Annotated in this window: 56 protein-coding genes (1 of these 56 running past the window's edge); 25 read left to right on the top strand and 31 right to left on the bottom strand. The window is 31.1% G+C overall.

Annotated elements, in window-relative coordinates; translation table 11 throughout:
- A protein-coding gene (gene mrdA / locus HA143_RS00275) for a penicillin-binding protein 2 (protein ID WP_245210868.1) crosses the window boundary here: on the top strand, positions 1–1,550 show its 3' portion. It extends 154 nt beyond the left edge of the window; 1,550 of the gene's 1,704 nt are visible here — the last part of the coding sequence; the start codon falls outside the window, past its left edge; the stop codon is at positions 1,548–1,550.
- A 22-nt stretch (positions 1,551–1,572) separates the two neighbouring features.
- Here mrdA and HA143_RS00270 read toward each other — a convergent pair whose 3' ends face one another.
- The 3 genes from HA143_RS00270 to HA143_RS00260 are packed head-to-tail and all read right to left on the bottom strand — an operon-like array spanning position 1,573 to position 5,709.
- Positions 1,573–2,097: an NAD(P)H-dependent oxidoreductase gene (locus HA143_RS00270; protein WP_209082680.1), complete on the bottom strand. Its 525-nt coding sequence runs from the start codon at positions 2,095–2,097 to the stop codon at positions 1,573–1,575.
- A 17-nt stretch (positions 2,098–2,114) separates the two neighbouring features.
- Complete coding sequence (locus HA143_RS00265) at positions 2,115–3,917, bottom strand: diflavin flavoprotein (RefSeq protein WP_209082679.1); 1,803 nt, start codon at positions 3,915–3,917, stop codon at positions 2,115–2,117.
- Positions 3,918–3,933: 16 nt separating this feature from the next.
- Positions 3,934–5,709 carry a diflavin flavoprotein gene (locus HA143_RS00260; RefSeq protein WP_209082678.1) on the bottom strand — a complete coding sequence of 592 codons (1,776 nt, stop codon included), beginning with the start codon at positions 5,707–5,709 and terminating at the stop codon, positions 3,934–3,936.
- Positions 5,710–5,814: 105 nt separating this feature from the next.
- On the opposite strand from HA143_RS00260, the gene alaS reads away from it, so the two are divergent.
- On the top strand, positions 5,815–8,475 hold the full coding sequence (gene alaS / locus HA143_RS00255; RefSeq protein ID WP_209082677.1) for an alanine--tRNA ligase: 2,661 nt from the start codon (positions 5,815–5,817) through the stop codon (positions 8,473–8,475).
- Here alaS and speA read toward each other — a convergent pair.
- The gene (speA, locus tag HA143_RS00250) at positions 8,460–10,406 is read right to left on the bottom strand and encodes a biosynthetic arginine decarboxylase (protein ID WP_209082676.1); all 1,947 of its coding nucleotides are present in this window, start codon (positions 10,404–10,406) and stop codon (positions 8,460–8,462) included. The two genes, alaS and speA, sit on opposite strands and share 16 nt — an antisense overlap.
- A gap of 122 nt (positions 10,407–10,528) precedes the next feature.
- Here speA and ndk point away from each other — a divergent pair, with 122 nt between their 5' ends.
- Complete coding sequence (gene ndk, locus HA143_RS00245) at positions 10,529–10,987, top strand: nucleoside-diphosphate kinase (protein WP_209082675.1); 459 nt, start codon at positions 10,529–10,531, stop codon at positions 10,985–10,987.
- A 3-nt stretch (positions 10,988–10,990) separates the two neighbouring features.
- Here ndk and thiO read toward each other — a convergent pair whose 3' ends face one another.
- Positions 10,991–12,100: a glycine oxidase ThiO gene (gene thiO / locus HA143_RS00240; protein ID WP_209082674.1), complete on the bottom strand. Its 1,110-nt coding sequence runs from the start codon at positions 12,098–12,100 to the stop codon at positions 10,991–10,993.
- Positions 12,101–12,179: 79 nt separating this feature from the next.
- On the opposite strand from thiO, the gene gatB reads away from it, so the two are divergent.
- Positions 12,180–13,652 carry an Asp-tRNA(Asn)/Glu-tRNA(Gln) amidotransferase subunit GatB gene (gene gatB / locus HA143_RS00235; RefSeq protein WP_209082673.1) on the top strand — a complete coding sequence of 491 codons (1,473 nt, stop codon included), beginning with the start codon at positions 12,180–12,182 and terminating at the stop codon, positions 13,650–13,652.
- A 4-nt stretch (positions 13,653–13,656) separates the two neighbouring features.
- Here gatB and coaE read toward each other — a convergent pair whose 3' ends face one another.
- Positions 13,657–14,274, bottom strand: coding sequence for a dephospho-CoA kinase (gene coaE / locus HA143_RS00230; RefSeq protein ID WP_209082672.1), 618 nt, complete (start codon positions 14,272–14,274; stop codon positions 13,657–13,659).
- 77 nt (positions 14,275–14,351) lie between these two features.
- Between coaE and argJ the strand changes: the two genes are divergently transcribed.
- The 3 genes from argJ to HA143_RS00220 all read left to right on the top strand — a co-directional run bounded on the left by argJ (position 14,352) and on the right by HA143_RS00220 (position 16,915).
- A complete protein-coding gene (argJ, locus tag HA143_RS00225) occupies positions 14,352–15,590 on the top strand; it encodes a bifunctional glutamate N-acetyltransferase/amino-acid acetyltransferase ArgJ (RefSeq protein ID WP_209084354.1) in 1,239 nt (412 codons plus the stop codon).
- Positions 15,591–16,073: 483 nt separating this feature from the next.
- Positions 16,074–16,205 carry a hypothetical protein gene (locus tag HA143_RS09775; RefSeq protein ID WP_257469963.1) on the top strand — a complete coding sequence of 44 codons (132 nt, stop codon included), beginning with the start codon at positions 16,074–16,076 and terminating at the stop codon, positions 16,203–16,205.
- Positions 16,206–16,243: 38 nt separating this feature from the next.
- Positions 16,244–16,915, top strand: coding sequence for a hypothetical protein (locus HA143_RS00220; RefSeq protein ID WP_209082671.1), 672 nt, complete (start codon positions 16,244–16,246; stop codon positions 16,913–16,915).
- Positions 16,916–17,129: 214 nt separating this feature from the next.
- On the opposite strand, the gene HA143_RS00215 is transcribed toward HA143_RS00220, so the two are convergent.
- From HA143_RS00215 to HA143_RS00205, 3 genes are all read right to left on the bottom strand, one after another.
- Positions 17,130–17,447, bottom strand: coding sequence for a hypothetical protein (locus HA143_RS00215; RefSeq protein WP_209082670.1), 318 nt, complete (start codon positions 17,445–17,447; stop codon positions 17,130–17,132).
- Positions 17,448–17,773: 326 nt separating this feature from the next.
- Entirely contained in the window at positions 17,774–17,941 is a 168-nt protein-coding gene (locus HA143_RS00210; RefSeq protein WP_209082669.1) for a hypothetical protein, read from the bottom strand.
- A gap of 38 nt (positions 17,942–17,979) precedes the next feature.
- A complete protein-coding gene (locus tag HA143_RS00205; RefSeq protein WP_209082668.1) occupies positions 17,980–18,162 on the bottom strand; it encodes a hypothetical protein in 183 nt (60 codons plus the stop codon).
- Between the two features lie 310 nt (positions 18,163–18,472).
- Here HA143_RS00205 and HA143_RS00200 point away from each other — a divergent pair, with 310 nt between their 5' ends.
- From HA143_RS00200 to HA143_RS00190, 3 genes are all read left to right on the top strand, one after another.
- A complete protein-coding gene (locus tag HA143_RS00200; RefSeq protein ID WP_209082667.1) occupies positions 18,473–19,327 on the top strand; it encodes a PD-(D/E)XK nuclease family protein in 855 nt (284 codons plus the stop codon).
- A gap of 84 nt (positions 19,328–19,411) precedes the next feature.
- Entirely contained in the window at positions 19,412–19,660 is a 249-nt protein-coding gene (locus tag HA143_RS00195; protein WP_209082666.1) for an LlaMI family restriction endonuclease, read from the top strand.
- Positions 19,644–19,838 carry a hypothetical protein gene (locus HA143_RS00190; protein ID WP_209082665.1) on the top strand — a complete coding sequence of 65 codons (195 nt, stop codon included), beginning with the start codon at positions 19,644–19,646 and terminating at the stop codon, positions 19,836–19,838. Before HA143_RS00195 ends, HA143_RS00190 begins: the two co-directional genes overlap by 17 nt.
- 25 nt (positions 19,839–19,863) lie before the next feature.
- On the opposite strand, the gene HA143_RS00185 is transcribed toward HA143_RS00190, so the two are convergent.
- The 3 genes from HA143_RS00185 to cbiD form a co-directional block, all read right to left on the bottom strand.
- Positions 19,864–21,198: a tetratricopeptide repeat protein gene (locus HA143_RS00185; protein WP_209082664.1), complete on the bottom strand. Its 1,335-nt coding sequence runs from the start codon at positions 21,196–21,198 to the stop codon at positions 19,864–19,866.
- 205 nt (positions 21,199–21,403) lie between these two features.
- A complete protein-coding gene (gene guaA, locus HA143_RS00180; RefSeq protein WP_209082663.1) occupies positions 21,404–22,990 on the bottom strand; it encodes a glutamine-hydrolyzing GMP synthase in 1,587 nt (528 codons plus the stop codon).
- A gap of 48 nt (positions 22,991–23,038) precedes the next feature.
- On the bottom strand, positions 23,039–24,157 hold the full coding sequence (cbiD, locus tag HA143_RS00175) for a cobalt-precorrin-5B (C(1))-methyltransferase CbiD (protein WP_209082662.1): 1,119 nt from the start codon (positions 24,155–24,157) through the stop codon (positions 23,039–23,041).
- An 87-nt stretch (positions 24,158–24,244) separates the two neighbouring features.
- Here cbiD and HA143_RS00170 point away from each other — a divergent pair, with 87 nt between their 5' ends.
- Complete coding sequence (locus HA143_RS00170) at positions 24,245–25,381, top strand: pyridoxal-phosphate-dependent aminotransferase family protein (protein WP_209084352.1); 1,137 nt, start codon at positions 24,245–24,247, stop codon at positions 25,379–25,381.
- Between the two features lies 1 nt (position 25,382).
- Here the strand turns inward: HA143_RS00170 and HA143_RS00165 are convergent, their stop codons facing one another.
- Positions 25,383–25,580, bottom strand: coding sequence for a hypothetical protein (locus HA143_RS00165; RefSeq protein WP_209082661.1), 198 nt, complete (start codon positions 25,578–25,580; stop codon positions 25,383–25,385).
- Between the two features lie 133 nt (positions 25,581–25,713).
- Here HA143_RS00165 and HA143_RS00160 point away from each other — a divergent pair, with 133 nt between their 5' ends.
- The 5 genes from HA143_RS00160 to pdxA all read left to right on the top strand — a co-directional run bounded on the left by HA143_RS00160 (position 25,714) and on the right by pdxA (position 29,473).
- The gene (locus HA143_RS00160) at positions 25,714–26,226 is read left to right on the top strand and encodes an AbrB family transcriptional regulator (RefSeq protein ID WP_209082660.1); all 513 of its coding nucleotides are present in this window, start codon (positions 25,714–25,716) and stop codon (positions 26,224–26,226) included.
- Between the two features lie 56 nt (positions 26,227–26,282).
- Entirely contained in the window at positions 26,283–26,702 is a 420-nt protein-coding gene (locus HA143_RS00155) for a DUF6554 family protein (RefSeq protein ID WP_209082659.1), read from the top strand.
- A gap of 167 nt (positions 26,703–26,869) precedes the next feature.
- Positions 26,870–27,271: an HNH endonuclease gene (locus HA143_RS00150; RefSeq protein WP_209082658.1), complete on the top strand. Its 402-nt coding sequence runs from the start codon at positions 26,870–26,872 to the stop codon at positions 27,269–27,271.
- A 263-nt stretch (positions 27,272–27,534) separates the two neighbouring features.
- Positions 27,535–28,413 carry an SDR family NAD(P)-dependent oxidoreductase gene (locus HA143_RS00145; protein ID WP_209082657.1) on the top strand — a complete coding sequence of 293 codons (879 nt, stop codon included), beginning with the start codon at positions 27,535–27,537 and terminating at the stop codon, positions 28,411–28,413.
- A gap of 25 nt (positions 28,414–28,438) precedes the next feature.
- A complete protein-coding gene (gene pdxA, locus HA143_RS00140; RefSeq protein WP_209082656.1) occupies positions 28,439–29,473 on the top strand; it encodes a 4-hydroxythreonine-4-phosphate dehydrogenase PdxA in 1,035 nt (344 codons plus the stop codon).
- On the opposite strand, the gene accB is transcribed toward pdxA, so the two are convergent.
- Together accB and efp are read right to left on the bottom strand one after the other, a co-directional pair.
- Positions 29,450–29,956 (bottom strand): acetyl-CoA carboxylase biotin carboxyl carrier protein, encoded by a 507-nt coding sequence (accB, locus tag HA143_RS00135; RefSeq protein WP_209082655.1) that lies wholly within the window; start codon positions 29,954–29,956, stop codon positions 29,450–29,452. The two genes, pdxA and accB, sit on opposite strands and share 24 nt — an antisense overlap.
- Positions 29,956–30,516: an elongation factor P gene (gene efp / locus HA143_RS00130; protein ID WP_209082654.1), complete on the bottom strand. Its 561-nt coding sequence runs from the start codon at positions 30,514–30,516 to the stop codon at positions 29,956–29,958. The genes accB and efp overlap by 1 nt, the downstream gene beginning before the upstream one ends.
- Before the next feature lie 43 nt (positions 30,517–30,559).
- Here efp and HA143_RS00125 point away from each other — a divergent pair, with 43 nt between their 5' ends.
- Together HA143_RS00125 and thiL are read left to right on the top strand one after the other, a co-directional pair.
- On the top strand, positions 30,560–31,651 hold the full coding sequence (locus HA143_RS00125) for a peptidylprolyl isomerase (RefSeq protein ID WP_209082653.1): 1,092 nt from the start codon (positions 30,560–30,562) through the stop codon (positions 31,649–31,651).
- Positions 31,644–32,630, top strand: coding sequence for a thiamine-phosphate kinase (thiL, locus tag HA143_RS00120; protein WP_209082652.1), 987 nt, complete (start codon positions 31,644–31,646; stop codon positions 32,628–32,630). Before HA143_RS00125 ends, thiL begins: the two co-directional genes overlap by 8 nt.
- Here thiL and gap read toward each other — a convergent pair whose 3' ends face one another.
- Positions 32,631–33,653, bottom strand: coding sequence for a type I glyceraldehyde-3-phosphate dehydrogenase (gene gap / locus HA143_RS00115; RefSeq protein ID WP_209082651.1), 1,023 nt, complete (start codon positions 33,651–33,653; stop codon positions 32,631–32,633). It abuts the gene before it with no gap.
- A 192-nt stretch (positions 33,654–33,845) separates the two neighbouring features.
- Here gap and murC point away from each other — a divergent pair, with 192 nt between their 5' ends.
- From murC to HA143_RS00100, 3 genes are read left to right on the top strand one after another with little or no spacing between them, the layout of a single operon-like run.
- Complete coding sequence (murC, locus tag HA143_RS00110; protein ID WP_209082650.1) at positions 33,846–35,255, top strand: UDP-N-acetylmuramate--L-alanine ligase; 1,410 nt, start codon at positions 33,846–33,848, stop codon at positions 35,253–35,255.
- A gap of 17 nt (positions 35,256–35,272) precedes the next feature.
- The gene (murB, locus tag HA143_RS00105; protein WP_209082649.1) at positions 35,273–36,166 is read left to right on the top strand and encodes a UDP-N-acetylmuramate dehydrogenase; all 894 of its coding nucleotides are present in this window, start codon (positions 35,273–35,275) and stop codon (positions 36,164–36,166) included.
- A 17-nt stretch (positions 36,167–36,183) separates the two neighbouring features.
- Positions 36,184–36,534 (top strand): YbaB/EbfC family nucleoid-associated protein, encoded by a 351-nt coding sequence (locus tag HA143_RS00100; RefSeq protein WP_209082648.1) that lies wholly within the window; start codon positions 36,184–36,186, stop codon positions 36,532–36,534.
- On the opposite strand, the gene rsgA is transcribed toward HA143_RS00100, so the two are convergent.
- The 5 genes from rsgA to msrB all read right to left on the bottom strand — a co-directional run bounded on the left by rsgA (position 36,500) and on the right by msrB (position 40,080).
- Positions 36,500–37,417 (bottom strand): ribosome small subunit-dependent GTPase A, encoded by a 918-nt coding sequence (gene rsgA / locus HA143_RS00095; RefSeq protein WP_209082647.1) that lies wholly within the window; start codon positions 37,415–37,417, stop codon positions 36,500–36,502. The two genes, HA143_RS00100 and rsgA, sit on opposite strands and share 35 nt — an antisense overlap.
- Positions 37,407–37,637: a sulfurtransferase TusA family protein gene (locus HA143_RS00090; protein WP_209082646.1), complete on the bottom strand. Its 231-nt coding sequence runs from the start codon at positions 37,635–37,637 to the stop codon at positions 37,407–37,409. Before HA143_RS00090 ends, rsgA begins: the two co-directional genes overlap by 11 nt.
- Positions 37,637–38,761, bottom strand: a complete 1,125-nt coding sequence (gene dnaJ / locus HA143_RS00085; RefSeq protein ID WP_209082645.1) for a molecular chaperone DnaJ — start codon at positions 38,759–38,761, stop codon at positions 37,637–37,639. The genes HA143_RS00090 and dnaJ overlap by 1 nt, the downstream gene beginning before the upstream one ends.
- A 29-nt stretch (positions 38,762–38,790) precedes the next feature.
- Entirely contained in the window at positions 38,791–39,510 is a 720-nt protein-coding gene (gene grpE, locus HA143_RS00080) for a nucleotide exchange factor GrpE (RefSeq protein WP_209082644.1), read from the bottom strand.
- A gap of 75 nt (positions 39,511–39,585) precedes the next feature.
- Positions 39,586–40,080, bottom strand: coding sequence for a peptide-methionine (R)-S-oxide reductase MsrB (msrB, locus tag HA143_RS00075; RefSeq protein ID WP_209082643.1), 495 nt, complete (start codon positions 40,078–40,080; stop codon positions 39,586–39,588).
- Between the two features lie 23 nt (positions 40,081–40,103).
- Here msrB and dusA point away from each other — a divergent pair, with 23 nt between their 5' ends.
- Positions 40,104–41,108, top strand: a complete 1,005-nt coding sequence (dusA, locus tag HA143_RS00070; protein ID WP_209082642.1) for a tRNA dihydrouridine(20/20a) synthase DusA — start codon at positions 40,104–40,106, stop codon at positions 41,106–41,108.
- Here dusA and HA143_RS00065 read toward each other — a convergent pair.
- From HA143_RS00065 to HA143_RS00040, 6 genes are all read right to left on the bottom strand, one after another.
- Positions 41,105–41,683 (bottom strand): RNA recognition motif domain-containing protein, encoded by a 579-nt coding sequence (locus HA143_RS00065; RefSeq protein WP_209082641.1) that lies wholly within the window; start codon positions 41,681–41,683, stop codon positions 41,105–41,107. The two genes, dusA and HA143_RS00065, sit on opposite strands and share 4 nt — an antisense overlap.
- Before the next feature lie 110 nt (positions 41,684–41,793).
- Positions 41,794–43,173: an argininosuccinate lyase gene (gene argH, locus HA143_RS00060; RefSeq protein WP_209082640.1), complete on the bottom strand. Its 1,380-nt coding sequence runs from the start codon at positions 43,171–43,173 to the stop codon at positions 41,794–41,796.
- Positions 43,174–43,235: 62 nt separating this feature from the next.
- Positions 43,236–44,579: a PP2C family protein-serine/threonine phosphatase gene (locus HA143_RS00055; RefSeq protein ID WP_209082639.1), complete on the bottom strand. Its 1,344-nt coding sequence runs from the start codon at positions 44,577–44,579 to the stop codon at positions 43,236–43,238.
- A 68-nt stretch (positions 44,580–44,647) separates the two neighbouring features.
- Entirely contained in the window at positions 44,648–45,892 is a 1,245-nt protein-coding gene (ftsY, locus tag HA143_RS00050) for a signal recognition particle-docking protein FtsY (protein ID WP_209082638.1), read from the bottom strand.
- Positions 45,893–45,949: 57 nt separating this feature from the next.
- Positions 45,950–46,579 (bottom strand): transcription antitermination factor NusB, encoded by a 630-nt coding sequence (gene nusB, locus HA143_RS00045; RefSeq protein ID WP_209082637.1) that lies wholly within the window; start codon positions 46,577–46,579, stop codon positions 45,950–45,952.
- A gap of 3 nt (positions 46,580–46,582) precedes the next feature.
- Positions 46,583–47,317, bottom strand: coding sequence for a DUF502 domain-containing protein (locus HA143_RS00040; RefSeq protein ID WP_209082636.1), 735 nt, complete (start codon positions 47,315–47,317; stop codon positions 46,583–46,585).
- 138 nt (positions 47,318–47,455) lie between these two features.
- On the opposite strand from HA143_RS00040, the gene queG reads away from it, so the two are divergent.
- The 3 genes from queG to HA143_RS00025 all read left to right on the top strand — a co-directional run bounded on the left by queG (position 47,456) and on the right by HA143_RS00025 (position 51,800).
- Complete coding sequence (gene queG, locus HA143_RS00035) at positions 47,456–48,409, top strand: tRNA epoxyqueuosine(34) reductase QueG (RefSeq protein WP_209082635.1); 954 nt, start codon at positions 47,456–47,458, stop codon at positions 48,407–48,409.
- Positions 48,410–48,417: 8 nt separating this feature from the next.
- Positions 48,418–49,281 carry a tetratricopeptide repeat protein gene (locus tag HA143_RS00030; RefSeq protein ID WP_209084350.1) on the top strand — a complete coding sequence of 288 codons (864 nt, stop codon included), beginning with the start codon at positions 48,418–48,420 and terminating at the stop codon, positions 49,279–49,281.
- A gap of 77 nt (positions 49,282–49,358) precedes the next feature.
- Complete coding sequence (locus tag HA143_RS00025; protein ID WP_209082634.1) at positions 49,359–51,800, top strand: DNA gyrase/topoisomerase IV subunit A; 2,442 nt, start codon at positions 49,359–49,361, stop codon at positions 51,798–51,800.
- Here the strand turns inward: HA143_RS00025 and purF are convergent.
- From purF to dnaN, 4 genes are read right to left on the bottom strand one after another with little or no spacing between them, the layout of a single operon-like run.
- Positions 51,797–53,257 (bottom strand): amidophosphoribosyltransferase, encoded by a 1,461-nt coding sequence (gene purF, locus HA143_RS00020; protein WP_209082633.1) that lies wholly within the window; start codon positions 53,255–53,257, stop codon positions 51,797–51,799. The two genes, HA143_RS00025 and purF, sit on opposite strands and share 4 nt — an antisense overlap.
- Before the next feature lie 47 nt (positions 53,258–53,304).
- The gene (gene purL, locus HA143_RS00015; protein WP_209082632.1) at positions 53,305–55,644 is read right to left on the bottom strand and encodes a phosphoribosylformylglycinamidine synthase subunit PurL; all 2,340 of its coding nucleotides are present in this window, start codon (positions 55,642–55,644) and stop codon (positions 53,305–53,307) included.
- Between the two features lie 3 nt (positions 55,645–55,647).
- Positions 55,648–56,355: a PRC-barrel domain-containing protein gene (locus HA143_RS00010; RefSeq protein ID WP_209082631.1), complete on the bottom strand. Its 708-nt coding sequence runs from the start codon at positions 56,353–56,355 to the stop codon at positions 55,648–55,650.
- Between the two features lies 1 nt (position 56,356).
- Positions 56,357–57,514 (bottom strand): DNA polymerase III subunit beta, encoded by a 1,158-nt coding sequence (gene dnaN / locus HA143_RS00005; RefSeq protein ID WP_209082630.1) that lies wholly within the window; start codon positions 57,512–57,514, stop codon positions 56,357–56,359.
- Positions 57,515–57,671 lie beyond the last annotated feature (157 nt).

The raw sequence follows: 57,671 nt of genomic DNA, 5'->3' as shown, positions 1-57,671 counted from the left end.
AATATTCTTTAATAATAAAGCCTCAATCTGTAAATAAAAGCAATTGGGCACAGCATAAATTAAGTATTGCTCATTTATTAAATATTGATAGTAATTTAATTCAAAAAAAATATTATGAGGGCCTAAAAAATCAAAAACTTGCAGTAACTATTCTTGATGATTTAAATGTAGATCAATTAATAAAATTTAAGGAAAATGAAGATAATTTATTTAGTTTTGAAATAGCGACGAAATTAATTAGAAATTATCCTTATCAATCTGTTGCTGCGCATGTAATTGGTTATACTCAGCCAATCACTGAAGCAGAATATAAATTTTTATCTGAGAAGGGTTATAAATTAAATGACTTAATAGGGAGAACTGGCATTGAATATGTTTACGAAGATTTCATAAGAGGTGAATGGGGAGGAGAAATGGTTGAAGTAAATTCTTTAGGCAAATTTCAAAGATCATTGGGTATAAAACGATCACAACAAGGTAATGATATTGAATTGACAATTGATATAAATTTGCAATTAGTTGCTGATGAAGTTCTTAAAGACAAAAAAGCTGGAGCGATAATAGTTATGGATCCAAGAGATGGTGCAATAAGAGCGATGTCAAGTAAGCCTACTTTTGATTTGAATTTCTTTTCAAAGGATTTTAAGCCTGAAAAAGAATATAATAAGATATTTAATTCTCCTGAAAAACCTCTTTTTAATAGAGCATTAAATGCTTATGATCCAGGCAGTGTTTGGAAAATTGTAACTGCTTTAGCTGGCTTAGAAAGTGGCAAATTTCCTAGTGATACTATTCTAGATACAAAACCATGTATCACTTATGGGAGTCAATGTTTTAGGGAACACAATGATTTAGGCTTTGGGGCTATAGGTTATGAAGATGCTTTAAGAGTTTCAAGCAATACATTTTTTTATCAAGTCGGATATGGTGTAGGAGTTGATGAAATTCATAAGGTGTCCAAAAAGCTTGGTTTTAATTCTTTATCTGGAATTGAAATTTCTGAACAAGAAAATATAGGATTAGTAGCTAGTAGCGCATGGGCTAAAGAAGGTAGAGGATGGGGCCAACCAGGTAGAACTCCTTGGGTTCCCGAAGATATTGCGAGTATGTCTATTGGACAATTTGTTGTACAAGTTACTCCTATGCAAATAGCTAGAGCATATGCTGCGATTGCAAATGGAGGTTATCTGGTGACTCCCCATTTAGCTAAAAAAGGTCAAGTAAATCTTTCAGAAACAAAAAGTATTAAAATTGACATTGATCCAAATAATATCCAGTTGATAAAACGCGGTCTCAGGAAAGTAGTAGAGTCAGGTACTGGAGTATCAATTAATTATGGAGTTTCGAATTTACCTCCAGTGTCAGGTAAAACTGGAACTGCTGAAGATGGCGAAGGTGGTTTAGATCATGCTTGGTTTGTTTGCTTTACTCCTTTTGAAAAGAGTGAGTTACTTGTAGTGGCTTTTGCACAAAATACTCCCGGTGGTGGCTCTGTTCATGCACTTCCTATGGCAAGAGAAATTTTAAAAGTTTGGAATGAAAAAAAATGATATTAATTTTTAGTTTTAAAGTTTATATTTTTAATTTTTTCATCTGTAAAAGTCTTTGAATAATATCTTCAATAGTTTTGACATCTATAGGTTTACTATATGAGGACAAAAGTTGTCGCCCTAATACCTGACTTCCTAAATGCACTAATTGAATACGTAATGAGGTAAGTAGTTCTAAGCCTATGCCCCCAGAGAATGTTGCAATTGCAATTGGTTGACCATTAAATAAATTCCTAAAGTCATCTCCAGAAATAGAAAGCCATGCTATTAAGTTGGAGAGAATAGGAGGTATAGATCCATTATATTCAGGAGCACAAATCACCCATTTTTCTATTGAGAAAAGCTTTTTTTTAATTTCTTGTATTTCAACTGGAATATTCTCTTTGTTATGAATTCGTGGATTAAATAGTGGAATATCAAGAGTGGTAAGATCTAAAATTTCAGAACTTATTTGATTTTCATTACTTTTTTCAAGGAATTTTTCAGCAAGTTCTAGATTTTTTCCACAACTAGCTGTAATGATTATTAGATCTTTTGATTCAGTCATACATTTGATACATAGATTTAGTAGTTGGCACCACTTTTACGGTGATGAACTGCTGTTAGACAATCGGATTTTAGTATATTACCGTGTAGTACTTCGGCGTATATTACCCAATGATCTCCACATTCCATTCTCTCTTTTACAGAAGCGTCTAACCATGCTAAAGATTCAGGAATAATTATTTGTTCATTAGGAGTAAATTCCATATCTAAACCTTCAAATCTATTTTCTCCTGGTGCAAAGGGTTTTGTGAATCTTTTTAGAGGTTCTTTAAAATCTTTTTCACTTAGAATGTTTAATGCGAATGAATCTCCAATTTGAAGAAGAGATTCTACCGATCTATCTTTTGCTACTGCGATACTTAATCCCGGTGGAGAAAAACTTGCTTGACTAACCCACGATGCAAGCATAGCTCCTTTGATATTATTTTCATCTTTTCCTTTAGATGCAGTGAGAACACAAAGTGAACCAATAACTCTTCCAAGTGCTTGTAACTTTGGATCCGTTTTACTTGTAATCATTCCTGTATCTGATTTTCTGGGTTTTTTGTTTGCTTTTTTTAAAATTTTTCTCCCAAAGTGAGTCCCTATTTCTTCTAGCTCTTTAATCTTTGGTTTATTTGGACTGAATTTAATTCTTATAGGGTCAAAACTAAACTTAAAACCACCGTCTTTTAATTTTGATTCAAGTAAATCTATTGCTTCTCCGCTCCATCCAAAACTACCAAAAATTCCTACTGGTTTATCTCTATTACCTTCAGATAACAATGTTCCAAGTGCACTTACTATAGGAGTTGGTGCGTGACCGCCTAAAGTGGGAGATCCGATTAAATATCCATCAGCATTTTGGATAGATTTTATAAGTAAATCATTGGATGTAAATTCACAATTAATACTTTCAACTTCAACTGAAGTTCTATTTATTCCTTTAGCCAACGCATCTCCTATGGAGGCTGTATTTCCATATGCACTGGCATAAATTAAAGCGATTTTAGGATTATTTGTTGAGAAATTTTCTCCCCATCTTATGTAATCATTTAAAAAGCTTTTTAAGCTATATTCGATAGCCGGACCGTGTAATGGAGCAATAGTTTTAATTTCATAATCTGCAATTTTTTCAGTTATTGATACTACTTGATTAGACATTGGTGCCATCAAGCAATCATAAAAGTGTTTTCTATCAATTTCTGTACTAACTCGATTTGTCTCAGACCAAGATTCAGATGCGATGTGTGCAGAGAAAATTTTTTCACTTAGAAGTATTTCTTGATTGCGTTCATAAACTATTAGTCCTCCAGGCCAACGTGCTGTTGGAATAGGAATTAACTCTAGATAAATGTTATTTAATTCTAAATTAAGTTCCTTTTTGATTATGTTTATTGTGGGTAATTGAACTTCATCAAAGTTTTCTAAGTTAGGATTTTTTTGATACCAAAGTTCCGAAATAAGTTTAAAGCCAGGATTAGAGCAAGTAATAGTTACGTTCTTATATTGCGTACTAATGTTTTTTATAGTTTCTATAATTTGGGGATTGATATGGCCAGAAATGACGTTAATTTTATTTAATTTAAATTGATCAAAAAAGTTAGCTATTACCTCATTAAATGAATTTAAATTTTGTTTTTCGGGTGGATGAATAATAAAAAGTTCTTCATTATTTCTAATTAAAAAAGTATTAAAAGAGGTTCCTTTTTCGAGATTAAACTCAAGTTCAAATCTTTCTTTATTTTTATCAAGAAATCTGATACAAGTAAAATTATCAGTAATTTCAAATTTTGATAAGTTGTGATTTGTTGAAAGTAAGCTTATAGTAATTTCTGACATTTTAAAGATTTATTTTCTAATAGTGATTAGCAACCTTCCTGTGATGAACAGCTGTCTTGCATGATAAGTCAGAGACATTACCATTTTCAACAATTCCGTAAATTATCCAATGATCTGGAGTCTCCAGTCTGGAACTCACTTTACAATCTAAAAAAGCGAGTGAATCTGACAGAACTGGTCCTCCTTCTGCGATGTTGCTAATTACATCTACATCTGCAAATCTATCAGCTCCAGGAGCAAATCTTTTTAAAAAATGTCTGAACATTTTTTGATAGTTATCTTCTCGCAAGATATTCACAACAAAACCTTTTCCAACTTGCATATATGATTCAATAGCTCTATCTTTTGCTACTGCAACTGTAATACCTGGTGGAGAAAAACTTGCTTGACTAACCCAACTCGCGACCATTGCACTTTGTCTAAATGTAGAACCTTCACCTTGGCTAGCTGTAACTACATATAATCCTCCACTTAACCTACCTAAAGCTTTATCTAAATTGGAATCAAGGCTTTTCATTGAGGCAATATTTTTCTTTTTGTTGATCAATTGACCCAAGTCAGTTCCAGCTTCTTCGAATTGTTGATAAACAATGGGATCAGGAATATTTTTCACTCTTAAAGGAGAGAAAGCTTCTTTTTGACCTAGTGCTCTTAATTTATTTGCTAAAGAATCTATTGGTTCGTCATTTCCGCCAAATGCATCATAGACAGCCGTAAATTGTTTTGGTTTTAATGCTGCAAACAAAGTGCCAAGAGATTCTTTTAATTCATTATCTGAATCTACTGGCCATGTGGGTATCACTACTGCTTTTGAGTCAGAAATTAAACTTGTTAATTCTTGGGAGTCAGAAGATCTTAAATCAATTAATTGAACCTGAGCATCTGCTTTACTTATTCCATGCGATATAGCTTGGCTTAGTCGATCACAAAATCCATAGTCGCTTATATAGCAGACTGATACAAATTCATTTCCTTTGCTTTTATTGCTACTCCATTCTAGATATTTTCCTTTCCAAAAATTGACTTGATTATGAAGCAAAGGCCCATGACCAACAGCTATTGTTTTTAATTCAGGTAGCTTATCTATTCTTTTAATTGCTTGTAGAACGCTTCTAGCGTTTGGACCCATTAGGCAATCGTAATAAAAACGGAAATCATCATATATTTCTTTTTGATCAGCGTCAAAAAATTCTTCAGAACAATAATGTAATCCAAATGCATCGCATGTGTAGAGAACATGTGTGCTGTGATCATATGAAAAAATTGTATCTGGCCAATGTAAATTTGGTGCGCTTATAAATTCAATATTGTGTTCTAAACCGCTATTATGATTAGTTCCTAGATTTAAAAATTCTCCACTCTTCACTTCTAAACGCTTAAAGGGAATGTGTATTTGGTCTTCAATGAATTTAAGGGCTAATTTTGAACCTACTACTGTGATATTTTGGTTTAATTCTAAAAGATGGCCTATTAAACCAGAATGATCAGGTTCTGTATGGCTTGTAATTAGATAATCAATTTCTTGAGGATTTAGCTCTTTCAGTAATGCTTCAAACCATAATTCTTCGAACTTTGCGTGACTAGTATCAATAATTGCTAGCTTTTCTCCTTTAATAATAAAACTATTGTAAGTAGTTCCATTTCTTAAACCAAATTCAATATCAAATCTACTGCGATCCCAATCCAAAGATCTTATGGCACAAGAATCATCAGCGAAGTTGTGAGATTGAACTGTTAACTTGTTATTTATTTGTGCCAATTTAGAATTACTTGTCTGGGCAGAGGCTATCATAGAATAATTCGCTTTATCAATTAACTTTAGTTATATAGAATATAAATCAGCGTGATTATTTTTGCGAAATAACCGAAATTGCGCTTTTCTTTAATTTGTATTCTTATGACATCTCAATTAATAAAAAAAATAATTACTGGAGATGAGATAAGAAATGCTTTTTTAAAATTTTACAGTGAAAAATTACATAAAATCATTCCAAGTGCATCTTTAATTCCTGATGATCCAACGGTTATGCTCACAATCGCTGGAATGCTACCTTTTAAACCAGTTTTTTTAGGTTTAAAAGAAAGACCATCAAAAAGGGCCACATCTAGTCAAAAGTGCATCAGAACAAACGATATAGAAAACGTTGGAGTTACAGCTAGACACCATACATTTTTTGAAATGCTTGGTAATTTCTCTTTTGGAGATTATTTTAAACGCGAGGCCATTCATTGGGCTTGGGAATTAGTTACTAAGATTTATCAAATATCTGCTGAAAATATAATTGTGAGTGTCTTTCATGAAGACGAAGAGTCTGCAAAAATTTGGAGAGATGAAATTGGTATTCATCCAGATAGAATAGTGAAACTAGGTGAGAAAGATAATTTTTGGTCTTCTGGGAAAACAGGTCCATGTGGTCCTTGTTCAGAACTTTATTATGATTTTAATCCGGAAAAAGGTCTGCAGAATATTGATTTAGAAGATGGAGATCGTTTTATTGAATTTTATAATCTTGTATTTATGCAATATAATCGCGACTCTAGTGGAAAATTGACAGATTTAAAATTCAAAAATATTGATACAGGAATGGGCCTTGAGAGAATGGCTCAAATATTGCAAAAAAAGAAAAATAATTATGAGACAGATTTAATTTTTCCTATTATTCAAAAAACTTGTGAGATTGCAAATATTGATTATTTTTCTTCAGATGAAAAAAACAATATTTCCTTAAAAATTATTGGAGATCATACTAGAGCTGTGATTCATTTAATATCTGATGGAGTAGCAGCAAGTAATCTCGGCAGGGGGTATATATTAAGAAGGCTTATTAGAAGAATGGTCAGACATGGGAGGTTATTAGGCATAAAAAATGAATTTTTACCGAACATTGCTTCTGTGGGGATCAATTTAATGCAAAAGAATTATCCTGATTTAAAAAATAATAATAATTTAATTTTGAATGAGATAAAAATTGAAGAGTTAAGGTTTAGGGAAACGCTTGATAGGGGGGAAAAATTGCTTGATGAGTTGATTTCTTCAGGGCAGAAATTAATTTCTGGTTTTAAAGCCTTTGAACTTTATGATACTTATGGATTTCCTCTAGAACTTACTGTAGAAATTGCTGAAGAAAATAGTATCAATGTAGATATAAATGGTTTTGAGAAAGAAATGCATGCACAAAAAGAGAGAGCTAAAGCTGCTTCAAGTAATATTGATTTGACATTAGAGGGATCATTAGAACGAGAAATAGATTTATTTAATAAAACTATTTTTAATGGTTATGATTCACTTCTTTCGGAAGCTGAAATAAAAGGTATATTTCTGGATTCAACATTAGTTAAGCAAGCAAGTGAAGGTCAGAAAGTTTTAATTGTTCTTGATCAAACAACTTTTTATGGAGAATCTGGCGGTCAAGTTGGTGATATTGGAACGATTTTTTCAAAAGATGTAGAGGTCTCAGTTGATAATGTCATTCGAAAGAAAGATGTTTTTTTACATTATGGAACAATAAAAAAAGGAATATTAACTATTGGACAAAAAGTTAAGACTAATGTTAAATCCTCTAAAAGAGCTAAAGCTGCTGCAAATCATACAGCCACCCATTTGTTGCAATCTGCTCTCAAATCAGTTGTTAATGAAAGTGTTGGCCAAAAAGGTTCATTAGTAGCCTTTAATAAATTACGATTTGACTTTAATTCTTCTAATCCTATTTCTAAAGATCAAATTTCTAAGATTGAGACTCTCGTTAACTCTTGGATTATGGAAAATCATGTCCTAGAAATAAAAAATATGTCTAAGACTGAGGCTCTTGAAATGGGAGCAGTGGCCATGTTTGGAGAAAAATATGATAACGAAGTCCGTGTTGTTAATGTGCCAGGAATTTCAATGGAACTATGTGGCGGAACACATGTTAAAACTACATCTGAATTAGGTTCTTTCAAAATAATTAGTGAGGAAGGAATTTCAGCTGGAGTAAGAAGAATCGAAGCATTATCAGGCCAATCAGCCTTCGACTATTTTAGTGACAGAAATTCTTTAGTAAATCAACTAAGTGATTTGTTAAAAGCAAATCCTAATCAACTCTTTGAAAGGGTTAATAATTTGCAGGCAGAACTTATAAATAAGAATAAAGAGATACAAAAAATGAAAGATGAAATTGCATATTTTAAATACTCTTCTCTAAAATCATCCGCAGAAATAGTAAATTCTTTTTCAATATTAGTAAATCAGATTGATGGCTTAGATGGAAATTCTTTGCAATCTGCAGCACTTAATTTGACTTCTCATTTAGGAAATAAAGCAATAGTTATTCTTGGGGGAATACCAAATCCAGGAAACAAAAAGTTGTTATTTGTAGTTTCTTTTGGTGATGATGCAGTAAAAATAGGATTGCATGCAGGTGTATTAATTAACGAGATTGCAAGAATTTGTTCGGGAGGGGGAGGAGGAAAACCTAACTTTGCTCAAGCAGGTGCTAAAGATATTGATCAGTTAAATATTGCATTAAATTATGCAAAAAATTATTTGCAAAAAACATTAGAAAGTTATTCTGATAAATAACTACTTTTTCTGAGACTTATCTCGATTTGATCAATTAATTTTCTTGCTTCTTCAATAGTTAATTTTTTTTGATCAATTGCTGATTCAGTATTAATTCTTATAGATTCAACCAAAGAAGCAGGACTGTAATCCAATAATTGCAAAATTTCAGATTTACTGTCCTCTTTAATAATATTTTTGACCTTATATGAATCATCTGGATTCATATCAATATGAACAACGTTTGTATTGCCGAATAAATTGTGCAAGTTTCCTAATGCTTCTTGATAGGCTCCAGTCATGAAAATTCCAATTAGATAATCTTGATCTTGCTCTGGCATATGTAAATTTAGTAATGATTTAATTTTCCCATTATCAAAAAAATTATTTAGTTTCCCATCTGAATCACAAGTTAAATCTGCAAAGTTTCCTTTGCAGAATGGCTCTTCTAAGTGCCTATGAATTGGTGCTGTTGGAAAAATCTGATTGATTGCCCAGCTATCGGGAATAGATTTAAAGATAGATAAATTTGCATAATAAGTTGCTGCAAGAGTTTCTGTAATTTCAAACAAATCAGGATGATTGATTTCATTATTATTCAGGTTATTAGCAATTTCTTTTGCGCAAGCCCAGGTAATTTCTTCGGCATAAGCTCTTTCTGCCAAACTTAAAAATCCTAATCTAAAAGCGACTAAGCAATCTTCTTTAAACTTTTTTGCATCGTTCCATAGCTCAATTATTTGAGATAAATTTATCTTTTTATTTGTAAGTTTTTTTAATTCATAGAAAGTTTCAAGTAGATTTGAAATGATTAATGATTGATTTTTTTCATCATCAATTTTTAGTTTGGAGCTTACATGGCTTGTTCCTAAGACATTAAAAATTAAAACTGAACAATGACTAATTATTGCTCTTCCGCTTTCTGAGATTATAGTTGGATGCTCAATATTGTTTAATTCACAGGAATCCTTTACGGTTGCAATGACATCGTTAGCATAATTTTGAAGAGAATAATTTGTAGAAGTGTTGGAGGAAGTTTTAGTTCCATCAAAATCTATCCCTAACCCCCCCCCAACGTCGATATATTTCATTGGGGCCCCTAGTTTGCATAGTTCAACATATATTTGACTAGCTTCTTGTAATGCGTCTTTGATCACGGCAATATCACTTATTTGACTTCCTATATGAAAGTGAAGCAATTTCATTTCGTTTATCAGATTTGCTTCTTTAAGTTCTTTTATTGTTGACATAATTTCTGGGATTGATAATCCAAATTTGGAATTATCTCCAATAGATTTGCTCCACCTACCGCTGCTTTTACTTGATAACTTTGCTCTAATACCTATCAATGGAGTCGCTTTAAGATCCTGAACTGCTTGAATAATTCTTTTGACTTCATCCCTTTGTTCAATAACTATTATTGGATTTTTGCCGAGTTTTCTAGCCAAAGTAGCAATCTCAATATATTTTTTATCTTTATATCCGTTGCATATCAATAATGAATTTTGGTTTTCAAGCAGTGCAAGGCCAATTAATAGTTCTGATTTACTTCCTACTTCTAAACCAAAATTCCATGGGCTTCCAAACTCTATTATCTTTTCCAGTACATTTTTCTGTTGATTACATTTAACAGGAAAAACGCCTTGATAAATATTCTTATATTTATAGGTTGTTATTGCTTTTAAAAAAGCTTCATGTAATGCATTTATTCGATCTTTCAAGATATCGTTAAATCTTATGATTAATGGTGTATTTATTTCTCTGCTTTTGAGTTCTTTGACAAGCTTAAAAAGATCAATCTTTTTTTCTGATTTTATATCTTTTGTTACTGATATATTTCCTTTGGAATTAATAGAAAAATATTTATCCCCCCATTTGTCAATGTTGTAAGTCGCAATACTATCCTCAATAGTCCAATTTTTCTGTAATTTTTTTGGCTCAAAATTGGTCAATTTATGTTTTAGTAATTAAGAAATGTTTTTGAAAAAAACTCAAAACAATATCTTTTATTTTAATGATTACTTGCCAAGTTACCACCCAAAAGTTGAATATACATAGAGTGATTATTAATTAAATGACCAAAGAGAGAACTTTTGTTGCAATTAAACCAGACGGAGTGCAAAGAGGATATGTTGCTGAGATTATTGGCAGATTTGAAAAAAAAGGATTTAAGTTGGTTGGTTTAAAACAATTAATCCCATCAAAAGATCTTGCCCAAAATCATTATGGAGTACATAAAGAAAGACCTTTTTTTGGCGATTTAGTTGATTTTATTTCAAGTGGTCCGGTTGTTGCCATGGTTTGGGAAGGCGATGGGGTTATTTTGAGTGCTAGAAAATTAATAGGTGCAACAAAACCGCTAGAAGCAGAGCCTGGAACAATTAGGGGGGATCTAGCTATTGATATTGGGAGGAATATAATTCATGGTTCTGATGGAGAAGACACAGCAAAATTTGAAATTAATCTATGGTTTAACGAAAAGGAATTATGTGAGTGGGAAACTTCTGATTGGAAATGGCGATCTGAAAATTAAAATTTAAATCTCAAATCTATCTAAACTAAATTTTTCTAAAAAGCTTATTTCTATTTCTTTGAGACTTTTATTTTGAACTAATTTAAAAATAAGATCACTTGTTATTGCAGAAAATAAAACCCCATTTCTATAATGTCCAGTAGCTAAAAAAAGATTTTCAATTTTAGATTTACCTAGTATTGGTTTGAAATCTGGTGTACAAGGTCTAAATCCCCACCAATGTTCCATTTGTGGCCAATTAATGGCTTCAGGTAATAAAGATCGAATACCTTCTTGCAGTTGATTTATACCATTCGGAGTATTTCCCTGATTAAATTTTGAATCTTTTTCAACTGTTGCGCCAACGATAATAAGTCCATCATCACGAGGCACTAGATAGGTTTTTGGCCCAAAAATAACTCTCCTCAGAAAATTTGATGGACCTTGTATTGATAGCATTTGTCCCTTTACAGGAAAAACTGGAATCTTTTTGTAAATTTTTTTACTCCAAGCACCACTGCATAGAATTGCTTTTTCACAATTAATTTTTTTCAATTGCCCTGTGGCACATAAAACTGTTGCACCAGTAATTTTGTTTTTTTCTACTGTCAAATCCTTGACTTCTGATCCTTCTTGAAATTCGACTCCATGCAAGGAGCATGCTCTCTCCAGAGCACGCATCAGTCTTCTTCGATTATCTATCTGACCATCCTGTTTAAACAGTAAACCATGTTTCCAAATAGAATTTATTCCATTAATTTCTGTTTGAAGATCTTTTTGATTTAAATACCTTCCATATTCATAAGTAGGAAATTTTTCAAGATCTTCTTTATTTTTGAAAGGAACTACTATTCCACATTTTTTTAAACCACATTGCATCTTACTATCTTCTTCAATACTTTTTATCCATTTTGGAATTAAACTTTGGCTTTCTTGTCCAAATTTTAGTAATTCCTCTTTGAGCCCTTCGGAATGAGTAGCTAACATTCCTGCAGCTACAAATCCAGCTGATTCATTTCTGTTTTTGCTTAAAACTAAAACTTTGAAATTATTTCTAGCAAATTCATAAGCAATAGATAACCCTATTAGTCCACCGCCAATAATTAAAATTGAATTTTTTGTTTCTTGAGTCATTTAATATTTAATATTTTTATTTGTGTTTTGGTCCTCTTTTACCTTATATCCAATAATATTAATAAAGAAACTTTTAATAATGAAAAATTTGGAATCTTGGGAAGCTGTGATTGGATTGGAAACTCATGTACAGCTTAATACGAAAAGTAAAATATTTACATCTGCGTCAACAGCTTTTGGTGATGCACCTAATACACATATAGATCCTGTAGTTTGTGGGTTACCAGGAACACTTCCAGTTTTGAATGAGACTGTTCTTGAGTACGCTGTAAAAACTTCTTTGGCATTAAATTTAAATGTTGCAGAACATTGTAAATTTGATAGAAAACAATATTTTTATCCTGATCTGCCCAAAAATTATCAAATTTCACAATTTGATGAACCACTAGCTGAGAATGGCTGGCTAGAAGTTGAAATAATAGAAAAAGACAAAAAATCTTATATTAAAAAAATTGGTATAGAAAGGCTACATATGGAAGAAGACGCCGGTAAATTAGTTCATTCAGGCAGTGACAGATTGGCTGGTTCTAAGTATTCCTTAGTTGATTACAATCGTGCTGGAATAGCGCTTTGTGAAATTGTAAGTAAACCAGATATTAGAACAGGTAAAGAGGCATCTGAATATGCTTCTGAGATTAGAAGAACAGTTAGATATCTAGGAGTATCAGATGGAAATATGCAGGAGGGTTCATTAAGATGTGATGTCAATATTTCAGTGAGAAAAGGACCTAATGCTCCTTTTGGTACCAAAGTGGAAATTAAGAATATGAATTCATTTTCTGCAATTCAAAAGGCTTGTGATTATGAAATAGCCAGACAAATAGAAGTTTATGAAAATGGAGGAGAAATTTTCCAAGAAACAAGATTATGGGATGAAGCTAAGCAATTAACAAAAAGTATGAGACTAAAAGAAGGTAGTAGTGACTATAGATATTTCCCTGATCCTGACTTAGGACCAATTGAAATAACACAAGCCCAAAAACAAATATGGTTTAAAGAACTACCAGAACTACCTGCAAAGAAAAGAAATAAATATGTAAGTGAATTTGGGTTATCTGCATATGATGCAAGGGTAATTTCTGATGAAATTAACATGGCAAATTTTTTTGAAGCAACAGTAACTAATGGTGCTGATGCCAAACTAGCTTCAAATTGGGTAACAAGTGATCTTGTGGGCTATTTAAAAGCAAACAAACTTAGTTTTAGTGAATTAAATCTTAGTCCCGAGAATCTTGCTGAAATGATTAATATGATTTCAAAAAATACTATTAGTGGAAAAATTGCAAAAGAAATTTTACCTGAATTAATTCAAAAAAATATTTCTCCCGAAAAATTAGTTGAAGAAAAAGGGTTGGCTATGATATCTGATTCTTCAAGTATTTTACCAATAATCAATGAACTGATTACTGAACATCCAAATGAAGTTAAAGCATTTAGAAATGGTAAAACTAAATTACTTGGTTTTTTTGTTGGTCAACTTATGAAAAGAACGAAAGGTAAGGCTGATCCTAAACTTGCAAATACACTTCTTGCAGAAAAGTTGAATAGCTAAAAGCTCAAAGAAGTTCTCTTATAGTATTGATCCATTTATTTTGATCATCTGAATTATCTAAAATAATATCTGAAAGTTTGTTTTTTTGTTCAAAACTTAATTGAAGATTTATGGTTTCAAATGCTTCTTTTTCGCTAATTTTATCTCGTGTAATAAGTCTTTTTTGTTGTAGTTCTCTAGGACATTTAACTAACCATATTTCAGTGCAAATATCTTCAAATTTTGCTTCAAATAATAATGGAATAACCATTACTATAGTTTGATTATTTTTGAATTGACTGCATTCGTGAATCATTTTTTCTTTAATTAAGGGGTGAAGTAGTTTTTCAATCCATTCTTTACTTTCTGAATTTTTAAAAATAATGTTTCTTAAAAGTTTTCTATTTATTGCTTTCTCTGAATTGTTCTTATTATCAATTATTTGATTTCCAAAATAGTCTAAAATTTTTTGATATCCATATGTGTTTGGTTTGATTAATTCTCTTGATAAATTATCTGCATCTAATATCGGAATTTTTTTATGTTTTCTAATGTAATTAGTTATAGTTGTCTTGCCACTTGCAATACCTCCTGTTAAACCAATTCTTCTTTGGTTATTTTTTAATTTGTGAATAATATCCATATAGTTAATAATAATCTAATTATCTATTTCTTTAGTATTAAAGAGAAGTTAGTATGAATTACAAAGATAAAAAAAGATTGAGCCAGTTTGATTCCACTTGGTCGTTTGTTGATGAAGGTAATGAAACACCTAACGGTTTTCTTTTTGCTGGGATTTCAGCTGGATTAAAAGCTTCTAATAAGAAAGATTTAGCACTTATACTCGCTCCAGAAGGAAGTATTTTTAGTGGGATGTTTACCCAATCAATAGTTCGCGCTTCTTGTATAGATATTTGTGAGGAAAGGATTAAGCAATCTTCAGGTTTTGTACGAGCAATACTAATTAATTCTGGTCAAGCAAATGCATGTACAGGAAATCTTGGAATTCAACATTTTCAAATTGCTACTTCAAAGATTGCAGAACTTTTAGGAATAAAAGAAGAAGAAGTTTTAATGTGCTCAACTGGTGTAATTGGTGTTCCTATACAAATCAAAGATTTAGTAAAAAATTTACCGAATTTAGTGATTGATTTAAAAGTTAATAACTTTCAAAATGCAGCAGAAGCAATTTTAACTACTGATTTGACTGTGAAAACAGTTTTAATAGAGACGATTATTGAAGGTAGAAAGATAAAAATAGCAGGGTTGGCAAAAGGATCAGGAATGATTTATCCCAATATGGCCACAATGCTTGCTTTCCTAACCTGTGATGCCGGCATTGAGAAAGAAGAATGGGACCAAATAATTTCTATTGCGGTTAAAAAATCTTTTAACGCAATATCAGTTGATGGAGAAACAAGTACAAACGATTCTTTCGTTGCAATAAATTCAGGCAATAAAATTGAGAAAAGATTTTTGCCAATTATCCAAAAAGGTATTGATATTGTATGTCAAAACTTGGCAAAAAATATTGCGAGAGATGGAGAGGGGGCAAATTGTTTATTAGAAGTTTTAGTTGAAGGAGCAAGAAATAATGATGATGCAATTATGGTTGCTAAATCAATATGTAATTCCTCATTGGTAAAAACTGCGATACATGGGTGTGATCCTAATTGGGGAAGAATCATTTCTGCTGCAGGTAATTCTGGGGTTCATTTCAACCTAAATGACGTTGACTTGTATATAGGTAATGATCAGATTTTGGAACAGGGTAAGTTAAATCAATATGATTCGAAAAAAGTTACCGACTATATTAAGTCCAAAATGAATGGTGCATATTTAGTGGATGATATTGTAAAAATTATGATCAATCTAAATTCTGGCGAATCGAAAGGGACAGCTTGGGGATGTGATCTTTCTAAAAAGTATGTTGAAATAAATAGCGAATATACCACCTAACCTAAAACCCCAGTTATAGCAATGCATTTGAGCATTATAAAAATCAAGATACCACTAAAATACCACTTGATTTTTTTTTAATTTTTAAAGTTATTTTTTGATATTATGCAATGTTACAAAACATAAGAACATTATTTTTTGATTAATATTCAGAGATAATTAATTTATATTTTTTAGATAAATCAAATCAAATTATAAAAAGGCTTTGTAGTGAGTAAATCTATTCATTTAAGGATACAAAGATTTATTAAATATTTCTTTTTTTTTCTGTTAGGAATTACCATTCCTTATTTTCTGCTTGTTTTTACTATTTACATTAATTTGTGGATACCCTCGATAGATTTTTTTTTACTTTATGTACTAGTAATAGTTATTCTCTTCTTTGCTCTGGTAAAGATTTTTAGTATCAATTCGAGAAAAAATCAAATAAAAACTTTTAAATATTCAGTTATATATCCTCATTTGTTTTGGATTATTATTGCTATGGTTACTTTTACGTTTAACTCTTTTTATGACCCAACCGGCGGTTGTAATCCGCCTGGACCAGATGGACCTAATTGTCATCTATGCCCTAAAGGAACTACTGGATGTGAGGATATATATAAGCAAGATTGATTATTTGATTAATATATAAAAAACTTTCAAGTAATAAAGTGATACATCCTCTTAATAAGCATAGAAGAAGAACTATAAGAATTATTTGTGCTCTAATGAATCCTATATTACTAATTGCTTCTTTTATGGCAGTAATTATATTGACTTTTGCTTATTTGTCTGCACTTTCTATAGGGCAATTAGTAGTTGGATTACCAGTTTCTTGCTTAGTTATTTACTGGTTTTTTCAAATTTTTTTAGAGGAATATAGAGGCGAATATGAAAGAATAGTCGTTCGTACTAATAGAAGTTTGTACCTTTCTGATTTTTCTAAAACAATAAATGTATTTACAGATTTTTCAGCAGGTTTTTTCTTGCTAAATAATATTCAATTAATTGAATCTATATCCTTACCGAAAGGAATTAGGAGGTTTTCTTATTTTTATGAAGACTCAAAAAATCCCCAATGGCATGACCCGAAGGAATGTATCAATACATTGTTATACATAAAAAATTCAATTGTTGATTTTATCGAATCTTCTCAGACTAAAAATATTAAGAGAATTAATTCTGAAATTGCGATTGGAATTCAGCGGGATTGCGAAGTATTTATTTCTATATGTGAGAGCCTAGAAAAAAATAATTTGCCATGTAATTTTTCGCTTCTAAGTCAGTCTGGATGGACTCATGATATTCATCTTGATTACAATAAAAATGGTTATTGCATTTAGTATTTCATTTTAAATTTTATTCTTTTACTAGATATTAAACATAATGGATTTCTTCAATTAAAGAAAAAAACACTCTATAGGGGGTTTAGCAAAATTAGTATATATAAATAGCGAATATACTACATAAGTCTAGATCCGCTGCGGCACAACTGAAGTCAGTGTTTTGATAATTCATATGACGCTAATATGACAGTAATAAATTTAATAATTTTCTTTAAAAACAAGAAAAATATTGCGAAAATGGTTTGATGGAATCATTTAAATAATGACCGCTTTGGGTGTAGTTTTTATTTTCAAGATCATATATTTTAAAGTTTATGATTCGCCTATTATTAGAAGATATGGTTGTGGTAATTTTTTTATTTTTGAAATTTATAACTTTTTCATACTTATTAACAACGAATTTTTTATCTCTTAAAGGGTCATAAGAACTGACATGAAAAACTGATTTACCTAGGATTCGACTAAGTAAATCATCTTTAATTTTATAGGTGGTCTGAAAATTATTATTTTGTGGGTTGAGACAAGTCAAAAGAAACTCTTTTGAGTAAGCACTTGAATTGAATGAGAAAAAGAAAAATATATATAAAACACACGGTAAATTATTTATTTTTAACATCATCATTAAATTATTTACTACTTATCTTATCTTTCTGACACCAATATGACACTAGTTAAATCCTTGAGATTCCAGTTATAACTTGATTTATATCTTTATATAGAAATCAATAGCGACTATACGACTTAACGCTAAAACGTAGTTATATCAATAGATTTGAAGATTATTAATATGTTGCTTACGGTCTGCTTACATTAAATTAGGACTTATTATGACTAATTTAATTTAGTCGTACTAGGTTAAACATATCCATTAACTATGGTTGGATATTCTTTGTTTTTGAACATTTTTCTATAATCATCATGCAATCTTTCAGTTGCCAATTTTCTTTTCTTCATTGCATCTCTGATTACATCCATCTCATTGAATGTTCGATTGAGAATGGTGAATGGAGTAGTTAGTTTCATAAAACCTCCTTTTTTAATAAAGACTAAAAATTAAAAACTCAGTCGCAGTAAATTAAACAATTTTGATTTGTTGGATGTTCTCTACATTCTTTCTCCCAAAAGTTTTGAAACTCAGGAATGCATTTCTCAAGTTCTTTTGGGGTTTCGTTTAGATTTATTCCTGCATAATTAAACACAGTTAAATATCTTGGAAGAATGTTAAATTGATTGAATAGTTTCATAAGACCTCCTAGATCTATATCTATATTGTCCTCCTATTAACTTGAAATTCATAGAGTATTATTACCCGAGTAGAAGTGCTTTGTGGTTGTCACGACTATCTTTTCCCATTCACTAGGAATAGAAATAATTCAGGAGTCAAAAGCACTTCATCGACTTTGTGGACCGGGAGGTGCATACGACTCGAAGAGGGCAAGCAAATGCCCTCTTATTTTTTCTAATTTGAGTAATCTTTAATAAAAAATTTTGTTAATAGTTTCAATTTAGATAATCTATGAATGAGGAATCTCTCTTGCTGGATTTAATAATGTAATGATTGATCTAAAGAGAAATAGTAAAAAAGAACCTGTTAAAGCAACTGGATTAAGGACTAGAGCTTCTTCTTCTTATTCTCCTAATCAAAAAGAAGATTTTAAAATAAGTCGAGGAAGATTTTCTAATTTTTTAACCTGCAAAAGATGTTTTTATCTAGATCGGGTTAAAGGATTAGATCCACCAGGAACGCCAGGATGGACTTTAAATGAGACCACAGATTTACTTTTAAAAAAAGAATTTGATTATTGTCGAGAAAGACAAATACCTCATCGGTTATTTATTGAAAATGATTTAAGTCATCTAGTTCCTTTTGATCATCCAGAAATTGATGATTGGCGAAATTCTCTACACAAAGGATTGATGCTGAGACATAAAGATACAAACATAATATTGACAGGCGGAGTTGATGATATTTGGCAGCACAAAATTACTAAGCAATTAATAGTTGTTGATTACAAATCACAGGCAAAACTTGGGAAAGTAGATAAACAAGACTATCTAGATGATCCTTATCATGAGGGATATAAAATCCAGATGGATTTTTATGCATATCTTCTAAGAGGAATGGGATTTGATGTTCACCAAACATCTTATTTTTTAGTCTGCAACGCAAAAAGAGATGATGGTGAATTTAAAAAAAGAATGAATTTTGATGAATATTTAGTTCCTTACAATTGGCATTCTGATTGGATTGAAAACAAAATAGATGAAATGATTTCTTTAATCAATAATCACCGAATACCAGAACCTAATTCATCATGTAAAAACTGTGCTTATTCTGAACAATATGCAAAATTAGTTTATAACCCTGTGACAGTTCATGATGAAGAAATCCAAGGCAATCTTTTCTAATTCACTAGAACTGGCAATCTCTAATTTGATTTGTCTTTGTAATTAAATTCCGCTACTGTAATTTTCATTACTTGAAAAGTATGTATGGATGCAGTTAAAGAAAAAATAAAGGAATTATTTTTTAAAAATGTATATGGTTTATCACCAAATATTGAAGGTTATGACAAAAAGCATGCTGGAGTGAAAGGGCATTGGTTAGAAAAAAAACTTGGGAAAACACCAGATGCTTCAAATGAAGCAGATTTTTGGGGTTACGAATGTAAAAATTTCACTAGCAACAAGACAACATGGGGTGCAAGAAAAAATTGGATGGAGAGTGTTATACAGCGTTAGACAAATTGATAATCGAGAAGACAGAGGCTTTATAAAATGGGACTCAATATTTTTAGATGATTTTTTAAAAGGAACTAGTTGGAGTAATTCAACAGGTGGTGGTGGTGGAGAAGATACATTAACTGCGCCTTATAATCATTTTTCCGATTTGCAAGAATCACTTTTTAAAAGTCAGTGATATACGATTTCTCAACAAGAAAAAATTAATTCCCTTTTTCAACACCCCATACTTTTCTTAATGCTTTTAAATCAAATTCTGTGACAAACATATCATCTACTGGATATAGAAAATTATTGTAAGACATCACTGTCTTCTTGCTATTAATTCTCATATCTTCGGGATCAAAATTAGATTTACAATATTTTCCACAACCCTCATCAAAATGTGCCAAACCAAGGGCATGTCCTAATTCATGAACTATTGTATAGGCACTGTCTACGGATAAAGTAGGATATTTTTTTAATTTTGGAATATCCATTGGAGGGTCACCCCATGCGACATCTAATCGAAACCATTTATCTGGAACATTATCTCCATTATCATACGCCGCTCCGTAGTTATCCTCATGTATATTAGTTTTATATATTCTTATCATTGCGTCAGTCTTTGAATAAACTCTTTTAAAATCGAGGTCAATATATTTATCAATCTTAGAAATAAAATTTACAATGAATTTCTCTTCATCTAAAGAGTGTTCATATGTTTTCTTAAAATGTTTTGGCAACAATTTAGAATTTAGTTTGCCGTTTTTATCGTGAAGGTAATAAGTAATTGGTCTTGTATAAGTATTACCATCAAATCCAGCATATTTATTAAAACCTCTGAATAAAGGGTCAGATGAAACGTCGGTATAAAGTATATCTTTAGTAGATAACTTAACTTTATTTCTAATATTTTTCTCAAATATTTCTAGTCCTTTATTTTTGTCAAATACTGCACCTTTAATATCTCCTATAGATACTTTATTGAAACTACGATCCAAATAACTATAACCATCTTTTGGATTAATTTTTATTGCTTCTGTATAGTCAGATATCGCTCCTTTATAATCTTCTAAATTTTCTTTTGCAATTCCACGATTAGAATATGCAAATTCATGTTTTGGATTAATTTTTATTGCTTCTGTAAAATCAGATATCGCTCCTTTATAATCTTCTAAATTTAATTTTGCATTTCCACGATTATTGTAGGCATCGGCATACCATGGATTAATTTTTATTGCTTCTGTATAGTCAGATATCGCTCCTTTGTAATCTTCTAAATCTTCTTTTGCAATTCCACGGTTATAGTAAGCATATTTATGTTTTGGATTGATTTTTATTGCCTCTGTAAAGTCAGATATTGCTCCTTCATAATCTTCTGCGTCTAACTTATCAATGCCACGATTATTATAAAATTCTGCGCTTTCTGCGTTAATTTTTTTATTATGAAAGATAATTGCGGAAGTTACCAGACTGACACCTCCTTTAACTAAAAATGGTTGACCAATAGGCATTAAAGATAATATTGCTCCAAAAAAAGCAGTCCTTTTTTTCATATCAAAATTTACTTTTTTTAAATATACCAACTGTAGAGAAAATGCTCTTTATACGATTTCTCTATAGAGATGAGATTTTACCCTCACGTGTAACCTACGTGTAACCTCGCTGTTGAGATCCATTGCAAATAGGATAACAGATTCTCACGTGTAACCCACGTGTAACCAACTTTTTTAGACTATAACTGACTTTATACGCCTTTGACTATTCCCACTCAATAGTTCCAGGAGGTTTGCTTGTAATATCATAAACAACCCTATTAACAGAAATCACTTCATTAACGATTCGATTTGAGATTCTCTCTAGAATATGAAAAGGAATTTTTGACCAGTCTGCTGTCATACCATCTTCACTGGATACACAACGTAAAACTATGGGCCATGCATAAGTCCTTTTATCACCCATAACTCCTACCGTTTTAACGGGTAACAATACTGCGAAAGCTTGCCAAATATCATTATAAAGACCAGCTTTTTTAATTTCGTCTCTCACTATCCAGTCTGCATCTCTTAAACAATCTAGTTTTTCATTGGTCACTTCTCCCAAAATTCTTATCGCTAGCCCAGGCCCAGGAAATGGATGCCGTTTGATAATTTCATCCGGCAAACCTAAAGCAGTACCTACTTTGCGTACTTCATCCTTAAAAAGTTTTCTTAATGGCTCAACTAATTTAAATTGTAAATCTTTAGGCAATCCACCTACGTTGTGATGACTTTTTATTTTTACAGCTATTCTCTCACCTGTCTTAGGATCAATATTAGTACCAGCACTTTCAATAACATCAGGATAAAGAGTACCTTGCGCTAAATAATGAAAAGGTCCCAGTCTATTACTTTCTTCTTCAAATACTCTAATAAATTCTTCACCAATGATTTTCCTTTTTTGTTCTGGATCAGTAATCCCTTTTAATTTTGCAATAAACCTTTCCCTAGCGTTAATATATTCAACCTTTATATGAAATTTATTATCAAAAAAATTCATTAGGAATTCCGGTTCACCTTTTCTCATAAACCCTTGGTCTATAAACATGCATGTAAGCTGATTGCCAATTGCTTTATTGAGTAGAAAAGCAAGAGTTGAAGAATCAACTCCTCCTGACAAGGCAAGTAAAACTTTCTTATTGCCAACTTGCTCTCTTATCCTGGGAATTGTCTCCTCTAAAAAAGTTTCAGTTGTCCAATCAGATTCGCAACAAGAAATTTTATAAACAAAATTTTTAATTATCGTCATCCCATACTCTGAATGCACTACTTCAGGATGAAATTGTACGCCAAATAATTTTTTTGTATCATTTGAAATTGCTGCATGAAGTGTATTCTCTGTATGAGCAATTTTATTAAATCCATCTGGCAAACAATTAATTGAATCGCCATGACTCATCCACATTATAGATTTATCTACTACATCAGAAAAAAGATCACATTCGAAATCTATATTTATTGGAGCTCTCCCATACTCAGCTTTTTTAGTTGCTAAAGTTACAGATCCTCCAAGTTCTTTTACCATTAATTGCATTCCATAGCATATGCCAAGAATAGGAATTCCTAAATCAAAAATTTTTTCATCACATTTAGGCGCATTTTGGTCATATACAGAATTTGGTCCTCCACTCAAAATTATTCCATTAGGATTAATATTTTTAATATCCTTAATTGAAATACAGTTACTTACTACAAGAGAAAAAACATTAGTTTCTCTTATTCTTCTTGCAATTAATTCAGAATATTGAGATCCGAAATCTAAAATTAATATTGAAGGATCTCGTTCTTTTGTTAAAGATTTTTGACTCATGTATAAAAGTTAGCTCAATTTATTTACAAAAGCATAATCAAGCAAAAATTAATCGCATTGAAAATAAGAAATATAATCTTTACCGTTTATTCCTGCCCACCTTATTTCCCTTTTTCTATCAAAAATAATTGCTGCAATTTCCATATCCGTTGTGACATACCTATTGACATAAGCAAAAGAACGCTTTTCAATCGTATTTGATAAATTTTGGAATAATTTATCAGCTATAGATTTATTAAATCTTTCAAGAAATAATAAGGCATCCTCAAGTGTATTTAAGTGAGATAATTTGACTATTATTTCGGGCGGTAATTTTTCTTGAACGGCTAAATAAACAAGAATCTCAATTCTTCCATCAGCCAAGTGATTATGTGTGTGAAAAATGCCGCCTGCTAATTTAATTAATTTTCCGTGATAACCAAAAAGAATTACAGTTTTAACATTTTTTATTGCAGCATCAACTATTAATGGTCCTATCCAGTTACCAACTTTTATAATTGGAAACTTAAAATTACAAGTTTTTGCCAAATTTAAACCATTTTGACCAATAACAAAAACAACTTTCCCTTGAGAATCATTTTTAATTAACTTTGCTAACTTAGTTTTAGCCTTTTCTAATTGACCTGGTGAAGCACTCGAATAAGTCTCAGCAGAAGTTCCGATAATAGATAATCCATCCACAATACCAAATGACTTATTACTAGTTCTTTCTGCTAAAAACTCCCCATTTGGGAAAATAATTTCTAAATTCAATTTAAAACCCTCTGGAATAATATCCAATAAGTTTGCACATAAAACTTCTTTAGCAAAATCAGAAATACATATTTCTGATGTGTTCTCTTTAATACCAACACCAGATCCTGCAATAATATTGATTTGATTTGTTTTATTAGGATTGTTAAGAGAAATTTTTTCTAAAGAGGCTATCGTCCATATTTCTAAGTTTTGTGTAATGTCAAGATCTAAGCCAGACTTTGCAAAGGTAATTCCTAATGAATGCGAATCACCTTTAATTAAACCAACAGAATGAATCTCGATTTTTATTTCTTTTGTTTCATTAGGAATTTTTATTAGTTCAAAATTGTCAAATGAAAAACCTATTAATTTTTTTAATGCTGACCTAGCAGCTCCAGCAACCCATATTGGTAAAGAAAATCCTTTTTTCAAATCAAGTAATTGAAAAATATATAATGAGAACTAATCTAAGAATGACCTATTTAATAAAAAGTGGCCATACAACAAAAATTATCATTGATGATTCCTGGACCTACACCAGTTCCAGAAAAAGTTTTACAAGCATTAAGTAAGCATCCAATAGGTCATCGTAGTAAGGAATTCCAAGAGCTCGTAGAGAGTACTACTAAAAATTTACAATGGCTTCATCAAACTCAAAATGATGTTCTAACAATTACAGGAAGTGGTACTGCCGCAATGGAAGCTGGCATAATAAACACCTTAAGTAAAGGCGATAAAGTAATTTGTGGAGAAAATGGAAAATTTGGCGAAAGATGGGTAAAAGTTGCCAAAGAATTTGGATTAGAAGTAATAAAAATTGATTCCCAATGGGGTACTCCCCTGAATCCAGAAGAATTCAAAAAAATATTAGAAGAAGATAAACAAAAAGAAATAAAGGCAGTTATCTTAACTCATTCTGAAACCTCAACAGGTGTAATTAATGATCTAGAAACTATAAGCTCATATATTCGGGAACACAACACAGCATTATCTATTGTTGACTGCGTAACAAGTCTTGGAGCTTGCAATGTACCAGTAGATAAATGGCAACTAGATATTGTTGCTTCAGGATCACAAAAGGGCTACATGATACCACCAGGACTAAGTTTCATAGCAATGAGTCAAAAAGCATGGGTAGCTTGTGAGAAATCGAATTTACCAAAATTTTATTTAAATTTAAAATCCTATAAAAAGAGTCTTTTAAGTAACAGTAATCCATATACCCCGGCAGTTAATTTAGTTTTTGCTTTAGATGAAGCTTTGAAAATGATGCGAGCAGAAGGCTTAGAAAATATTTTCCATAGACATAATAAACATAAATTAGCAATGAGCAATGCTGTAAAGGCTCTAAATCTACAATTATTTGCTGATGAAAGATTCTTAAGCCCTTCAATTACTGCAATAAAAACTGGAGAAATGGATGCTGAAGAATTTAGAAAGACAATAAAAAATAAGTTTGATATCCTACTTGCTGGTGGTCAAGATCACTTGAAGGGGAAAATATTTAGAGTTGGTCACCTAGGATATGTAAATGATAGAGATATCATTACAGTAATTTCTGCTATCAGTAATTCACTGCTTGATCTAGGCAAAATAACAGCTCAACAAGCTGGTGAAGCATTATTAGTGGCATCTAAATATCTTGAGGGAAATTGAGTTAAGTGCCTGGCTCTTCAACATTTCCACCTAATTCAAAAATTTTTTTTCTAAGAATTATTGATTTTTTTGTATCCCCCTTAGTTTGAGCTATTGCAAGAGCGAATTCTAATTTTTCAAGCTGGTGGCCGCCCTCAAAAAAAGATAATTTTTTCTTTACATAGCTTTTATTAGCTCTGTATGAAACTTGTGAAGACATAAAAATTAATGCTTTAAATAATATTATGCCAACAAAAGGGAACATTAGTAGATAAAACAAAAATATAATTTGACTATCAACCCAATCAAAAAAAATTTTTTCTAATATTGTCACCAAACATCTTTCATAATTTATGCCAAACATAAATCTAATCTATTATCTACTTGCAGGTGGAATTTTTGGAGCCTTAGCTCTAAAAACTGGTATCCCTGCTGCTCCTCTTGCAGGCGCTTTAATAGGTGCAAGCATACTAAGCATAAGTGGCAAAGTGGATATAGCAGAGTGGCCAATTGGAACAAGAACATTATTAGAAATTGGAATTGGGACAGTTATTGGCACATCTTTAACTAAAGACTCATTAGTTGACCTTCAAAGCTTATGGAGGCCGGCTATCTTAATAACTTTTACTTTAGTTATTACCGGATTAGCAATTGGGTTATGGACAAGCAGATTACTTAATATAGATTTGATTACAACAATTCTAGGAGCTGCGCCAGGAGGTATTAGCGGTATGAGTTTAGTAGGTTCAGAATATGGAGTTGGCCCTGCAGTTGCAACTCTACACGCAGTAAGATTAATTACCGTCCTTTTAATTCTTCCCCTAGTTGTGAAATGCCTGAACTTATTTGGACTAATAAAATCTTAAATTTCTATAGACATATTCTCAATAAAAGATACTTTTAAATAGAAGAAAAAAGTTTAATGCAAAGATTCAAGCTGAAAAAAATAATATTATTAACTTTAGGAATAATCACTCCTCTATGCATTCAAATATCCAAAGTTAATGCTGGATCATTTGGAGCTGAAATTTTCTGTACTATGAGAGATGGAGGAAATGATCATGAAAGTAGTTGGGATGCAGCATATACATATATAAAAAAACAAAAAGGAGGGTTTTTCAAAGTATCACCTAAACAAGCAGCATCTCAAATTACTGAATCAGTCATAAGAGATAGAGAAAAATATAGCTATTGTGTTGAATATCTAGATAATCTTCATCCAAATAGAAAACTACAAAGAGAGTTACAAAAAGAAGCAAAAAGAAAAGAAAAGTTAAAAAAAGAATTAGAAGACAGAAATGAAGACTTTCCAGAAGAAACAATTGAAAGATACAGCTATTAATAAAATTCTGAGTTTTTAAAATACTTTTGAGTAATTATGTAATATATTTTATTTTGTATCTGTCAACACTAAATTATATTTTAGGTGCGAATTTTGGATAAAAAATTATAAATCAATATTGACTTTTGATATATTCAAGCCATTATTTATTTAACTAAATATTCTGAATGCATATTAATGATGCGGTGTTTTTAGAGGATTTATGTCCTAAGTTCAGATTCAGACAATGGCGAAAATCAATTCATAGATTTACAGGAAAAAGTTGTATATATTGCGGCAAACCATCGGAATCCATTGACCATGTATTACCCCGTAGTCAAGGTGGCTTAAGTACCACAGAAAACTGTGTCCCTGCATGTCTTTCTTGTAATGGGGATAAATCAGATGAAAATGCTTTGTATTGGTATAGAAGACAAAAATTTTATGATCCAAGAAGAGCAATGGCTATAAGAGCATGGCTTGAAGGAGATTTACGATTAGCTGTAAGATTATTGCAATGGGCTAATCCTAATTTTAAGATAAGAAATAAAGATTACGAGCAAGGTGAATCAAAATATAGAGCAGCTTGACTACCAAACTTTACATAATTTTCTAGAGTGATAATTTTCACATATTGTTTCCATTTCTTTTGGCGATTCTGGGAATATTAAAATTGTGCACAATGCAATGAGAACAATAAATAATTTTTGGTAGAATTTAAAATCAAATAATCTTATTTCTTTTTCTCTGCTGGGAGTATAAATTTTGCTATTGCAGAAAGTTTTTGATTTATCGCTAGATTTAACAGTTGTCTCCATCATTAAATAATACATTTGTACTACAATAATACATTATGAATAATATCGCAAGTTCACTAAACAATAAAAATAAATTTTTAATCTTAGGATGTGGTTTTACAGGTAGTTTCTTTGCAAAAACCATCAAACAAATTGGTTGCACTGTTTTAACCAGTTCTAGATCTGAAAAAAAAGATCCCAATAATTTTGTGTTTAACAGTGAAAACGGTAAAGTTCCTGATGAAAAAATTTTTGATGGAGTCACGCATATTCTTAGTTGCATTCCTCCGGACAAAAATGGGAAAGATCCAGTCTTAGGAAGTCTTAAAAGTATGCTAGAAAATTTATCACTTGAATGGGTTGGATATTTATCTACCACAGGAGTATATGGCAACACCAAAGGTGATTGGGTATCTGAGATTGATAACCCGAACCCTTTTCAGAAAAGAAGTCACAAGAGATTAAATTGCGAAAGAGAATGGATTGAATCTGGTTTACCAATACAAATTTTTAGATTACCCGGCATTTATGGACCTGGAAGATCCACTTTTGAAGCAATAAGAAATCAAAAAATTCGCGTTATCTCAAAAAAAGATCAAGTATTTTCAAGAATTCATGTTGCGGACATTACAAATGCAATTATCTATCTATTACAGAATAAAGATTGTTTAAAGTTTCACCAAATTATTAATATTGCAGATGATGAACCCAGTTCCCAAATAGAAGTTATTCAATATTGCTACGATCTTCTTGGCTTAAAAATGCCAAATCCAATTTTATTTGAGGATGCAAAAAAAGAATTATCACCCATCGCTCAATCTTTTTGGATGGAAAATAGAAGAGTTTCTAATAAACTATTATGCAAAACACTTGGATATAAACTAATTTATAAAAACTATAAAACAGGCTTAAAAAATTGCTTTTTAAATAGTTAAAAATAAATAAATTTAAAATCTTTTTATGAATTTTAAAATTACAAACAATAAATTTAAAATAGTATTAAGCGTTGGAGATGAGTCTGGAATAGGACCTGAAATAATTTTAAAAGCTCTTTGTTCTAATGAGTTACCAAGGAATATCGAATTTATATTAGTTGGTTCAAAAATAAATCTACAGAATACATATATGCATCTTAGATCTTTAGGATTGGAAAACCTAGCCAATCCAAATAGTTTAGAAATCCATGATATCGAAATTTGTTCATCTGATAATCAATCTCAAGCAAGTTATGGTAATTCAAGCTTCTATTACTTGACCAAAGCAATTGAAATTGTTAAACAATTGCCTATGTCAGCTCTAGTAACTGGACCAATTTGTAAGAAATCATGGTCACTTGCAGGTCATTATTTCTCTGGACAGACTGAAGTATTAGCTAAATCGTGTGGAGTAAAAAATGTTGGAATGTTATTCACAGCTAAATCGCCATTTACAGGTTGGAGATTCAATACCTTACTAGCCACAACCCACATAGCACTTAGTGAGGTTCCAAAGAGTCTAAATACAAGACTGATTCATTCAAAATTAGATCTTTTCAAAAATTTTTGTAATACATATTCTGAAAACCCTATTTTAAAAGTTGCGGGATTAAACCCTCATGCTGGAGAAGAAGGTATTTTGGGTAATGAAGAAAGAGATTGGCTTAATGATTCATTGATTACTTGGAATAAAAAAAATAAAGATATTAAATTACTAGGCCCTTTATCGCCAGATAGTTGTTGGAATTCTTCAGCCAAAGCTTGGACACACAAAAATACCGACAAGCATGATGGCATTCTTGCAATGTATCATGATCAAGGATTAATACCAATGAAGGTTATAGCTCATAACTACTCAGTAAATACGACAATAGGCTTACCTTTCATCAGAACATCTCCGGATCATGGCACAGGCTTTGATATTGCTGGCAAAGGAATAGCTCAATCTCAAAGCATGATTGAGGCTATAAAAACTGCAATTGATATGACTAAAAATTCAAACCTGCTTAACACGCATTAGAACTTGACCAAATTCAACTGGAGTTCCATTTTCAACGAGAATCTCTACTATTTCAGCGTTAAATTCAGATTCGATTTCATTCATTAATTTCATAGCTTCCAAAATACAAATAGTTTGCCCGACCTTAACGTTGTTACCTAATTCAACGAATGGATCCTCCCCAGGGGCTGAAGCCCTATAAAAGGTTCCAACCATAGGAGATGTAATATCGGTCAGATCTGAGCGTCCAGGAGGGGATACTTGAGGGGCCTCAGGCTCATTAACTGTTGATACATTATCATTGATGGATATTTGATTAGCATTTGATTGCCTATCAAACGAATTATTAGAGACTAAATTCTTAGTAAATTGGTTCTGATCAAATAAATTCCGTTTTATTTCAAGTTTAAAGTCTTCTCCCTCTAGAGAGAATTCTTGAATATCGCTTGTTGAGATTTTTTCTATTAAGCGATTTAAGTCTTCATGATCTAATTTCATAGCCATTAATTTTCACGTCCAAGATAACTATCGTTACGAGTATCAACTTTAATAATTTCCCCCACAGAAATAAATAAAGGAACCATAACTTGAGCACCTGTTTCTAGAATAGCTGGTTTTGTGCCACCACTAGCAGTATCACCTTTAACTCCAGGATCAGTTTCTGTAACTTTTAAAGTGATAGTTATAGGAAGTTCCACTTCTAAAACCTTACCATTATGGAAAATAACATTAACCTCCATACCTTCTTTCAGATACTTCGCACCTTTACCAATTTGGTCAACAGAAAGGCGTGTCTCTTCAAAACTTGTCATATCCATAAAAACATAATCTCCAGACTCCACATACGTGTGTTGCAGGTTAGACTTCTCAAGGATAGCCTGTTGTACTGATTCTCCGGCTCGAAAAGTTTTTTCAACCACGTTGCCGCTTTGAACTGATTTTAATTTTGTTCGCACAAAAGCAGAACCCTTACCAGGCTTGACATGTAGAAATTCTACAACACGCCAAACCTGTCCATCCAATTCGATGGTAGTACCTGTGCGAAAATCGTTACTGGAAATCATTCCTGTATTACATCCCCAAGGATCATAAACCTGCAAGAGTGCTATGCAAAAATTCTTATCAAATCAGAACAAACTTTTCTTGATTCTATCAATCATAATTTTACAGGTTTTTCTATTTAAACCAATTCAAGTTCTAGCTGATTTACCTACTGGAAATGCGGTAAAAGACCCTAACGCAATCCTCAGAAACGCACTGCCTATCAAGCAAGTTGAGTTACAAGAAATTCAACATAAATTGGAAGAAACTAGTAACTTTATCAGAGGAGGAAGATGGCCAGCTCTAACGAAAACTGTTACAAAATGTCAATCTTTACTAAAAAAATACCAAAGTCGAATTATTCAAGAATTACCGAATGATAAACGGAAAATTGCTGAAACAATATTCTTAGAACTCAAAGATAATTTTGATAGCCTTAACGCTCATGCCAAATCAAAGGATAAGAACTCATTTGTGGCAACCCGAAAAGATACTTTAGATAAAATTGGTGGATTGGAAGAATTTTTTCTACCAAATCAATTTCCTTACTCTATTCCAGCAGAATTTGATAATCTACCAAGATTACTTGGACGAGCAAAAGTTAATATAAAAACGTCCAAAGGAGACATGAAAGCAATTATAGATGGATATAATGCTCCCCTTACATCAGGAGCATTTATAGATTTATCTTCAAAAAATTTCTATACAGATTTACCCATTAACAGAGCAGAAGAATTTTTTGTTCTGCAAACAGGTGATCCAATTGGAGAAGCAATTGGTTATTTAGATCCTGAAACAAATGAAGAACGTCACGTTCCTCTCGAAATTAGAATCCCTAATGAAAAGGATACTTTTTATAATCAAACTTTTGAAGATTTAGGCCTTTACACAGAGACACCAACATTACCTTTCGCAACTCTTGGAACACTTGGGTGGTCCCACTCAAATACTGCTGTTGATGATGGCTCATCGCAATTTTTCTTCTTTTTATATGAAGCAGAATTAAACCCAGCAGGTCGGAATTTAATTGATGGAAGGAATGCAGCCTTTGGCTATGTTATAGATGGATTTAATGTATTAGAAGAACTAACCAAAGAAGATAAAATTGTCTCCATTGATGTTTTAGAAGGGATTGAAAACCTCAAATTAAATGCATAAAGAATTATTAGAAGATATAGGGGAAAAAGAATTAATAAATAGGCTTGGAAAATTTATGCCTGAAAATCAAGTTTCAGATGATTGCGCTTTAATCAAAGCTAAACATGAAAACTTACTTGTTAATAATGATTCTTTGGTAGAAAATGTTCATTTCAATGACCTTACTATTTGCCCTCAAGACCTTGGATGGAAAGCAGTTGTGAGCAACATCTCTGACTTATTATCCAGTGGTAGCAAAAAAACTATAGGAATTACAATAAGTCTGATTTTACCTGCGAAAACTGAGTGGATTTGGGTTGAAGAGTTATATAAAGGAATAAATCAAGCTTTAAAAGAATATGGTGGAATAATTCTTGGAGGAGATTGCTCAAAGGGAAATCAAAAAACTATATCAATTACAGCCCTTGGCATTCAAGGGGAACTTGAATTAAGAAGAAACGCATGTAAACCAGGAGAAATCATCTTAACCACAGGAATTCATGGTCTTAGCAAACTAGGATTTATGATACAAAATAAAAGTAATTTTGATAAAAATGTTTTTCTAAATGAAAGATTAATCAGAAAGTCCATTGAACATTTTTGTCGGCCTGAAGTTTACCCAAATTTTCTAAATAATCTCCTTAAAACTCGCTCCAATAAAAAAATTACGAAAATAGGATGTACTGATAGTAGTGATGGTCTATTTCAAGCAGTACAAGATTTAGCAATCGCTAGCAACTGTAAAGCAATTATGAATTACGATAAAATACCCAAAGATAAGGATTGGCCAAAAGGAGATAAATGGGATGAATATTATTTTTTTGGAGGTGAAGATTACGAATTAGTTTTCTCATTGCCCAAAAAATGGGCAATGAATTTATATAAAATAGATAAAAATATTAACGAGATTGGTTTTTTTACTAACGGTGAACCTTCAATAGAATTTAAAGATAATAAGCAAAATAAATTATTGAACAATGCACCTTTCAAACACTTTTAATTATTCCCATTTTTTAGCAACAATCTCGGCTAAATCTACGACCCTTTGGCTGTAACCCCACTCATTGTCATACCATGCAACGACCTTAACAAGGTTATCACCAATACACATAGTAAGATCAGTATCGACAATTGATGATTCATTAGTGCCTGCATAATCGCTGGAAACTAATGGTTCATCACCATACTTAATAATTCCCTTCATTGAACCTAAAGAAGCTTCTTTAAGAGCATAATTAACTTCCTCACTTGTGACAGATTTCGAAGATTCAAAGACTAAATCAACTGCCGAAACATTCGGGGTAGGCACTCTCATTGCTATACCAGTTAGTTTGCCTTTCATTTCTGGGTAAACCAAAGCAACTGCTTTAGCAGCACCTGTTGAAGTAGGAACAATATTTGTTGCTGCTGCTCTAGCTCTCCTTAAGTCTCTATGACTATTGTCCAAAATCCTTTGATCACCAGTGTAACTATGAATTGTAGTCATCAAACCTTTGTTTATGCCAAAAGTTTGATCTAAAACCTTCACTACTGGGGCCAAGCAGTTTGTAGTGCAACTTGCATTACTTAAAATATCGAAATCTTTATGTTTATAAGTATCAGCGTTGACTCCTACAACATAAGTACCCACACCATCACCTTTCCCAGGGGCAGTAAGAATTACTTTCTTAGCTCCTACTTCTAGGTGTTTACTTGCAGCAACATCTGTATTAAAAACACCAGTTGACTCAATGACCAAATCAACTCCCCAATCTTTCCATGGAAGATTCATTATGTTTCTATCAGAGAAACACTTAATTGTTTTGTTATTTATTACAAAAGTGTCATCAGTATATTTAATATCAACCCCATCCAGCTGTCCTAATACTGAATCATATTTAAGGAGGTGGGCATTGGTTTTAGGATCGGAAGTTACGTTAATTCCAACAACCTCAATATTGGTGTAAGCACCTCTACTAAGCCAACAACGCATAAAGTTTCGACCAATTCTGCCAAACCCATTAATAGCAACACGCAAAGTCATAACTGATAATTTCTAATGATTAACCTAAGTTGCTGATCATACTGAATTTTTTGCAATAACGTAAGTATTTTTTGATTTATTAAGCAAATAAGTATTTTTTGTATTAATTCCAGAAAAAAAAACATTTTTTTTTAAGAAAAAATACCAAAATTTTACTTAGAAGTTATTTTGATTTTAAGTACAAAATAAACATTGGATAAAGAATTACTGCCTAAAAGTCATTTTCATTTTATTGGGATTGGAGGTATTGGAATGTCAGCATTAGCAATGGGTTTACTTAAGAAAGGTTGTTCAGTTTCAGGATCTGATTTAATTAAAAACAACGAAACTAATCAATTAGAATATCTAGGAGCAATTATCTTTACTTCTCAAATTAAACAAAATATTGAATTAGTAACTTCAAAATTTACTAACAAATTGATTAATTTTGTTGTAAGTTCAGCGATTAAGCCAGAAAATGAAGAATTATCTTACTGTAGGAAAAAAAATTTAACAATAAAACATCGTTCAGAGATTCTTGCACTGTTAATGCAGTCTTACACTACATTAGCCGTAGCAGGCAGCCATGGGAAAACATCGACCAGTACATTTCTTTCTACACTACTTGAGTTATGTACGCATAATTCTTCTTCAATAACTGGAGGAATAATTCCTATTTACAACTCTAATTGTCATTTAGACAATACAAAATTCTTAGTAGCTGAAGTTGACGAATCTGATGGGACAATAAATAAATATAAATCTGATATTGGAATAATTAATAACATTGATTTTGATCATTGCGATCATTTTTCTCATTTAGGTGAAGTCATATCTTCTTTTAAAGATTTTGCTTCAAATTCTAAAAAATTATTGCTTAATTTTGATTGTGAAATCACGAGAAAAAATTTTTATTCTGATAGTAAGTGGTCAAACAAAACACCAATCAATGTATCTTATGCCTTAATCCCAACTGAAATAAATAAAAGTCATACTATTGGAAAATATTATGAAAATGGAAATTTCATTAGTAGTTTAAATATTCCAATCCCAGGATTACACAACTTATCTAATATCACTGCTGCAATAGGAGCTTCAAGAATGGTAGGTGTAAATTTTATAGAAATTAAGAAAAATATTAAATACCTTAAACTGCCAAAAAAAAGATTTGAATTCAGAGGCCAAATAGATGAAAGAAATATATATGATGATTATGCACATCACCCCAACGAAATAAAAGAAACGATTAAATTAGGAAGATTATTTATTAAGCAAAAAAGTAATAATGAATTTCAAAATAGTAGATTAATAGCCATATTTCAACCTCATAGATACTCTAGAGTAAAGCAATTTGCAAAAGAATTTGCTGAAGAATTATCAAAAGCAGATGTTATTTACGTAACTAGTATTTATGGAGCAGGAGAAGGAAACAAGGATAAAATCAATTCCACAATTATTACTGATCTAATTTATGAACAAAACAAAAATGTTATTTACATAAATAATTATTATGAAATTACAAATAACTTTTACAAATTGACTCAACAAGGGGATTTAATTTTGAATATGGGAGCTGGTGATTGTCATAATTTCTGGTCAATTTTAAATAGCAAAAACAATTAAATTATTTTAATTAATTTATGAATAATAAAATTTTTTCTGTGAACTGCAATCTGAGTAGTTATACAACTATAAAAGTTGGTGGAGTAGCTGAATACTTTGCTGAACCAAGAAATATTGACGAATTTTCATATCTAATGCAATGGTCTAATTTAAACAATCAAAGATGCCAAATAATTGGCGCAGGTTCAAATCTATTAATAAATAATATTTTCATAAAAGGTTTAGTTATATGTACAAAAAAAATGAAGTCATTAACAATAGAGCCATATTCAGGAATTGTTGAAGCAGAAGCAGGTGTAATGCTCCCAACATTATCTAATTCTCTCGCTAAAAATGGGTTACAAGGAGGAGAATGGGCTGTCGGAATTCCAGGAACTGTAGGAGGAGCAATTTATATGAATGCTGGTACAGGTAATTTATCACTCGCAAAAAATCTTATTTCTGTGAATGTTATTAATAATAAAACTCATGAAAAACTTGAAATTGAAAAAAAAGATATCAATTTTGAATATAGATTTAGCTCTTTTCAAAGTAATGATTTGGTAATTATTAGTGCAAAACTACATTTTGAGCCTAATGGGAACCTCGAACAATTAATTCAAGCAACCAAAAATAACCTAAAATTAAAAACAGAAACACAGCCATATCATCTACCAAGTTTCGGTAGTGTTTTTAAAAATCCTGAAAATAGTTATGCAGCAAAATTAATTGATGAGATGGGTTTAAAGGGATTTAAAATTGGCGGTGCAGAAATTTCTACAATGCATTCAAATTTTATAATTAACAATTCTTCAGCAAGTTCAAAAGATATTTATGAATTAATAACTTTAATTCAACAAAAAGTACTACAAAAAAAAGGGATTTATTTGCAACCGGAAGTAAGAATGATTGGTTTTGACTATCCTAATTAAAGTAACTGTTTTATAAAATGGCTGGTTTTGGACTTCCTAACTTTGGACAACTTACAGAAGCTTTTAAAAAAGCTAAACAAATTCAACAAGATGCTCAAAAATTACAGGATGAACTTGAAAATATGGAGATTGAAGGGAAAAGTGATGATGAAATGATAAAAGTCTGGATAAGTGGCAATCAACTGCCTTTAAGGGTAGAAGTTCAAGAAAATATTTTAAATTCAGAAAAAGAAACAATAGAGCAAAACATTTTACAAGCTATTCAAAAAGCTCATGAATTATCTACTACAACTATGAAAGAAAGAATGAATGATTTGACTGGCGGATTAAATCTTAATCTTCCTGGGTTTGAGAATAATGATTCTTAGAAGACTCGATCATTTCTTTATAAAAAGTATATCTTTCAAAAGATTTATTTAAATTACAGCCCTCATCATTCAAATGTAAGCAGTTACGAAATTTACACCTAATTCCTTCATCCATTAATTGTGTATATATTTCCGGATAGAGGGTTGGTAACAATCTAATATCAACTTCTAGAGTTTGTATATTAAACCCAGGCGTATCAACAATATAATGATTATTTGAAAGAGAAAATAACTCAACATTTCTAGTGGTATTTTTCCCTCTCTTAATTTTATGGGAAACAGGGGCGGTATCATTTTGGAGACCTGGAATTATCTTATTTAGCAAAGTAGTTTTACCAACGCCAGATGGGCCCATAAATATCGAACACGTTTTTTGCTTTAAATCGGCTACTAAATTCTTCAAGTAATCAGGGTTCTGTAAATTTAAAGTAATTGCTTGATAACCCCATTTCCTAAATTTATCAAGTAAAAAAGATCTTCTTTTGTCTGTAATTAAATCGCACTTTGTTAAAAGTAATGAAACTTCCACACCCATCGATTCTGCTGATATCAAAAACTTATTGACTTGAGATAAATTCAATTTTGGCTCTTCAACAGAACAAACAATGTATATGTTTGAAATGTTTGCAACTGATGGTCTAATTAATAAATTATTTCTTTTTTTTAAACTTATTATTACTGCTCGCTTGCTTCTGAAATCAATATGATCGATTACTACTTGATCTCCAACATAAATTAATTGATCTTTGAAATTTATAGACTTCCTAACCTTACATAAAAACCTCTTACAATGTGAACATTTTTCTTGATTTATTAAGTCAACTAAAAAAAATTCATTAAATTTTTTTGTAACTAAACCTAAATGTTTACTATCAGTTTTCATTCAAAATTTTTATTTTTAAGAATTTTTCATATTCTTTTATTTGTGTAAAGCAACATCCCATCTCTTTTAAATTATTGAATACCATTTCTTCTGGTTCACCTTTATCTATGTCTACAATAAGTTCTTCATTGTTGGATAATTTCTCTAAAGCTAATTTAATTTTGACAAGATTTAAAGGGCATGGAACCGATTTAAGATCCAAATACTTTAAAGCAGTCATTAAGATTCTTTACCAAATAATTTACTAAACAGTCCACTACTTGAATTGATATTTTTATCTGAATATTGAGAAGCTAGGCCCTCTAAAAGCTTGCGTTCTTCCTCAGTTATACGAGTTGGTAATTTTACCTTTACTAAAACTTCATGATTTCCTCTTGCAACTGGATTACCAAGTCTAGGCACGCCTTTATTCTCAAGAGAAAGAGTTGTATTAGGTTGAGTACCACTTGGGATGTTTAAATTAACCTTGCCATCAACTGTAATAATTTGAACAGTATCTCCTAAAATAGCCTGTAAATAACTTACAGCTATTTCTGAATAGATAGTAACACCATCTCTTTTTAATTTTGAATCATTCTTCACCTTGATAAAAACATAAAGATCTCCTGGTGGGCCCCCTTTCAAACCAACATTACCTTCTCCAGAAACTCTTAATTTGGTACCAGTATCAACTCCTGCAGGAATATTAATTCTTAATTTTTTTCTAACTTGCTTTACTCCATTGCCTCCGCAACTTATACATGGATCCGCAATTATTTGACCAGCTCCATTACATGAAGGACATTCAGCTACTTGTGTGAAATTACCAAATGGAGTTCTTGTGGCTCTTCTGACTTGGCCACTTCCTCCACATGTTGTACAAGTTTTTGGTCCTGTGCCTGGCTTAGCACCTGTTCCCCTACACACTTCACAGGTCTCTAAATGCGGAATTTTAATTTCTCTTTGTTGGCCAAATATTGCATCCTTAAAATCAACATTAAGGTCATATCTTAAATCATCACCTTGTTGAGGACCTCTTCTTTGAGTCCTACCTCCTTGTGGATTTTGTCCACCAAATCCATTAAAAAAAGTTTCAAATAAATCTGCAAAGCCCCCCATATCACCCATATCAGGCATTCCAGCAGCACCTCCAAGGCCAGCCTCTCCAAATTGATCATATCTAGCTCTAGTTTCGGGATCCGCTAATGCTTCATAAGCCTTGCCGATTTCTTTAAATTTATCTTCAGCGCCAGGTTCTTTATTAACATCAGGATGATATTGTCTTGCTAATTTTCTATAAGCCCTTTTTAAGGTATCAGCATCAGCATCTCTTGAAACTCCAAGTATTTGGTAAAAATCAGCCATTAAATAATGCTCAACTAAAAATTTGGGGTCTATACATCTTCGGAAGTATTCTCCTCAGAATCAATATCCCCTTCAACTTTATCCTTTTCTACTTCCTCTTGTGAATTTTGTTTACCAGGTCCCATAGAAACTTTAACCAAAGCATGTCTTAAAACCTTGCCTTCCAAATGATATCCTCGCTGCAATTCTTCTACAATAAAATCTTCTTTAAACTCTTCACTAGGCTCTCTTAATACAGCTTCATGTAAATTTGGATCAAATTGCTGACCAACAACTCTCATGGGTGCAATACCTTGTTGTTTTAAAACTTCTACTAATTGTTTATACAATCCTTGATAACTTCTATGAAGTACTTGAGCTTCTTCACTTTCAGGTTTAAGTTGTTGTCTTGCTCTCTCAAAATTATCGACAATAGGGAGAATTGCAGTTAAAGACTTAGTAACAAGTTGGATTTTTAAATCATCCTGATCTCTAGACTGTCTTTTTCTAAAATTTTCAAAATCTGCTGAAATTCTTACATATTGATTTTTTAATGTTTCATGCTCTTTTTCTAACTGTTCTAACCTTGCATCATTATTTGAAATAGTATTTTTTAATTCTTCAGTATTTATTTCTTCTGTTTTTTGAGAGGATGATTTATCATTTTCAGTTATTTGATCCTCTAAAGGTAAAGTATTATCAGGAGCATTATCCTGATTAGAAAGATCATTTTCTTTATTATCAATATTGTCTGATTGCTTTTCAATCATTTTTCTAAAAATTTATTAAAACTATTTTCCATTAAAGTGATGCACAAAACAAGTTGCGGAAGGCCGCACAAATTTTTACTCAGGAACAAACCTTAATGCTAGCCCGTTATTACAGTATCTTTTGCCAGTTGGAAGTGGGCCATCATTAAAGACATGTCCTTGATGTCCACCGCATCTTGAACAATGATATTCGGTTCTTGGGACAATTAACTTGAAATCAACCTTTGTCTGAACTGATCCTTGAATCGAATCCCAAAAGCTTGGCCATCCTGTACCACTATCATACTTTTTATCTGATAGAAAAAGCGGTAAATCACATCCAGCGCAGTAAAAAACCCCTTTTCTTTTCTCATTACTTAATTGACTACTGAAAGCCCTTTCAGTTCCTTCCTCCCTCAAAATATAGTAGGATTCCTGACTAAGCCTAGACTTCCATTCCTCTTTTGATAAATTCCAATCTTCTTTAGAAGCAAGTGATGAGGCTAATACTTGCATAGGCTTAAAGATTAGTTTTAAGATTGACATTGTAGGAATTAAAATAAAAGTTCTTCTTGATAGGAATTGATTCATATTTTTAAATCACATAAAAAGTAATGAGTTCTATTCAAACTAATTCTATTAAAAATATTCATAAATTAAGTATTGCTCCAATGATGGATTGTACTGATAAACATTTCAGAATGATAATGAGAAAAATAAGTACTGAAGCTCTCTTGTATACGGAAATGATTGTGGCCCAAAGTTTAGTTTATACGAACAAAAAAGAAAATTTTTTAGATTTTAATAATGAAGAACACCCAATATCCATTCAATTTGGTGGGGACAATCCTGAAATCCTTAAAGAGGCTGCCCGCATGGCACAGGATTGGGGTTATGACGAAATAAACTTTAATGTTGGTTGTCCAAGTCCAAGAGTCTGTTCAGGAAATTTTGGCGCTTCACTTATGAAAGATCCTGAAAAAGTAGCAAAATGTATAGAATCGTTAAAAAATAGCTGTAGCTTACCTGTTACGATTAAACACAGAATAGGTGTAGACGAAGACGATAGTTTCATCAATTTGAATAATTTTGTGAGGTATATTGCAAATGCCGGTGCTGACAGATTTACAGTTCATGCGAGGAAAGCCATATTAAAAGGTCTAAATCCAAAACAAAATAGAACTATACCTCCACTGAAGTACGATGTAGTAAAAAAATTAAAAAAATTAAATCCAAAATTATTAATAGAAATCAATGGAGGTTTCACAAATATCAATGAATCATTAAAAGCCCTAAATGATTTTGATGGTGTAATGATTGGAAGATCAGCATATAAACATCCCTTAAGATGGTCTGAAATTGATCAAAAAGTCTATGGAATCAATACAAAACCCAAATCTGCTTCAGATATTATCTTCTCGTTAATTCCATACATAGAAGAGCATTTAACTAATGGAGGCAAATCTTGGGATATTTGTAAACATCTTATAAATTTAGTTGAAGGTATTCCAAAAGCAAAAATTTGGAGAAATCAAATATCACTTAAATCTATAAAAAAGGAATTAGATATCGATTACCTTTTTAAATTAACTTCTAAGCTTAAAGAAATGGGTTCTTAGTTCTCCTCATTTGATACATTATCTTCATTTGAAAGTCCTCTTTTTCTTCTACTTCTACCACTTTCATATTCAGAGTTTTCAGAAGAGTTTCCATAACTTCTATCTTCCCAACCTTCTGCTCCAGAGGATTTATTCGTATAAGAAGTTTTAGATTCAGAATTTCCACCACCATTATTTCCACCGCCATAGCCGCCACCGCCATAGCCGCCGCCACCATTATTTCCACCGCCATAGCCGCCACCGCCATAGCCGCCGCCGCCATTATTTCCACCGCCATAGCCGCCACCGCCATAGCCGCCGCCTCCTCTGCCTCCTCTACGAGATCCTCCAGAACCTCTTGGCTCTGCCTTATTAATTCTTAATGGTCTACCCATAAGCTCTGTGCCTTGCAAACCATCAATAGCTGTTGACTCAATTGCTGCATCTGCCATCTCAACAAATGCAAATCCTCTTTTTCTTCCAGTATCCCTTTCAAGAGGAAGAGAACAATTTAAAACTTCACCAAAAGGGGCAAATAACTGTAAAACATCTTCACGCTCTGCGCGGAAAGGCAAATTGCCAACAAAAATACTCACTTTAAAATCAACAAAGAAAAACCTAATAAAAACTACATTAAGTAGTTCTATAACATTACCTTATTATTCTACTTCAAAGCATACCTTTATTGTAGAAAAATAAGTCAAATTCAGAGCAACAATTTTTTCTGCCAGTTATTTACCTCCTTTTCTACCTGCTTAAAACCTGTTCCACCCTCACTAGTTCTTGACTTCACTACATTAAGAGGTTCAAGATCCACAAAAACATCCTCATCAAATTCGGGATGAAATTTTTTAAATTCATCAATTTTAAGATTTTTAAACAATATTTTTCTCTCTAAGCAATACTTAACAATTTCACCCACAACTTGATAAGCGGTCCTAAAGGGGACCTGTTTACCAACTAAGTAATCTGCCAAATCAGTAGCATTAGAAAAGTCATTTTCTACGGAATCAGATAATTTTTTAATATTAAATTCTATCCCTTCATTAATTAAAATAGTCATTGCTTTAATGCAAGAAGATATAGTCTCTGCAGTATCAAATATTGGCTCTTTATCCTCTTGAAAATCTTTATTATATGCAAGTGGTACCCCTTTAACCATCGTTAACAAAGCTTGCAGATGTCCATACACTCTTCCTGTTTTACCTCTTATCAATTCTGGAACATCCGGATTTTTTTTCTGCGGCATTAAGCTACTACCAGTAGCACATTTGTCTGTTAATTTTGCAAAAGAAAATTCATCAGTTACCCATAAAATTATTTCTTCCGAAATTTTACTCAAATGAGACATTGCCAAAGCAGATGCAGACACAAACTCTATACAAAAATCTCTATCACTTACAGCATCAATACTATTTTTATAAATCTTTTCAAAACCCAGTTCTGAAGCTGTAAAGTTCCTATCTATTTTTATTTTTGTGCCGGCTAATGCTGCAGCTCCTAATGGTGAAGTATTCACTCTCGATCTTACTTCTTTAAACCTTTCGCGGTCTCTTTGGAACATTTCTAAATAAGCCAATAAATGATGAGCCAAAGATAATGGTTGTGCTCTTTGCATATGTGTATATCCAGGAATTAAGGTATAAATATTAGATTTCGCGAGATTTAAGAAGGATTTTTGCAAATCAATTATTAAAGTTTCAAGATTGTCAATCTCTTTTCTTAGCCACAATCTTATATCTGTACCAACTTGATCATTTCTACTTCTACCTGTATGCAATTTTTTTCCAGTTTCACCAATTAAACTAATAAGTTTTTCTTCAATACTATAGTGAATATCTTCAGAAGGAGGACTAGGCGTAAATTCACCTTCCAAATAATCAACTTTTATTTTCTCTAAAGCATTAATAATCTGAAGAGTTTCAGAAGAAGATAAAACCTTTGTTTTACCAAGCATTTTTGCATGTGCAATCGAGCAATCTAAGTCTTCTAAAATAAGTTTTCTGTCAAAACCAATTGAAGCATTAAACTTTTCAATGAACGGGTTAAGTGTATTATCAAATCTTTTACTCCAAACTTTTGCCATATAAATTATTAGCTTTAGATATCTCTAATAAAGCATTTTTTTATATCGGTGACAAAAAATATCTATTTCAATTGCAAAATAACCATAGATGCATCATCTTCTAAATGTCTATTTTGTCCAGTAAAGTCATCTAATTTTTTAAATATTTTATTTAAGATCTCTTGTGATGTATAGGATTGCTTACATAATTTTGTAAGGGTTTTAATTAACCTTTCCTCATCAAATCTTTCGCCTAGACAATTAGCAGTATCGATTACACCATCAGTGTAATAAAGCACTAAATCATTTTCATTCAGCTTGATTTCACCACAATGATATTCAGCTTCTTTTTGTAATCCAAGTACCAATCCTTCTGCATCTAATTTTATAATTTTCTGATCTGAGCTTTTCCAAAGCAAAGGGGGATTATGAGCTGCATTAGCAAATCTCAATTTTCTGGTTCTAGGGTCATAATCTGAATAAAATAATGTCACAAATCTATGTGATTGATCTAAATCATTTATTGCTAATTGATTCAAATCATGCAAAATTCTATCTGGCGGTAATCCTGTAAGAACCTCTGCACGTAACATTCCTCTTAGCATAGTCATTAGCAGACCCGCGGGAATACCTTTGCCCATAACATCACCAATTACTAAAGCCCATCTAGCTTTTTCTTTTCTTTTTTCTGAGATATTCGTCTTTAAACACATAAAATCATAATAATCTCCGCCTAACTGGAGAGCAGGCCTACAATGTGCAGCAAGGTCTACCCCATAAATAACTGGACAATAATCTGGGAGCAATTGAGATTGTATTTCTGCACCGGTAGAAATTTCTCTATCAACATTCTCATGCTTTTTCTTTGTTTTTATCAAGCAGTAATTTTCTAATCCAACAGCAAGACAATTTTGAATAAAATTAAAATTTGAATCATCAGTGATGGAATCACCAGCTAAATTATCGCTAAAAATATAAATAAATCCTCTGCATTTCCCTCTAGATAATATTTTGTCTGTTTCAATTTTATATTCTTTGAAATTATTTCTTAAAGCATTTTCAAAATTTAGAATCTGTTTTATTTTAAAATTTTTAGAAAAATTAAATTTATTCAAAAAACTATTAATTTCTTCTTGAATTTTTAAACAGTCATTATTAGCAGAAATTTTTATGTTTTCATTCCATATTTCTCCCTCATAATTTAAAGGAATAATTAATATTATTTTTTCTTTAAAAATATGTTTAAAAATTAAACAAATATAATCCAATAATTTATTTATATTGGAAAAAGATTTTAAGTAATATGCTAATGAAGATGCAATTTCAGTAATCTTATATTTATTGCTTAAAGATGCTTTAGATTCATTATCTAAAAATTTTTGAATAAATTTGCTTGAAAATAATTTTTCTTTTTGATTAGTTTTCACAACAAATCTAATAGATAAATATGTTTTAACATTAAATTTATATTTTTAAAAAATTTTTAATTAAATTTTTATTTATCTGCAAGCATAGCTTCTACAAATTCATAACTATTAAAAGGTCTCAAATCTTGAATACCTTCTCCAGCTCCAATAAATCTTATAGGCAAATTAACTTCTTGAGAAACAGCTAAAGAGACTCCTCCTCTTGAAGTGCCATCTAATTTAGTAATAATTGCTCCACTTAAATTTGCTGATTTTGCAAAACTTTTTGCTTGCTTTAAGCCATTTTGACCCTGACTTGCATCTAAAACTAATAATGATTCAACAATTGCATCTGGAACCTTTTTATCAATAATTTTTTTTATTTTTGCTAATTCATCCATCAAATTATTTTTTGTTTGCAATCTCCCTGCTGTATCAACTAGTAATAAGTCAACATTTCTTTTTGTTGCAGAATTAATTGCATCAAATACTACAGCAGCTGGATCAGCATTTTTTGATTGATTAGATATGACATCAACATTACTCCTCTCACCCCATACTTTTAATTGTTCTACTGCCGCAGCTCTAAAAGTATCAGCTGCAGCTATCAAGGTTTTATAATTACTTCTAGATGACAAATATGCTAATTTTCCTAAAGTAGTCGTTTTACCAACGCCATTAACTCCTACTAATAACCAGACATTTAAATTACCCTTTTTAGGCACTAAAATATTAGTGCCTGAACTTTGTATAGGTTTATCTATAATTGATTTTAATTCTTTCTTTAAGAATTTTATTCCTGCTTCTCCACCAACAACTTCCTCATTTAATTTTTTTCTGAGAGAATTTATAACTTTATCGGTTGAATCAATACCAACATCAGCTCTTATTAATAGGGTCTCTAAATCATCTAGAGATTCAGGAGTAAGAGGATCATCTCCCAATCTATCCAATAATTCAGTAACAAACCCTTTACGTGTTTCCTCTAATCCTCTTCTTAATTTAGTTAACCAGTCAATTTCATCTATCGATATTTGATTTATTTTTTTTCCTTGAGCGGCTAATACCATTGCCGACCAAGTAAAATTATCATCAAATTCTCCTAATTCAGCTTCAGGAACAGTTTTAGTCTTTTGAGAGAGATTTTCTTCACTAGCACTATCAATCAAAGCTTCTTTTTGTTCTTGTTGATTCTGTTCTTGTTGATTCTGTTCTTGTTGATTCTGTTCTTGTTGATTCTGTTCTTGTTGATTCTGTTCTTCTTGTCGTTTTTTTAAGAGTGCATAAGCTTGGGCAGCCCACTCTAGAGAATTATCAGAATCGGTATTTGTCATTGATATTTATGATTCGTTTTTAATAATTTTAAAATATTATTCATAAATATCAAATAACTATTGCAATTTTACTGTTTGTAATCTCCTTAAAACACCATTAATAAATTTTCTTCCTTGAATATCACTATATTTATTGGCTAGATTTACTGCCTCATCACAAGAAACAGCAAAAGGTGTGTTCAAAAAATTAATATCCACATAAGCTAAACGCAAAATATCTCGATCAATTCTTGGTAGTCTTTTTAATCTCCAACCATCCATGGCTTGATCAATATCAGAATCAATAATTGTAATGTTATTAATAATATTACTAATCCTCTGATTCACATCCTCTCTAATATCAATTTGTCCACTAGAAACTATTAATCTTGGAAAGTCCAAAGTTACTGAGAGAGTATTCATTACAGTTTCAATTTTTTTTAGAGATTTTTTTAAATCTTCTCTAACATTTGAGAAAGAAGAATGAACCCCTTCCTGCAATTCACTGTCTAATATTTTTTGTGATGCATTTTCTAACTCTAATTCGCAATTATCTAATTCATCTCTGCAATGATTTATGAGAGTATCCAAAGCAGATTCAAAAATCTCTTCTATCTGAAATTTATTTAATTTGAAATCACCTTTATCTTTTATCAAGCCTAGAGAAATTAAAGATAATTCTCTAGATAGGGATCTATTTTTATGCATGAATTAAGAAGAAGTATTAGTAGAGGCACGTAATTGAGAAAATAATTTTGAAAATGTTGGATTTGTAGTATTATTTTTTTCATCTGGATTAACTATCCCAGCCGAAATTATTGTTCTAAAAGCATCTTCAACAGAAATATTCAAATCCTTAACAGAGGACTCGGGAACCAAAGTATACCAACCAGTAGTTGGATTTGGTGCTGTAGGTATAAAAACACTTAACAACTTTTCTTCTAAATCTGGCTGCAGGGAGGGTCCAACATCACCAGTTACGAAGCCTACGCTATATAGTCCCTCACGTGGATATTGAACTAATACAACTCTTCTAAATCGATTAGATTTATTACTTAAAAAAGTTTCGAGCAATTGTTTCAGAGTTTTATACACTGCCCCTGCTACTGGAATTTTTGACAAGGTACCTTCTCCAAATTCTAATAACCATCTTCCTACAAAGTTTCTAGCCATTAAGCCTATAAGCAAAATAGCTAACAAGGGGACAGTTAACCCCAAACTAAGATTAATTAAATCTTGTAATAAAGGATTTAAAGTAATAAATGGATTTAATTGTTTAGGAACAGATGTAACTAACGTTAAAACAAATTTACTTACTAATGATGAAAGCCAGATAGTTGTTGCTAATGGTATTACAACCAACAAACCAGCTATCAGATCATTTTTTAGATCCTGTTGGAGCCTAGATCCTAGGTTCGAATCTTGATTTTGATTAGACTCAACCAAAATAACGTTTTTAACTTTACTAATAATTTAACTGTTTTTAATTAATTAGGATATATTTTTTTTTAATAAATTAAAATTATTTATTAGTTTCTTCCCCAAAAAATAACTTTTAAATGCAATTACATACATAATAAAGAAATGATAAGTACTCTTCAAGAAAAAAAAGAAATAAGTAAAAAATTAAAAGATAGAGCAATTAATGAAGGTTTTACAATGTCTGGAATTGCTTCAATACCAGGGAGTTCGCGCTTAAAATTAAGAACTAATGCATTAGACCGATGGTTATCAAATAATCATCATAGTGACATGAAATGGATGGAAGCAGAAAGACGGAAAAACATAGGGTCACTTTTAAAAGGAGCAAAAAGTGTTTTAAGCGTTGGATTTACTTACATTAGTGATCAGAACAACAACATCAACAACAACAACATCTTTAAGGTAGGTAAATTTGGTCAAGGAGAAGATTATCATCAAGTAATCTATAAAAAATTAAAGAATATTGGTCGATGGATTAACCTTGAAATTCCTGATTGTAAATGGAAGATATGTGTTGACACATCACCACTTCTTGAAAAAGCATGGGCTGAAGAATCAGGTCTTGGTTGGATAGGTAAAAATAGCAATTTAATAACAAAAAAAAATGGTTCTTGGTTGACTTTAGGTTTTATTATCCTTACAAAGGATTTAGTACCAGATAACCCTCATCAATCACTTTGCGGTAAATGTGATAAATGTATTGAAGATTGTCCCACAAATGCAATCGTAGAACCCTTTGTAATAAAATCAGATCTATGCATTGCTTATCACACAATAGAAAGTAGACAACAAACTATTCCAAAAAACATAAAACACAGTTTAAATGGATGGGTTGCAGGATGTGATATATGTCAAGATGTATGCCCTTGGAATAAATCAGTGCCATACAACAATACTTTTGAAAATACTCCAAAAGAATGGATTAAAAATCTTAATATTGAATCATTAAGCTGGGATGATGAAACTTGGGAAGAAAAGCTAAAAGGAACTACATTAAAAAGAATTAAACCATGGATGTGGAGAAGAAACATAAAAGCAAATTTGGAGCAGTATTGAACAAATATATGGAAACCTTTTTTAAAAACATAATTTCTTTCTCTTTAATCATGTTTTGCTTTTTAAAAGTAGAAAAGGTTCAATCATTAGTACCATATTATTATTTCCCAACAATTAGTAATTTAAAAAAAGAAAGTTCATCTATTGGCAAAAATGCATATCAACTTTTATATTTTGGACAATACGAACAAAGCCTTAACTTAGCAAAATTAGCTGTAAAAATAAATCAAACTGATGAAAAACTATGGTTGATTTTATCTGAAGCGCAGGTAGCTAATAAGCTATACAAAAAAGCATTAAATTCTCTAAATAAAGCACAAAAAATTAATTCAAATCTTAGCGAAATATACTTTGCTAAAAGTAATATTTATTTTAAAATTTCACAACTACAAAATGCAAAAACTGCTTTAGAAACAGGATTAAGTATTGAACCAAATAACCATAAAGCTATTTTTCAATTAGGGAATATTTTATTAATGGAAAAAAATTACTCAGAAGCTATTAAGTTATTTGATAAATCTGTAAAAATTAAACCTGATTTCTGGCAAGCAATAAATAATCAGGGTTTAGCTTATTACGAAAAAAACAACATAAATCTTTCAATCAAACTTTTTGAAAAAGCAATCTCAATTCAAGACAATGCTGAACCATTACTAGGACTTGCTTCATGTTTAAGAATAACGGATATACAATTAGCTCTTCAGCTCGCAAAAAAAGCCTTAACTAAAGATCCTAACTATGTTGATTATGATTATAGAAAAGAACAGTTGTGGGGGGAAAAATTGCAAAGATCAACAGAAATCCTTTTACAAAATGATCAGCTGCAAACAGATGTAATATTGGCAGAATCGAAAATAAATGCATCTTCTTAATTTTCAATACTGGTAAATATTTGTTTACCTATTAGTCTTAATTTAGTTAATCAATAAATATTTATTTTTGAACTCTAATGGATAAGAACAAATTCACTTCTATCTCTCTTCAAGAAGAAATGCAACGTTCTTATCTGGAGTATGCAATGAGTGTAATAGTTGGTCGTGCTCTTCCCGATGCAAGAGACGGCCTTAAGCCTGTCCAGAGGAGAATATTATTTGCAATGTACGAATTAGGTTTAACACCAGACAGACCATTTAGGAAGTGTGCCAGAGTTGTTGGAGATGTACTTGGTAAGTACCATCCTCATGGAGATCAAGCAGTATATGATGCACTAGTAAGGCTAGTACAAAATTTTTCAACTAAATATCCAACTCTAGATGGGCATGGAAATTTTGGATCAGTAGATAATGATCCACCAGCAGCAATGAGATACACTGAGACAAGATTAGCGCCAATAGCACACAAAGCATTTCTTGAAGAAATTGGATCAGAAACAGTAAATTTTTCAAATAACTTTGATGGTTCACAAAAAGAACCAGATGTTCTTCCAGCCCAACTTCCATTTTTATTATTGAACGGATCATCAGGAATTGCTGTTGGAATGGCAACAAACATTCCCCCTCACAACTTAGGAGAAATTGTAGATGGGTTAGTTGCATTAGTAGAAAATAAAGATGTAAGTGATAAAAAACTGTCTAACATTATTAAGGGACCTGATTTCCCTACAGGTGGAGAATTAATTTATAATCGCGCAATAGAGGAACTTTACGAAACTGGAAAAGGATCAATAACAATAAGAGGAGTTATAAAAACAGAAGAGTTAAATTTAGGCAAAGGTAAACATAAAAGAAATGCATTAATCATTTCAGAACTTCCCTATCAGATAAGTAAAGCGAGCTGGATAGAAAAATTAGCAGAACTTATTAATGCAGGAAAAATTAATGGGATCTCTGATATTAGAGATGAGAGCGATAGAGATGGTATGAGAATTGTAATAGAATTAAAAAAAGATTCTAATGCTGAAATTGTAATTTCTAATTTATATAAAAAAACAACTCTACAAACAAATTTTGGTGCAATATTTTTAGCTTTAATTAAAGGCAAGCCAATTCAACTAAATCTAAAACAATATCTTAATTACTTTATTGAGTTTAGAGAAGAAACAATTCGAAAAAGAACTAATTATTTTCTAAAAAACACTCTTGAAAAACTAGAAATCTTAGAAGGTTTATCTAAGGCAACAAAAGATATAAAAAAAGTTATCGAAATTATCCAAGAGTCAGAAAATCCTATAGAAGCTAAAACAAAATTAATTGATAACTTTTTCATAAGTGAAAAACAAGCAAATTCTGTTTTGGATATGCCACTTAAAAAATTAACAAATCTAGAAAGATATCAAATAGATGATGATATAAAAAAATTTCAAGAAAAAAAGAATTATTTTCAAAAGTTATTAAATGATAGAAAATTATTACTTAAATTACTAATAGAAGAATTATTAATATTAAAGAAAAAATATAATGTTAAAAGAAAAACAAAATTACTTAAAAATATTGATCAAAATGAAGAACTAGAAACAATTAATAACCAAATATTAGAAAACTATATAAATAAACAAACTAAATTATGTATAGATAATAGACTATATTTAAGGAAAATGATTTCAAATAATTATAAGAAATCGTTTGATGATGGAAATAAAATTATAGATAATAGAAATATTCAAAAATTTATATGTAATATTGATAAAAATTTAAAAATAATTGGAATCACTGTTACAGGAAAAGTTTTTCACGTTGATTGGGAATCGAATATTAATAATGACTATAAAATAGATAATAAAATCCTTGGGAGTATCGATCCTAATGAAATAATCAATTTTCATTCAATTACAAAAGGAATTGAAAATTATTTATGTATCTTAAATTCAGATGGAAGGTTTAAGAAAGTTTTATTTGATGAAGATATGATCAAAAGCAATCGATCTTTCTCAATTACAAAATTAAAAAATAATATTAAGACAATTGATTCATTTATTTCTTATGAAGAAAAAAATTTAATAATATTAACGTCAATAGGAAGAATTTTTAAATTTAATTTATCAAATAAATTGTTAATACCAACTAGTAAACAATCTCAGGGATTAATGCTTGTAAAACTTTTGCCAACTGAAAAGCTAGTTTCTTGTTGTCCATATCAACATGGAGAGAATATTTATTTAGTTTCTAAGCAAGGGAAAATCTTTTGTATAAATAGCAATGAAATTTATAATGCGAGTGAATACAGTTTAGGATATTTAAATGAAAGAACCCAACTTAAAAACGATTACTTTATCAAAATATTGCCAAGTAATCATTACCTTGATATTGAAACCAATAAAAATAAATCAGCTAGGTTAGACTTCAAAAAATTAAATTTCAAATCCAATAAAACAAATTTTTTAATTGACTTTTTAAAATTAGATAATGGGGAACATCTAGAAAATTGTTTTCGACTCGAAAACTTTCTCGACTAAGATTTATATTCATTTTCAACCCAATTTAAATACTCTTGATTTACTGTTCCTGTTACATAAGTACCAGTAAAACAACTCATCTCCAAATCTTCAATAATCGAATCACTTATTATAGATTTGCGTAAATTTTCAACGCTTTGATAAACGAGATTATCAATTTCAAGGTGATCAGCAATTTCACTTATTGTTCTATCGTAAGCTATTAATTCATCTCTATTAGGCATATTAATTCCATACACATGTGGAAAACGAACAGGAGGTGCTGCTGATGTAAAAAAAACTTTATTTGCTCCTGCATCTTTAGCCATTTGTACAATTTCTTTTGACGTAGTACCTCTTACTATAGAATCATCAACAATTAATACATTTTTATTTTTAAACTCTGCACTCATAGCATTTAATTTTTGTCTTACAGATTTCTTACGTTTCTGATGACCAGGCATTATGAATGTTCTACCAACATATCTGTTTTTAAAAAAACCTTCTCTATATTCTATACCTAACTGTCTTGCAACTTGCATAGCGGCAGGTCGAGAAGAATCAGGAATAGGCATTACAACATCAACATCTCCAGAGTTAATTGTTTCTTTTATGGTTTCAGACAAATAATCTCCCATTTTTAAACGAGCTTTATACACGGAAATTCCATTCATAATTGAATCTGGCCTAGCTAAATAAACATATTCAAAAGCACATGGACATAAAATTGGATTTTCAGAACATTGCTTTGCAAAAAACTCGCCATTAAGATTTATAAAAATAGCTTCTCCAGGATCTACATCTCTTACTACTTGATAATCGTTATTCTCAAGCACTAAAGATTCGCTAGCAACCATCCACTCTTCTTTTTTTGTAGTTAAAGAAAGTCTTTTTCCTATAACCAAAGGTCTAATTCCAAAAGGATCTCTGAATGCTAATAATCCATGACCTGAAATTAATGCAATTGAAGCATATGATCCCTGAATTCTTTTATGTAAAGATTTGACAGCACCAAAAATAATATCAGGTTCTAATTCTTGATTATGAATTTGTTCTTGTAATTCTGTCGCAAATACATTTAATAGCATTTCAGTATCACTTGAAGAGTTTGTATGCCGCTTATCAATATTAAATAATTGTTTTTCTAAATCTCTGGTATTAGTCAAATTTCCATTATGTATCAAAACAATTCCATAAGGAGCATTAACGTAAAAGGGCTGTGCTTCCTCTACACTTTCTGCTGATCCCTTTGTTGCATACCTAACGTGACCTAAGCCAATTTTGCCTATTAAATTCCTCATATCTCTGGTTCTATAAGCAGTATTAACCTGACCTTTGGCCTTATGTATATGGAAAATGGTATTTTCCATTGTAGCTATACCTGTTGAGTCTTGTCCTCTATGCTGTAAAAGCAAAAGACTATCGTAAATTTGTTGATTTACATCATCAGAAGAAACGATTCCAACTATTCCACACATAACTTAATTTCTTAAAAATTTTGATAGTTGAAAAATGTTTTTCATATTTAAAAGTGACCTGAAATACTATTATTAAATTTTTCTGTTAATTCCTCAACCCTAATATTGCAGATATTTTCATCTTGAATTTTTATCTTAAGATTTCCACTAGAAACATATCCTATTTTTTTTAAATAAACACTTGAATGAGAATTTATTTGAATTTTTTTTAGGTAATTAAGCCATTCTTTTTCTTTCGTTTTATCTATTGAAAAAATTATTCTAGAACCGCCCTCTGCAAACAATAAATTATCATCTCGATTAACATCTTTCTGTAATTCTATCGTTGCACCTTTTGCAGACAAAATACAACACTCTGATAAAGCTATAGCCAAACCTCCATCACTAATATCGTGAGAAGAAACTACAAAACTTTTTAAAATCGCATTTCTTAAAAAACTCTGGCAAAACTTTTCATCTAGCAAATCTATTTTTGGAGGCCTGCCTGTAATTTCTCCATGAAAATATTCCAAATAAGAACTAGCTGCAATAGTTGTTTCCGATTTATAAGAACCAATTACCCAAATTTGATCATGAAAATTTTTCCATTCAGTACTTATAGCTTTTTCAACATTATCTAACTTCCCAACCATACCAATTACTGGAGTAGGATTAATAGGAGTAACTTCATTATTTTTATTTTTTGATTCATTGTATAAGGAAACATTTCCTCCTGTAACAGGAGTTTCTAAAGCTTTACAGGCTTCAGAAATACCATTGCATGAAGACGCAAGTTGCCAATATCCTATTTCATTCTCAGGAGAAGAAAAATTCAAGTTATTAGTAATTGCTACTGGTTCAGCCCCAACACAACTAACGTTTCTTGCAGATTCTGCAACCGCAGCAATACTTCCTCTAAAAGGATCGAGAGATACCCATCTACTATTACAGTCTACTGAAGCAGCAACCCCAGAAAATTGTTTATTTTTATTTTTTTCATTTTGATCTCTTAGTCTTATTACAGCTGCATCGGATTCTCCAGGTTTAAAAACTGTATTTGCCTGAACTTGAGAATCGTATTGCTTATATATCCATCTTTTAGAAGCTATTGAAGGATTAGAGAGAAGTTTGAAAATAATTTGTGTATAAGAAAAACTCTTATTTTCCCTTAATGAAAATATTTTTTGCTCATAAATTTCTGGTAAATTATTTTCTTTCCATTCCCATTTCTTTAACAAATAATCAGGTGGATTATTATTAACATTATGAACATTTATAGGAGTATCATCAGATAAAGCAGAAGTAGGGATTTGAGCAACAATTTTATTTTTATGAGAAATAATTACCTCATTAGTATCTATTACTTCACCAATTACTTTGGCATATAATCCCCATTTATTAAATTTTTCAATAAGGTTATTAATTTTTTCTTTTTTTACAACAAATAACATTCTCTCCTGTGATTCAGATAATAAATATTGGTATGAAGACATATTATCTTCTCTAGAAGGAACCAAATCTAAATCAATAGATATGCCTAAATTTCCATTTGCAGCCATTTCTGCACTACTACACGTTAAGCCTGCTGCACCCATATCTTGAGCTGATATTACATCTCCTGTCTTAAAAGCATCTAAACAGGCTTCTATAAGACTTTTCTCTAGAAATGGATCGCCTACTTGAACTGCAGGTCTGTCATCCAATGAAGTACTAGTTAATTCCGAACTTGCGAAACTAGCACCACCAACTCCATCTCTACCTGTAGTATTACCAACATATAGTACTGGTGATCCTACATTTTTAGCTCCAGAACAAACGATTTCATTTGTCTCTAAAAGTCCTAAAGCCATAACATTGACTAAAGGATTTCCAGAATAACTATTATCAAAGTCAATTTCACCTCCAACCGTAGGTACACCAACACAATTCCCATAATGTGCTATGCCAGATACAACTCCTCTAAGCAAATCTACATTTGATGGTTTATCAAGATTTCCAAATCTCAATGAATTCAAGACTGCAATTGGCCTTGCTCCCATTGTAAAAATATCTCTTAATATTCCTCCTACACCTGTTGCAGCTCCTTGAAAAGGTTCAATAGCAGAAGGATGATTATGACTTTCTATTTTAAAAACAAGTTTTTGATTATTTCCAACATCAATAACGCCAGCATTTTCTCCAGGACCAAGCAAAACATTTTTTCCTTTAGTAGGAAACTTAGATAATAAAGGTTTTGAATTTCTATAACAACAATGTTCAGACCACATAACACCAAACATTCCAAGTTCAGTCCTATTTGGTTTTCTCTTTAATCTTGTGCATATTTCTTCGTAATCATTACTTGTTAAATTTTCAACTTTTAGTGCTTCATTAAGATCATATGGATCATTATTTTGAGGATTTATCATTCTTTATATCCAAGGGTCATCTTCTTTTTTATCACTAAAAGATCTTGATTTTCTATCTTCATTATAAAAACTTTTTTGTTTAAAATCTAAATTTTGGTTGATATCTTCATCTTCTTCAAGCCAATCCTCTAATCTATTAGAAGCTATATTTTTCATATCGTCAAATTTATCAAAAATTTTTTTTCCTTTTTGGAAAAATTCATTTTTAATACTTGATTTTATTAAAGATAAATCATCTAAAGAATTGCTTTCACAAAATACTAAGCCAGGTTGTTGATCATTAATATTTTCAATATTTAATTTCCACCTACTAGAACCTGGAATCTTGGGATTCGATCGAGAAACTAAATAATATTTAATTTTCCCCGTTTTCATTTCAAATAAAAAATCTGCAATAACTCCTATTTTTGAGCCATTAACATTGATCAAATTAGCTTGTATTAAAGTTGGAAACCTATTTAAAGTTGCTAAATCAGAAATAGCTGGATCACCTTTTACATAAATTTCATTATCTATTATTTGACTAATTTGATTTAATCGCCAAACATTTCGTTTTAAATCAAAATTTGAAGGACGAGAGTACCATCCTAAAATTCGATGAACTGGAGGATGCATCCACACATTTTCACCATTTCCGTAATTAAGAGTCATATTACTCTTAACAGTGTAATTTAGTAATTCACTTAATAAAATTTCTTTAGGTAATTTCAAATTAAGAACGAACCTGTACAGGCATGACTAGATAAGTAAAAGAATTGAGATTATCTTCTGGAACAAAAACAGCAGGAGTAGTAGCAAGATTACACTTTAAGAGTACATTTTCAGAAGCAATAACTTTTAAACCTTCTAAAAGATATCTAACGTTAAATGCAATATCAAAATTTTCTCCAGAGTATGAAACAGGTATTGATTCATTTGCGTTTCCAATATCTTGTGCGTCTGCACTTATTAAAGCTAAATCTGTATTATCCAATTTAATCTTGACTACACTACTCTGCTGATCAGCTAAAACAGCAATTCTTTCTAATGCATCAATTAATTTTTTTGTATTAAAATTAAAACTCTTAGAAAAAGTATCAGGTATTAATTGTGAATAATTCGGATAGGTGCCTTCAAGGGTTCTTGTTGTAATTATTTGATTAGAAGAAATAAAAACAACCTGACCTTTATCGTAGAAAAGCTTTATTGAATTTTCTGAAGTTCTCAAAGATACTAGTTTTTCAATTTCTCTTAATGATCTAGTTGGAATAGTTACGGATAAGCCACCTTCATTTAAAGATAAGTTTTCTTTATTTTCGATATGTTCTTCGTTACCAATTAACGCAACCGCCAATCTATGACCATCTGTGGAAGCCGACTCTAAATACTTTTCTTTAAAAGTAAAATTGACACCTGTCAGTAATTGCTTTGAGTCATCATTACTACTAGCAAAAATTGTAGATTTTAAAGCTTTTAAAAAAGAACTAGGATCAATATTTAAAGAAGTACCACTTTCAACAAATGGCAAATTGGGATAATCATCAGAGGGTATGCCTTTAAGATTAAACGAACCTCTATCACTTTTTATTAAAATACTATCTGAATTCTCATCTACTTCTAAAGAAACTGGAGTTTCATTAGGTAATTTATTGACTATTTCAGATAAAAGTTTTGAAGGTATGGTAATAGCTCCACTATTTTTAACAGTTCCATCAAAGGAAGTTTGAATTCCTAAATTCAGATCAAATCCTGTCAAGCTAATTTTATTTGTTCCTTGGTCAGCTGTTAAAAGTATATTTGCAAGAATTGGATGAGTTGGTCGTGAAGAAACTGCTTTGCTTACTAGTTGTATAGCATTATTTAACTCATTTTGATTACAAATAATTTCCATCGGAATTTGGAACTTTTTACAAACACAATATACTTTTTTCGTAAATTAAATTCAATAAGTTATTTTATTCTTTTTTTCTAATATAAAAATAAATAATAAAATTAAATATTAATAGTAGTAGTAACTGTGGAAACTGTGGAATTTGTAATTTAAATAC

The sequence above is a fragment of the Prochlorococcus marinus CUG1415 genome (genome assembly GCF_017696015.1).
GTDB lineage: Bacteria > Cyanobacteriota > Cyanobacteriia > PCC-6307 > Cyanobiaceae > Prochlorococcus_A > Prochlorococcus_A marinus_AE.
The sequence above is the reverse complement of the archived record's forward strand: the minus strand, read 5'-3'. Positions and strand labels throughout refer to the sequence as shown.

Excerpts from the sequence above, each read along its gene's own strand:
- HA143_RS00270 (WP_209082680.1), bottom strand. The coding sequence starts at position 2,097 with ATGACTGAATCAAAAGATCTAATAATCATTACAGCTAGTTGTGGAAAA.
- HA143_RS00265 (WP_209082679.1), bottom strand. The coding sequence starts at position 3,917 with ATGTCAGAAATTACTATAAGCTTACTTTCAACAAATCACAACTTATCA.
- HA143_RS00260 (WP_209082678.1), bottom strand. The coding sequence starts at position 5,709 with ATGATAGCCTCTGCCCAGACAAGTAATTCTAAATTGGCACAAATAAAT.
- alaS (WP_209082677.1), top strand. The coding sequence starts at position 5,815 with ATGACATCTCAATTAATAAAAAAAATAATTACTGGAGATGAGATAAGA.
- ndk (WP_209082675.1), top strand. The coding sequence starts at position 10,529 with ATGACCAAAGAGAGAACTTTTGTTGCAATTAAACCAGACGGAGTGCAA.
- thiO (WP_209082674.1), bottom strand. The coding sequence starts at position 12,100 with ATGACTCAAGAAACAAAAAATTCAATTTTAATTATTGGCGGTGGACTA.
- gatB (WP_209082673.1), top strand. The coding sequence starts at position 12,180 with ATGAAAAATTTGGAATCTTGGGAAGCTGTGATTGGATTGGAAACTCAT.
- coaE (WP_209082672.1), bottom strand. The coding sequence starts at position 14,274 with ATGGATATTATTCACAAATTAAAAAATAACCAAAGAAGAATTGGTTTA.
- HA143_RS09775 (WP_257469963.1), top strand. The coding sequence starts at position 16,074 with ATGGTTACTTTTACGTTTAACTCTTTTTATGACCCAACCGGCGGTTGT.
- HA143_RS00210 (WP_209082669.1), bottom strand. The coding sequence starts at position 17,941 with ATGAAACTAACTACTCCATTCACCATTCTCAATCGAACATTCAATGAG.
- HA143_RS00205 (WP_209082668.1), bottom strand. The coding sequence starts at position 18,162 with ATGAAACTATTCAATCAATTTAACATTCTTCCAAGATATTTAACTGTG.
- HA143_RS00200 (WP_209082667.1), top strand. The coding sequence starts at position 18,473 with ATGATTGATCTAAAGAGAAATAGTAAAAAAGAACCTGTTAAAGCAACT.
- HA143_RS00195 (WP_209082666.1), top strand. The coding sequence starts at position 19,412 with ATGGATGCAGTTAAAGAAAAAATAAAGGAATTATTTTTTAAAAATGTA.
- HA143_RS00185 (WP_209082664.1), bottom strand. The coding sequence starts at position 21,198 with ATGAAAAAAAGGACTGCTTTTTTTGGAGCAATATTATCTTTAATGCCT.
- guaA (WP_209082663.1), bottom strand. The coding sequence starts at position 22,990 with ATGAGTCAAAAATCTTTAACAAAAGAACGAGATCCTTCAATATTAATT.
- HA143_RS00170 (WP_209084352.1), top strand. The coding sequence starts at position 24,245 with ATGATTCCTGGACCTACACCAGTTCCAGAAAAAGTTTTACAAGCATTA.
- HA143_RS00165 (WP_209082661.1), bottom strand. The coding sequence starts at position 25,580 with ATGTCTTCACAAGTTTCATACAGAGCTAATAAAAGCTATGTAAAGAAA.
- HA143_RS00160 (WP_209082660.1), top strand. The coding sequence starts at position 25,714 with ATGCCAAACATAAATCTAATCTATTATCTACTTGCAGGTGGAATTTTT.
- HA143_RS00155 (WP_209082659.1), top strand. The coding sequence starts at position 26,283 with ATGCAAAGATTCAAGCTGAAAAAAATAATATTATTAACTTTAGGAATA.
- HA143_RS00150 (WP_209082658.1), top strand. The coding sequence starts at position 26,870 with ATGCATATTAATGATGCGGTGTTTTTAGAGGATTTATGTCCTAAGTTC.
- HA143_RS00145 (WP_209082657.1), top strand. The coding sequence starts at position 27,535 with ATGAATAATATCGCAAGTTCACTAAACAATAAAAATAAATTTTTAATC.
- pdxA (WP_209082656.1), top strand. The coding sequence starts at position 28,439 with ATGAATTTTAAAATTACAAACAATAAATTTAAAATAGTATTAAGCGTT.
- accB (WP_209082655.1), bottom strand. The coding sequence starts at position 29,956 with ATGGCTATGAAATTAGATCATGAAGACTTAAATCGCTTAATAGAAAAA.
- efp (WP_209082654.1), bottom strand. The coding sequence starts at position 30,516 with ATGATTTCCAGTAACGATTTTCGCACAGGTACTACCATCGAATTGGAT.
- HA143_RS00125 (WP_209082653.1), top strand. The coding sequence starts at position 30,560 with ATGCAAAAATTCTTATCAAATCAGAACAAACTTTTCTTGATTCTATCA.
- thiL (WP_209082652.1), top strand. The coding sequence starts at position 31,644 with ATGCATAAAGAATTATTAGAAGATATAGGGGAAAAAGAATTAATAAAT.
- gap (WP_209082651.1), bottom strand. The coding sequence starts at position 33,653 with ATGACTTTGCGTGTTGCTATTAATGGGTTTGGCAGAATTGGTCGAAAC.
- murB (WP_209082649.1), top strand. The coding sequence starts at position 35,273 with ATGAATAATAAAATTTTTTCTGTGAACTGCAATCTGAGTAGTTATACA.
- HA143_RS00100 (WP_209082648.1), top strand. The coding sequence starts at position 36,184 with ATGGCTGGTTTTGGACTTCCTAACTTTGGACAACTTACAGAAGCTTTT.
- rsgA (WP_209082647.1), bottom strand. The coding sequence starts at position 37,417 with ATGAAAACTGATAGTAAACATTTAGGTTTAGTTACAAAAAAATTTAAT.
- HA143_RS00090 (WP_209082646.1), bottom strand. The coding sequence starts at position 37,637 with ATGACTGCTTTAAAGTATTTGGATCTTAAATCGGTTCCATGCCCTTTA.
- dnaJ (WP_209082645.1), bottom strand. The coding sequence starts at position 38,761 with ATGGCTGATTTTTACCAAATACTTGGAGTTTCAAGAGATGCTGATGCT.
- grpE (WP_209082644.1), bottom strand. The coding sequence starts at position 39,510 with ATGATTGAAAAGCAATCAGACAATATTGATAATAAAGAAAATGATCTT.
- msrB (WP_209082643.1), bottom strand. The coding sequence starts at position 40,080 with ATGAATCAATTCCTATCAAGAAGAACTTTTATTTTAATTCCTACAATG.
- dusA (WP_209082642.1), top strand. The coding sequence starts at position 40,104 with ATGAGTTCTATTCAAACTAATTCTATTAAAAATATTCATAAATTAAGT.
- argH (WP_209082640.1), bottom strand. The coding sequence starts at position 43,173 with ATGGCAAAAGTTTGGAGTAAAAGATTTGATAATACACTTAACCCGTTC.
- ftsY (WP_209082638.1), bottom strand. The coding sequence starts at position 45,892 with ATGACAAATACCGATTCTGATAATTCTCTAGAGTGGGCTGCCCAAGCT.
- nusB (WP_209082637.1), bottom strand. The coding sequence starts at position 46,579 with ATGCATAAAAATAGATCCCTATCTAGAGAATTATCTTTAATTTCTCTA.
- queG (WP_209082635.1), top strand. The coding sequence starts at position 47,456 with ATGATAAGTACTCTTCAAGAAAAAAAAGAAATAAGTAAAAAATTAAAA.
- HA143_RS00030 (WP_209084350.1), top strand. The coding sequence starts at position 48,418 with ATGGAAACCTTTTTTAAAAACATAATTTCTTTCTCTTTAATCATGTTT.
- HA143_RS00025 (WP_209082634.1), top strand. The coding sequence starts at position 49,359 with ATGGATAAGAACAAATTCACTTCTATCTCTCTTCAAGAAGAAATGCAA.
- purF (WP_209082633.1), bottom strand. The coding sequence starts at position 53,257 with ATGTGTGGAATAGTTGGAATCGTTTCTTCTGATGATGTAAATCAACAA.
- purL (WP_209082632.1), bottom strand. The coding sequence starts at position 55,644 with ATGATAAATCCTCAAAATAATGATCCATATGATCTTAATGAAGCACTA.
- dnaN (WP_209082630.1), bottom strand. The coding sequence starts at position 57,514 with ATGGAAATTATTTGTAATCAAAATGAGTTAAATAATGCTATACAACTA.